The following is a 57,348-nucleotide window of genomic DNA, read 5'->3' on the forward strand; positions in this document are numbered from 1 at the left end:
TCCCCAATGCGACGCTGATCGTGATCGAACACGCCGACCGCTTCGGCCTCGCGCAGTTGCACCAGCTGCGCGGACGAGTCGGGCGCGGTGGCGGCAAGTCGAATTGCCTGCTGATCCGCGGCGGGAGCCTCAGCGAGACGTCGCGGGCGCGCCTCGCACTGATGCGCGAGACGACCGATGGGTTCCGGATTGCCGAGGAGGATCTGCGGCTGCGCGGCGCGGGCGAATTGCTCGGGACGCGGCAATCGGGCGAGGCTGGGTTCCGGCTGGCGACGCCCGACATGCTGGCGACCTTGCTGCCGGTCGCAACCGACGACGCGCGGCTGCTGATCGATCGGGATGGGGGGCTGGACGGCACGCGCGGCCAGGCGGCGCGCACCGCCTTGTACCTGTTCGAACGGGATGCCGGGGTGGCGCTGCTCCGATCGGGGTAATACCCCGCCGCCGCTATTCCCGGACGCGCCTAGGCGCGCACGAGGACGCCGTGGTTCTTCTTGCCCGCGGAAACCCGCACCGGGTCCGCTCCGACGGTGATGATCATTGCCTCGTCGCTGATCTTGTCCGCGCCGATCCTGGCCCCGCCGCCCTTGATCAGGCGGCGCGCTTCCCCCTTCGACGCGGCGAAGCCAAGGCCAATGAGCGCATCGACGATCCCGATGTCGCCGGTCACCGCAAACGTCGGCAGCGACCCGCCCGCGCTGCCCTCCTCGAAAGTCTTGCGCGCGGTTTCGGCGGCTTCCGCTGCCGCGTCCACGCCGCGACACATCGCCGTCGCGGCATCGGCGAGGATCTTCTTCGCCTCATTGATCTCGGCCCCCTGCAGCGCTTCCAGCCGCGCGATCTCGTCCAGCGGCAGATCGGTGAACAGGCGGAGGAACCGACCGACGTCGCGGTCGTCGGTGTTGCGCCAGAACTGCCAGTAATCGAAATGCGGCAGTTGATCCTCGTGCAGCCACACCGCGCCCGCCATCGTCTTGCCCATCTTGGCGCCGTCCGCGGTCGTGATCAGCGGCGTGGTGATGCCGTACACCTCGGTCGAGTCCATCCGGCGCGCGAGTTCGATCCCGTTGACGATGTTGCCCCACTGGTCCGATCCCCCCATCTGCAGCCGGCACTCGGCGCGGCGCGACAGTTCGAGGAAATCGTACGCCTGCAGGATCATGTAGTTGAATTCGAGGAAGCTCAGCGACTGTTCGCGGTCGAGCCGGAGCTTTACCGAATCGAATGACAGCATCCGGTTGACCGAGAAATGCTGCCCCACGTCGCGCAGGAACGGGATGTATTCGAGCGCGTCCAGCCACTCAGCATTGTCGAGCATCACCGCGTCGGTGGGTCCGTCGCCGAACCTCAGGAAGCGTTCGAAGATGCGGCGGATCGAGGCGACGTTTGCCTTGATCCCGTCCTCACCGAGCAGTTTGCGCGCTTCGTCCTTGAAGCTCGGATCACCGATCTTGCCGGTCCCGCCGCCCATCAGCACGATCGGCTTGTGCCCACTCTGCTGGAGACGTCGCAACAGCATGATCTGCACCAGGCTGCCGACGTGCAGCGACGGTGCGGTCGGATCGAAACCGATATAGCCCGGCACAACCTGCTTGCTCGCCAACGCGTCGAGCGCAACGGCGTCCGTCAGTTGGTGGATATAGCCGCGCGTCGACAGCAGGCGGAGCAAATCGGAGGAAAAGTCGGTCATGCGCGCTGCTCTACAAAAGTCCGATCGTTGCGTCACCCTGCCACGAGCAGGGATCAGATCGCGGGCAATTGTCGCTGCGGGTCGATCGGCGTGCGGCCTTTGCGCATTTCGAAATGAACCTCCGGGCGGGGCGCTCCGCCCGAATCGCCCGACATTGCGATCGTCTGGCCACGGCGGACCGCTTGCCCACGCTGGACGAGCAATTTGCTGGCGTGGCCATAGACGGTCGCCCATCCGTCGCCATGCCGGATGATGATGACGTCGCCGAGCTGCGGAATGCCGCCGCCGGCGTAGGCGACGACTCCGTCTGCCGCCGCAAGTACGGGCGTTCCGCGCGGCACCGCGATCTTGACGCCGTTGTAGCGTTCCCCGCTCGCGCCCGGTCCGAACCGCGTCACGATCCGGCCGTGCACTGGCCAGTCGAACCCGCTGGTCAGTCGGGCGGGCGGTGCGAGTGCCTGGGTCGGTGCCAAGATGCGAGCAGACGAGGTCGAGGGCCGGGCAGGGCGTTGGTTCGCGGCAAGCGCGGGCTCGCTGCCGGTCACGAGATCGTCGATATCGAGCGTGAAGGCTGCGGCGCGTTCGGCGGCGGTACTGCGGGACGACGTTCCCGGGATCAGCACGCGCATGCCGACGCGAAGCGTATAGGGCTCACGCAGGTCGTTGGCGGCAATGATCCGCGACCAATCGACCCCATAGGCGCGTGAAATCGCGATGCCGGTCTGGCCAGCGGCGACCCGGTGATAGCGTCCGCCGGGAATGCTCAGCCGCTGCCCCGTTCGCACGATAAACGGCGCGGCAAGACCGTTGGCTCTTGCGATCGCTTCCGATCCGGCCCCGGTGCGATCGCCGATCACGCTAAGGGTATCGCCGGGGCGGACAACGTACGTCGACGGGTCGACCTGCTCCGCCGAAGGGGCGACGGGGCGGGCTTGCCATGCTGCCATCGCAGGGGTGCCGCTGCGATCTTCTGCACTTGGACGACCCTGCTGCCCGGATCGATACCCCCCTTGGGGTTCATACGGTCGCTGATCGTCGCGCGGCACGTACCGGCGCGGCTGGGGCTGTCGCGTGGTACGGGTTGATGGTCTGCGCGCTGACGGGGGGTGACGAACGGGTGCCTGGCGATAGCTTTCGTCTTGCTGCTCGCGCGGCGAATCCTGTTCGACCGGCTGCTGCCGTTGTGCCTGGTGTGGCGAAGACGCTGGACGGGGATATCCGACTGCGGGTGGATCCTGCGGTGGAATACAGCCCGGCAGTGCGAGGGCGATCATCGCAACGGGAAAGACCATCATGCCGAAGGGTCCTTGCCGCATCAGCTTAGCCGTACCGTTCCGCCAGCATGGCAAGCGACGGACGGTGCGTCATGTCGAGATGGAGCGGGGTGACGGCCACGTACCCGTCGGCAATCGCTTCCAGATCGGTCGCGTGTGCGGGCGTCTGGACCGTCTGGCCAAGCGCGAACCAGTGATATTCGTGCCCGCGTGGATCGCGATTGGTGACGATCTGCAACCGACCGTAATCGCGTAGCCCCTGCTGGACGATCTTGATGCCCTTGACCGCGTCCGCCCCAAGCGGCGGGAAGTTGATGTTGACGAGGCTGCGGGGCTCTAGCGGTGCCTCCAGCAGCGGGCGCAGCGCGCGCTCGCCCCATGCCGCCGCCGCCTCGAACGACACGGCATCTCCCGCACCGCCGCGGCTGTACACCTGACTGAGGGCGATCGATCGAACACCCGCAAGTGCACCCTCCATTGCTGCCGATACCGTCCCTGAATAGGTTACGTCCTCGCCCAGGTTGGCGCCGCGATTGACTCCGGAAAGGATCAGATCGGGCTTGTGATCCTGCATGATCCGAGCGAGCGCCATCATCACCGCATCGGTCGGGGTTCCCGCGACCGCAAAACGCTTGTCGCCATGTTTTCGCACGCGGATCGGGCGGGTGAGCGTCAGCGAATGCCCCGCGCCCGACTGCTCGTCTGCTGGCGCCACAACCCAAATGTCATCCGACAAACGCGCGGCGATGTCCTCCAGAACCTTCAGTCCAGGGGCGTGATAGCCGTCGTCGTTGGTCAGCAGAATCCGCATCAGCGGGCCGGTTCCAGTAGTGTCATCCCGCCGAGATAGGGCACGAGCACGTCCGGCACGGCAACCGTGCCATTCTCCTGCTGGTAATTCTCCAGCACCGCGACCAACGTCCGACCGACCGCTAGTCCCGAACCGTTGAGGGTATGGACGAAGCGCGTCCCTTTCTCTCCCTCGGGCCGGTAGCGCGCGTTCATGCGGCGCGCCTGGAAATCGGTGCAGGTCGAACAGCTCGAGATCTCCCGGTAGCGATCCTGGCCGGGCAGCCACACTTCGAGGTCATACGTGCGTGCGCCCGTGAACCCCATGTCGCCGGTGCACAGTTTCATCCGGCGGAAGGGAAGATCGAGCGCGGTCAGGATCGACTCGGCGCAGGCGGTCATGCGCTCGTGCTCGGCTTCAGAAGCGTGCGGCGCGACGATCGAGACCATCTCGACCTTCTCGAACTGATGCTGCCGGATGAAACCACGCGTATCGCGGCCCGCCGCGCCCGCTTCGGACCGGAAGCAGGCGGTGAGCGCCGCAAAGCGAAGCGGAAGTTCGGCTTCGCTGAGGATGCTGTTCGCGACGATATTGGTCAGGCTGACCTCGGCGGTCGGGATCAGCCAACGACCATCGGTGGTGTGGAACAGGTCCTCGGCAAACTTCGGCAACTGTCCGGTGCCGAACAGCGCTTCGTCACGCACGAGCAAGGGCGGGACGACCTGTTCATACCCATGTCGATCCGACAGCGTATCGAGCATGAACTGCCCAAGCGCCCGGTGCAGCTTCGCCGCAGCCCCGCGCACCAGTGTGAACCGCGCGCCCGACATCGCGGCACCGGTCTCAAAATCGAGCCCGAGGGGCGGTCCGAGGACGTCATGTTCGACGGGTGCAAACGTAAAGAATGGGGGCGTCCCATGCTCGGAAACGATCACGTTATCGTTTTCGTCGGCACCCTCTTGCACGTCGGGCAGGGGTACGTTGGGCAGGATGGCAAGACGCTCTTGCAAGGCATCCCCAAGCGATTTCGCCTCCGCCTCGATCGCCGGGAGGCGCTGTTTTAACGCGGCGACCTCCTGCATCAACTCGGACGACGTCGCTTCGTCCTTGGCGGCTTTCGCCGCGCCGATCGCCTTCGATGCCTCGTTGCGCCGCGCCAGCGCCACCTGCGCTTCGGTGGTCAGCGAGCGATGGCGTTCGTCCAGGGCGACCAGTTCGGCGGCAATGGGGGCTACGCCGCGGCGTGCGAGGGCGGCGTCGAACGCGGCGGGATCGTCGCGGATCAGGCGGATATCGTGCATCGCGTGGCTATGACGCCACCCCTGCAGCGAAGCAAGACGCCGCGCAGCGAAGGCGTGCGTCATACGTCAACGACAGTCCGCTGCATCAGAAAGTGGTGCGCTGGATATTGAGTTGCAAATGGTATTCCACGGTGTCGATACCATCGCCGAATGGACGGTGACGGTTGTCCTGCAATGACACGGCGGTTCGCGCAATAAACACCGTGGAACGGGCGAGGCGGTCTTATCGCATACGATTTGCAGGCGAATTCGCAATCTTTCGCTAAGAAACCGTCAACGCTTTGCAACAGTGCTGCTTGTGGAGTGGCGGCGTCATGCTATAGGCGCGCTGACTAGGGAGTTGGCCCGGGGGGGTCCGGAGGTGCGCAACGCACCCGGTGACCGAGCGGAGAGAGTGGGATGGCGACGGTCTTGAATCGATTGGACGAATCCGAACAGTTCGCAGTGCCGAAGAGCGCTGACGATGGCTACCGACCGAGCGCCGATGAGGCGTTCATGAATCCGCGACAGCAAGCCTATTTCCGGACAAAATTACAGGCCTGGAAAGATGCGATCCTGCGCGAGGCGGCGGGAACGCTGTCACAGTTGCAGGTCGATACGTTGCGCGAGGCCGATCTGACCGATCGCGCGTCAAGCGAGACGGACTGGTCGATCGAACTGCGCACGCGCGATCGTCAGCGTAAACTGATCTCGAAGATCGAAGCGGCGTTGCGGCGAATCGACGAGGGCGAATATGGCTATTGCGAAGTGACCGGCGAACCGATCTCGCTCGCTCGGCTCGAGGCGCGCCCGATCGCGACGATGACGGTCGAAGCGCAGGAGCGTCACGAACGACATGAGAAGGTATCGCGCGAGGAATAGGCGGAAAATGGCCCGATCCGGTGACGTTAATCCGATCTAAACCAATTATTGCGTAGATAGTTTTCGCGTAATCATTAGCTTCGAACGAGATCGGTACGACCTTCAGCGATGGACCAATATTCGCCAGATCATTCCTCTGTTCCTGCCGATGACGCGACCTCCAATCGGCAGGATCCGCGCGACAGTCTGTTCCTGATGGCAATGTTGCGACTTGCGGGGTCCGCGGACGCCACACCGGTCCGCGTCCGCAATCTGTCAGCCGGGGGCATGATGGCCGACTATCCTGAGGGTGCCGATCGCGACGTAAAGGTTCAAGTCGAGATCCGCGGTATCGGCTGGGTGCCGGGGCAGGTCGCTTGGTCGACCTCGGGACGGATTGGCATCGCCTTCGATCGTCACATCGATCCGATGTTGGCGCGCAAGCCAGTGGGGCAGGGCGCACATACGCCTGTTTATGTGAAGCCGATCTTGCCCCGAGGTAATCTGCGCTGACCGGCTGGAATAGTCCGGGCGCAATGCGCCCGGACCAAGCACGCTATTGAAGCTGTTCGATTTCCTGTTTGATCTGCAACTTCTGCTTTTTCAACGCGGCAATCGCGGTCGCATCGGGCAGGGGGCGCTGCGCTTCTGCGGCGATTTGTCGGTCGAGCACTGCATGTTTGGCTGCCAGGGCCGAATGATGTGCGGTCTGCATACTCTGCGTACCTCCTTCATGTGCTGCTTGGGGGACAGAGTAAACCACTCCCGATCGCAATTGTCTCCCCGCCATTTGGTGGTCGCGAGATACATTCACCGATTTGTGCGGTCAGCCGCATTTTATTCGGACCCCGCAGCGGCAATTTGCTAGGGTCGCCCGATCGAATGGGGACCCGATGGACGACAGCCTGATCGCAAAGCGCCTGGAAGTATTACGCGTCGAACATCGCGACCTTGATTCTGCGATCGCGGCGTTGCTGGACGGTTCTTCCACCGACCAGCTACAGCTTGCGCGGTTCAAGAAGCGCAAGCTGCGACTGCGCGACGAAATTGCGCTGCTCGAGGATCAACTCGTGCCGGATATCATCGCCTGAACGCTGGACTAGACCGTTTCGTTACGGGATTAATGCCGGTTCGTCGCATCAGTTCGGGGAAACCGTACCGCGCGCGCCGCATTTGTGCGACACGGACGACATGACCGTATCTTCGCACGACTCGCGGATGCACCGCCGCGTGATCGACACGCTGTATACCGACGCAATGATCCTGGCGGACGAGGCTCGAAGCTATTTCGACGCAGGCGGGCGTGACGATCGCGACGCGCTCGAGCCGATGGCCCGCGTGGCGTTCAGTTGCGAATCACTTAAGGTGACGACGCGCCTGATGCACGTGATCGCGTGGCTTCTGACTCAGCGCGCGGTCGATGCGGGGGAGATGGAATTGCGCGAGGCTCTGGATCCAGCCCGACAGCTGGGCGATGCGCCGCCAAGTGAGGGTGTTGCATTGAGCGCCTTGCCGCCGGCGGCACGACGCCTGATCGACGCAAGCTGCGACCTGCACAGGCGCGTCGCCCGCCTTGAAGCGGCCCAGGGTACGGCACCGGTCGGAATGTCCAGCCCGGTGCATTCGTTACAAGGGCGGTTGGCGCTCGCTTTCTGACGGTCGCGCGTCAGACTTTCAGCCGTGCCCGCGCGGCGAGATACTGACGCTCGAACCGATCGACCATCGCCGCCACCGGCTCGACCCGATCGATCACGCCGATCCCTTGCCCTGATCCCCAGATGTCCTTCCAGGCCTTCGGCTTGGACCCGTTCCCGGTTCCGAAATCCATCGTCTTGAGGTCGCCTTCGGGAAGATTGTCCGGGTCCATCCCCGCGCGCTCGATCGACCCGCGCAAATAGTTCCCGTGGACCCCGGTGAACAGGTTGGAATAGATGATGTCCGACGCCTTGCCGTCGACGATCCCCTGTTTGTACGCCGTGTCGGCATTGGCTTCGGCACTCGCGATGAACGGCGATCCGATATAGCCGAAGTCCGCACCCATCGCCTGCGCCGCCAGAACCGCGTCGCCGGTCGCGATCGACCCCGACAGCGCGAGCGGTCCATGGAACCATTGGCGGATCTCCTGGATGATCGCGAACGGCGACAGGCGCCCGGCGTGGCCGCCAGCCCCTGCGGCAACCGCAATGAGCCCGTCGGCTCCTTTCTCGATCGCCTTGTGCGCAAACCGGTCGTCGATCACGTCGTGCAGCGTGATCCCGCCCCAGCTATGAACCGCCGTATTCAGATCCTCGCGCGCGCCGAGCGACGTGATGACGATCGGGACCTGCCATTTGGCGCACGTGGCAAGATCCGCCTCGAGCCGTTCGTTCGAACGATGAACGATCTGGTTGACCGCAAACGGCGCTGCCGGGCGATCCGGGTGATCGCGGTTATGCGCGGCAAGTTCCTCGGTGATGCGATGGAGCCATTCGTCGAGCAACGCCTGCGGTCGCGCGTTCAGGGCGGGGAAGGATCCGACGATCCCCGCCTTGCACTGTGCGATGACCAGTTCTGGCCCCGAGATGATGAACAGCGGCGAGCCGATGATGGGAAGCCGCAGGCGATCGAACAGCGGAGGAATGCTCATATGCGTTTCATAGCGCAACCGAAACGCCTGTCCAGCAAGCCTATAGTTGCAGCGGAAACCGAAACGCGTAAGGACCGACATCATACTGCAATCCCGGAGCTTTCGCGTGAAGATGTCCCTTGCCGCTGCCTTGCTGTCTGCCGTCGCGACTCCGGCGTTCGCCGTCGGGCAATTGCCGCCGGGGGTGACTCCGTTGACATACGACATCACCGTCCGCCCCGACGCCAAGGCGATGACCTTCTCGGGCGAGGAAACCGTCGCCATCGCGGTTACCAAGCCCACGTCCACGATCGTTCTCAACGCCGCCGATCTCAAGATTTCGCGCGCGACGCTGGACGGCAAGGCAGTGTCGTTTCGTATCGACGAGGCCAAGCAGCAGTTGATCCTGTCGCCGGGGTCGGCGGTGAGCGCGGGCAAGCATGCGCTGACGTTTGCCTGGACGGGCACGATCAACACGTCCGCAGCCGGTCTGTTCGCGATCGACTATAGCAACACCGACGGCTCCCCCGCGCGGATGTTGGTGACGCAGTTCGAAGCCCCCGACGCGCGCCGCTTCGCGCCGCTATGGGACGAGCCCGCGTTCAAGGCGCGCTTCACGATCAGCACGGTCGCCCCCGCCGGCCAAACCGCCTTCTCCAACATGCCCGCAAGCAGCGTCACCAAACAGGCCGATGGCACCAGCCTGTACCGCTTCGCCGAAACCCCCAAGATGTCGAGCTACCTGATGTTCCTCGGCATGGGGGACGTTGAGCGCAAGACCGTGATGGCGGGCAAGACCGAGATCGGCGTCATCACGCGCCGCGGCGTCGTCGACCAGGGCGACTATTCGCTTGCACAGGCGAAGCGACTGCTCACTTATTACAACGACTATTTCGGCCAGCCCTATCCGCTGCCCAAGCTCGACATGATCGCCGGGCCAGGCTCCAGTCAGTTCTTCGGTGCAATGGAGAATTGGGGCGCGATCTTCTACTTCGAGCCCGAATTGCTGTACGACGCCAAGCGCGCGACGCAGAGCGGCAAGCAGCGCATCTTCACCGTGGTTTCGCATGAAATGGCGCACCAGTGGTTCGGCGATCTGGTCACGATGAATTGGTGGGACGACCTGTGGCTCAACGAGGGGTTCGCCTCGTGGATGGAGAACAAGTCGAGCGTCGATCTTAACCCCGAATGGTATGCAGCCGCCACCGCCGTCGCGCAGGATCGCGAGGGCGCGCTGCAGGTCGATTCGACCAGCGGCACGCATCCGATCATCCGCCACGTCGAGACCGTCGATCAGATCGGCCAGGCGTTCGACGGGATCACCTACATGAAGGGGCAGGCCGTCATCGGGATGCTCGAGTCGACGTTGGGGGCGGATACGTTCCGCGCCGGGATCCGCGGGTACATGGCCAAGTACAAGTACGGTAATACCGCGACCGACCAGCTTTGGGAGGAATTGTCCGCCGCCGCGAAGACGCCGGTTGCGGCGATCGCGCATGATTTCACGCTCCAGCCCGGCGTTCCGCTGGTGACAATGACGGATGCTCGCTGCGTCGGCGCAAACACGCAGGTCAGTCTGACGCAGGGACGGTTCGCCTACGACGATTCCGCCAAGAAGGCACAAACGTGGCGCGTGCCGATGACGCTCGGCGTGCTGGGGCAACCGGACGTGCGCGCGACCGTGCGCGGTGCAGCCGTGCAGTCGGTGACAGCCAAGGGCTGCGGAACTATCGTTCTGAACCGCGAAAAGGCGAGCTACGCCCGCGTGCAGTATAGCGCTCCAGCCCACGCGGCGATCGTGCGCGATTTCGCAAAGCTCAAGCTGACCGACCAGCTCGGGACGCTGGGGGATGATTTCGCGCTGGCCAAGGGCGGCAATCAGCGGCTCGATCGGTACTTCGCCGATGTCGGCGCGATCGGTATCGAAGCGAACCCGCTGCTATGGCAGACGGTCGCAAGCCAGATGTCGGATCTAGACGGCCGGATCGCGAAAGGGCCGGCGCGTGACGCGGTCGGTGCCAAGATCGTCCGGACGCTCCAACCCGTGATGACGCGAGTCGGCTTCACCGCCGGCAGCGACGAGGGCGCGCTGACGGCGACGCTGCGCGAGACTCTGATCTCGGTATTAGGCGATCATGGCGATGCTGCGGTCATCGCGAAATCGCGCGAACTGTTCGCGGCGTTGCAGAAGAACCCTGACGCGATCCCCGCGCCGATCCGCGCGCCGATCCTCAGCGTGTTCGCGCACAATGCGACGTCGGCGGACTGGAATGCGCTGCTCGCGCTGACCGTTGCGGAAAAGAACCCCGTGACCAAGAACAGCTACGTCCGTTTGCTGGGCGCGGCGAAGGACGATGCGCTCGCAAGGCGCGCGCTGGCGCTGCTCGAAACCGACCGGTTCACCGCGCCCCAGAAGGCGAGCCTGTTGCGCGCGGTCGCGAATGAACATCCCGACATGGCGTTCGACTATGCGGTCGCCCACATCGCCCTGGTCAACACGCTGGTTGAGACGAGCACCCGTGCAGGGTTCGTGGCCGGGCTGGGGGCAGGGTCCGACGATCCGGCGATGCCCGCCAAGATCAATGCGTTCGCAACCGCCAACCTGCCGGCCGAAGCCCGCGGCGCGGCGACGCGGATCGTGTCGACGATGGCAGCGCGTCGTCAGGTCGATGCCCGCATCCGCGACGACGTCGCGGCATGGGGACGCTCGACCTCGTGATGGGTAACGCCCCGCCCCGATATCGCCGCCTTGGCGATTCGGGGTCGGGGTGACACGATCATCAGCGTCTATCGGGACGACCTACTCGTAACCAAATCAACGCCCGACACGAACATCGCCGCAGGTCCAAGCGCGCCTTGAAGTCCACTCAGCAGACACCAGCGTTTGCTTCCCAGATTGGGCACCCCGTCAGGCGCGGTCTGCCATGTTGCTCCAGGCGGTCCGCATTGCACGGTGCAGCATACGCCCGCGTGCCATCGACACGTCGCGGAACCGCCCGCTGGCCGCGGCGAAATCGAGCCCCGGCGATGACTGGTCGAGCCCCTCCACCTGCAGCAGCCACAACTGGCGGAATGCCCCGTCCTTCTGCCGCAGAAGCTGTTGCGGCGGGCCATCCTCGATGATGCGCCCGCGTTCGACCACGATGACGCGGTCGAACCCGACGATGGTCGACAGCCGATGCGCGACAGCAATGACGGTGCGGTTGCGCACCAGCGCATCGAGCCCGTTCTGCACTTCCAGCTCGCTTTCGGAATCGAGCGCGCTTGTTGCCTCGTCGAGCAGCACGATGCGAGCGTTCTTGAGGAAAGCGCGCGCGATCCCAATACGCTGGCGCTGCCCGCCTGACAGGTTGGAACCGCGTTCACCGACCACGCTGTCGTACCCATGCGGCAATCGTCGGATGAAGTCGTCGCACCCGGCGGCTTCGGCGGCGGCGTGAACGTCCTCATCGCTGGCGTCCGGTCGCGCGATCCTGATGTTGTCGATCACCGAGCGGTGGAACAGCAGCACTTCCTGCGGCACGACCGCGATCGCGTCGCGCAACGACTCCTGCGTTACCTGGTCGATCCGCTGGCCGTCGATCGCGATGTGACCGATTTGAGGGTCGTGAAAGCGCTGGATCAATTGGAGCAAAGATGATTTCCCGCCGCCGGACGCACCAACGATCCCGACCTTCTGTCCGGCCGGAACGTTGAGCGCCAGGTCGTGGATGATCGGATCGCTGGCATCGTAGCCGAAGGTGACGTTGGCCATTTCGACATGACCCTCGCCGACGCGGAGACGCGGCGCATGGGGAACGTCGCTCAACGTCTGCGGTACGCCGATGATGTCAAGCGTCTCGCGTAAGTAGCTGAATTGCTGACTGGTATCGATCACCGCCATGGCGAGGTCGCGCGATCCGTGGAGAATGCGGAACGTCATCGTGCTGATGATGACGACGTCACCGGTCGAGATCGCGCCGGTCGACCAGCGCCCGATCGCCCAGATCAGCGTGCCGCCGACCAGCACGGCAAGCGCGAGATCATGCAGCCCGCGCATCTGTTCGACGAAGAACCACCCGCGGCGTTGGGCACTGGCCTCTTCGTCGAGAAAGCCTTCCAATCGCGTGAGTTCCCGGTCACGAGCTGCGAATGCCTTCACGACCCAGATGTTGCCGATCAGGTCGATCAGTTCGCCGCCAGCGGTGCCGGCGTGCTGCGCGAAGGCGGTATGGTGGACGTGACCACGCAGGCCGAGCAGGATAAGCGCCGCGGTGACGGCGAGGAACACCGCGCCGAGGATCGCCGCCATCGCGGCATCGATCGTGACGAAGATCAGCATCGCGCCTGCAAAGGTGATCAACGGCGGTGTCACTTCGCGGAGCAGGCGATGGACGATCGCCCCGAAAATGCCGGCAAGCCCCGAGATGCGATGCCCGAGCGAGCCCGCGCGCTGGTTCTGGAAGAACGGCATCTGGTGCCCGGTCAGATAGTTGACCATGTCGAGCCGGATCCCGACGCCGGAACTGACGGTTGCTTGCCCGAGGGTCAGTGCTGCGGCGCGTTGCAGCAGGCTTTCGAGGATGACGAGACTGAGAAATCCGCCAAGTGCCGCATAAACAGTGCTTCTTGCGCGGACGCCGCCGGTCATGGCGTCAATCAGGAGCTTCATGGCATATTGCACGCCGATCGAGCTGATCGACGCGGCTGCCACCAAGAGCCCCAGCGTCACGAAGATACCCGGGCGGGCAGCGACGTAATGTGCGAGGAATCGCGTCGGACTATGCAGAAAAGGCAAGGAAACGGCTCTGTCCATGATTCGCATTTGCTGCATCGCAGCACCGTTCGATGCAAGCCGAACTTGGCGAATCATTCGATTTGCGCGCCAGTTGGTGCGACAGACCGCTCGAAGCGAGCGCCGCGGTTCAAGCACGATCTGTACCGCCGCGATCCCGATTCCAGTCAGGCGTCAGTCGATACGCCGCAGTCCAGCAGCGTATTTCAGCGCGTTTGACACATAATGCTGCGCCGATACGAGCAACATCGCCTTAGCCGAAGCATCCAGCTCGCGCACTGCGCGAGCCGGGCTGCCGACGATCAGGCTGCCGGGCGGGAACACCTTGCCCTCGGTGACGAGCGCACCGGCACCGACCAGCGAATCCTCCCCGATCACGGCATGATTGAGGATCGTCGCGCCCATGCCGACCAGGACCCGGTCGCCGATGGTGCAGCCGTGCAGGATCGCGTGATGCCCGATCGTGCAGTCCTGACCGATCGTCAGCGGCGCGCCCGGATCGGAATGCCCCATCGCACCTTCCTGCACGTTGCTGCGGGCGCCGACCGTGATCCGGGTGTTGTCGGCACGGATCACGCTGCCGAACCAGACGCTCGCGTCTTCACCGAGCACGACGTCGCCGATCAGTTCGGCGCTTGGCGCGACCCAGCTGCCGGTGGCGAGCGTGGGAGCCTTTCCGTCGATTTCGTACAGCGGCATGGGGCGTGCTCCTTCGTGACCGCACCCCGTGGCGCCGAACCGATATGGAATGTCCGCCGCGCTTTCGCTAGAGGGCACAAACCATGACGTCGCCGCTGCACATCTATGTCGATGCCGACGCCTGTCCGGTAAAGGACGAGATCTACAAGGTCGCTTTGCGGCGCTCGGTCGCGGTGACCGTCGTCAGCAACAGCCCGATCCGGATCCCGATCCATCCGTTGCTCGCGCGGATCGTGGTCGGTGCGGGATTCGACGAGGCGGACGACTGGATCGCGGAGCGGGCCAACGCCGCCAGCGTGGTCGTCACCGGCGATATCCTGCTTGCCGATCGCTGCCTCAAGGCGGGGGCGAGTGTGCTGGCGCCCAATGGCAAGCCGTTCACCAGCGCATCGATCGGCAATGCGATCGCGGTCCGCGCGATCATGGCGGATTTGCGCGCGGGCGGCGATGCGATCGGCGGACCGGCGCCGTTTGCAAAGACCGACCGATCGCGGTTCCTGTCGGCGCTGGACGAAGTGCTGGGCCGGCTCGCGCGGCGCTGATTGCGCGCCACGGGGTGAAATTTTCGTCATGTTTCCAAGTGTGTCCGGTTATGCCGAGACGACGTCGTCATGGCAGCAAGGAGACTTGCCTTGCTCACCGCGACGCTTTGCTTTGACCGCCTGCATGCCGTTCCGATCGATCCTCCGCCCGCACAGCACGCCAGCCGCTGGACGGTCGTCGTCCCGTTCTTCAACGAATGCGCGCTCATCGGGAGCACGCTCGCCAGCCTCGCCGCGCAGGACGTGCCGTTCCACCTGATCCTCGTCGACAATGGCTCGACCGATGGCGGCGGGGCGGTCGCGGCTGCGGTCTGCCGCCAGCGTGGCATGGCGTTCACGCTACTGGTCGAGCCGCGACCGGGGAAAATCAACGCGCTCGCCGCGGGGATCGCGCAGGTGCGGACCGGCTATGTGGCGACCTGTGATGCCGACACACTGTATCCCCCCGACTATCTGCGGCAGGCCGGACATCTGCTAGATGGTGGTGCCGTGGCGGCGGGCGCATGTTTCGTCCCGGCGGACGCGACCGCGCGGGACCATCGATGCGCGGCGCGGCGAATCGCATGCGCCGCGGCGGTGTTCCCGCGACAGTGCCACACCGGCGGTGCGGGGCAGGTGTTCCGCGCAGACGCACTCCATCAGGTAGGCCAGTTCGACCCGCAGCGTTGGGGCTATGTGCTGGAAGACCATGAGATCATGCACCGCGTCGCACGCGTGGGGCGGATTGCGTATGCGGGGGCATTCCGCTGCGCTCCGTCATCGCGCGATCGCGACCGGGCATCGATCCGCTGGACGCTGATCGAGCGGCTCGCCTACCATTTCGCGATGGGCAGCGGTCGGGACTGGTTCTTCTACACGTTTCTCGCGCGCCGGCTGGCCGCCCGCCAACTGACCAGTGACCGGATCCGCGAACGTCCGTTTCAGGGGTCCAGCGACGCTTCTTTACAGCCCCGCAGTACTGTAGCGACAAGCGAGCGCCTGGCCGCCTGATTCTCCCCCTTTGGCTGCATCGCGCCTTGCGAAGCTCCGAAATCGGGGCTTTAGCATGGCAGCGATGGAATGTGACTCATCTCCCTCCGGTAGCCAGGCCGGACTGAAGGCGGTGTTCCTCCAGGAACGATCGCTGCTGCTGCGCTTGCTGACGGCACGGCTTGGCACCGCCGACGACGCCGAAGACGCGCTGCAGGACATCTGGGTAAAGCTCGACACACACGACGTGCCGGAACCCGTCGCGCAACCGACGGCCTATCTGTGCCGGATGGCGTCCAACCTCGCCGCCGACCGACGGCTGGCGACGGCGCGGTCGGGCGCTCGCGACACGGCATGGCAGGACGCACAGCCGACCGCGGATGAACAGCCCGATGCGGAACGCGCGCTGCTCGGGCGTGAACGGTTGCGCCAGATCGAAGCCGAAGTCGCGACGATGCCCGAACGGATGCGGGTGGCCCTCCGTTTGTATCGAATCGAGGATCAACCGCAGAAGGAGATTGCGGAACGTCTGGGGATGACGGTGAGCGGCGTCGAGAAGCTGTTGCGCCGGGCCGTACGGCAGATTTGCGCCAGCCGCACCGATGAGCCGGTGGATGAAGACACTAACCCGAAGATGTCGGGCCCCAAAAACTCGGGCGCCAACGAGTCGCGTGAGGCGGAAACAGCCAAGCCGCATCGTCTTGAAGACGAAGGGAATCGCCATGAGCGCTGATGGCTCGAACAGGACAGATCAGGCGATCGAATGGCATTTGCGCCAGAACGACATGGACGAAGCCGCCTGGCGCAGCTTCGTCGACTGGCTCGAGGCAGATGCCGAGAACGCTGCCGCGTATGATGCCGTTGCGCTGGATCTGGAACATATGGCGGATCACCCGGAACTGTTCCCGGTCGATGCCGCCGAAGCCGTGCCGCCGGCCGAGCGCAACCGGGCACGCTCGTGGCTGCGCTGGGGGGTCGGGGCAGGGGCACTTGCGCTGGCGGCAAGCCTGTCGCTGGTCGTCATGCCGTCGCTGCCCAACACGACCGCAGACCCTTATGTCGTCACGACCAAGCCCGGCGAGCAGCGTACCATTGCGCTGGCTGATGGAACGCGCGTCGACCTGAATGGCGCAACGCGGCTCGAACTCGACCGATCCAACCCGCGAACCGCAACGCTCGCGGCGGGGGAGGCTACGTTTCACGTCCGCCACGATGCCGGCAAGCCGTTCCTGCTCAGGTCGGGTATGTTGAGCGTCAAGGATATGGGAACCGTGTTCAATGCCGAACGCGAGGGCTACCGGCTCGACGTACAGGTTGCCGAAGGGGCCGTGTTGTTCCAGCCCCACAAGGACAAACTGACGCTCCAGGCGGGCGCGGCGGTGACCGCGCGCGACGATACCGGGCATGTCGCGGTGTCGCGCGTCAATCCGTCCCATGTCGGTGGCTGGCGGACGGGCGCCGTCACGTTTGCAGGAGAGCCTTTCGCCCGGGTGGTCAGCGTCCTGCGGCGGCTTGATGGCGTGCACGTGGCGATCGAACCCGTTCTGGCGCAGCGCCCCGTTACGGGTACGATCCACCTGACGGGCGAAGCATCGGATGACGTACCCCGGCTTGCCGCGCGCGTCGGTGCGGTCGCGCGGCGCAAGGGCGCGGAATGGGAAATCGCGCCTCGCTGATCCGCCTGCGTTCGCGCAGTGCGGATCAACCGGTCAGGGTTTAGCCGCTTCGCCCGGTTTCATTACCGGTACGAGCAGTGTGCCACGTCCGGGTGCCGTAGCTTTGTCGGCTGCTGGTTCCTTTCGACGAACACCGGTCAGTCCATCGGACAGCAGCGGGACATGCGGCGGAAGCGCGGCCGCCGGGGCTGGCTCTTCGTCGAGCTTGAGCGTCTCGCTGACCAATTGCGCGGTGGACAGGAAGGTCTGGGCCTTCATACACTGGTTCGCGGCTGGGCGGCGAAACTCGCGGCAATTCCACAAAGCCTTGTCATATCCCCGCGACCGGTCGCGCAGATAGCTGAAGGACATCGCGGCGATCTGCGATGGTTGCAATGGCAGCGCGGTCGGCGTCTTGCTCGGGTCGGTCCAGCCCATAACTTTGCAATAGGCGCGATCCCCGCAAGCCCGCGCCGCGTACGCAGCGAAGCCGTCTGGGGACATGGTGTCCGCATCCAGCGTCACCAGGAAGCTCCCCGACGCGCCGCTGAGCGCGGACGGCAGCGGTGCCTCTGCCGCTGCCCGATCGAACAGCGGGTTTGCCGTCATCGGTAAGCCAGTCATGCTGTCGACCGCACCACGGTGCGCCTCCGAATAAGGCGCCAGCGCCGCAACGACGGGTTCGTCGCTGGAAACGTGGCGGTTGAATGCAGCCGCGGTGCCCCACCAGCCGGTCCAGCGGAAGAACAGATGCGTGTCGACCGCGGCGATCTTGTCGAGGCTGGCCTGCCAGTAGGGGACGACCCAATTGGTGTGATAATGCGTCGCGTAGCCGACCTTGCCGAACACGTTTCCGCTGAGCGCAGCGGCGGCGATGCCGCGCGCGCGGTTCCATTGCGCCTCGCTCCAGCGGTTGCGGGTCAGTGCGCCGTCGCAGGTGAACGTGAACTGGCACCCGGTGCTGCGATCAGCCCCCTGGAACACCACGCCGCAGATCGTCTTGGGGAAGGCGGGGTGGCGGACGCGGTTGAGAACGACCTGCGCGACGGCGCGCTGACCGGTCGAGTCGTCGCCCGCTTCATACAGGACCGCGGCCGCCATGCAGTCGGTCGCGCGGGCGCGGGCGGAAGGATCGCCGATCAGGCGGAATGGCCGGGCGGCGGGGTTGGGACCGTCGACGAACGGGACGTCGGCATTGTACGACCGCGCATCCTGCGGATCGAGGTTCTGGAACGCCACGGGTTCGACGGGCGGGAGTTCGGCCTGGGGGACGACGCGCTGCGGTAGCGTCCGGACGCGGTGGTGCGACACGGTGCGGGGCGCAGTGCGCACGAGCAGCACCGGGATCAGCACGGCCAACACGGCGATCACGATCAGGATCGCGCGCAGCGTGGCGCTTACTTGCGGGGAAGGACGCACGGGGGTCAGCGGATCGACGAGAGGCACGAGGAAGGGGGCACGAAAGGCTCCTGACCGGGAATGGTCGGCGCCCTTAGCGCATTTTTGGCGGGAAGCGAAATATCCCGCGGTTGCGGCGTGGACCACTGGAATAGCCCCTCCCCTTCAGGGGAGGGGTTGGGGGTGGGGGGTGTCTCACCGAGAGCCAGTTCTGCTGGACTCCCCCACCCCAACCCCTCCCCTAAAGGGGAGGGGCTTTCCGTCCGTGGATCAGCTTTCCGGCAGGAAATCCGGAACCGACAGATACCGTTCGCCGGTATCATAGTTGAACCCGAGCACGCGAACGTCGTCCGGCAAGTCGGGGAGCTTCTGCAGGATCGCGGCCAGCGTCGCACCCGAGCTGATCCCGACGAGCATCCCTTCTTCGGCGGCCGAGCGGCGTGCCATGTCCTTGGCGACCGCGGCATCGACCTTGATCGCGCCGTCGATCGCCTGGGTGTGCAGATTGGCCGGCACGAACCCTGCGCCGATGCCCTGGATCGGATGCGGACCGGGCGTGCCGCCCGAGATGACCGGCGATGCTTCCGGCTCGACCGCATAGACCTTGAGGTTTGGCCATTCCTTCTTGAGCGCCTCGGCGACACCCGTGATGTGACCGCCGGTCCCGACGCCGGTGATGATCACGTCGATCGGCGAATCGCGGAAATCATTGAGGATCTCAATCGCGGTCGTTCGTATATGCACGTCGATGTTGGCGGCGTTCTCGAACTGTTGCGGCATCCAGGCGCCAGGGGTCTGCTCGACCAGTTCGAGCGCACGTTCGATCGCGCCCTTCATGCCCTTTTCGCGCGGGGTCAGGTCGAACGTTGCGCCGTAAGCGAGCATCAGGCGGCGGCGTTCGAGCGACATGCTTTCGGGCATGACGAGGACGAGCTTGTAGCCCTTCACCGCCGCGACCATCGCGAGGCCGACGCCGGTGTTGCCGCTGGTCGGCTCGATGATCGTCCCGCCGGGCTGCAGGTGCCCGTCGCGTTCCGCCGCCTCGATCATCGCGAGCGCGATGCGGTCCTTGATCGACCCGCCGGGGTTGGAGCGTTCCGACTTGATCCAGACTTCGGCGCCGGGGAAGAGCTTCTGGATACGGACGTGCGGCGTGTTGCCGATCGTATCCAAGATGGTGTTCGCCTTCATGATTGCGCAACTCCTGCTGGGGTCTTTGTTAGGGCTATGTCGGGCTGGTCGAAGGTCTTGGCAAGCCTGAGCTCGGGAAACAGGCGGACCCACAGGATCGTCACGACGATCGCACCGATGCCGCCGAACAGCACCGCGCCGACCGGGCCGAGCAATGCAGCAAGCAATCCGCTCTCGGCTTCACCGAGCTCGTTCGAGGCCGAGATCGTGAGCTGCGACACCGCGCTGACGCGGCCCCGCATCGAGTCCGGGGTGTGCAGCTGGATCAGCGATTGGCGGACATAGACCGACACCATGTCGCCACAGCCTGCGACCGCGAGCGCTGCCGAACTGAGCCAGAGATTGCGCGACAGGCCGAACGCGATGACCGCGGCACCGAACACCATAACCGCGATCAGCATCTTGACCCCGACGTTGGTCTTCATCGGGCGGACCGAGAAGAACAAGGCGGTGACGGTTGCGCCCGCTCCCATGCTGGCCGCGAGCAGGCCGAGCCCTTGCGGGCCGACGTGGAGGATATCGCGCGCGAACACCGGGAGCAGCGCGGTTGACCCCGCGAGCAGCACCGCGAACAGGTCGAGCGTGATCGTCGCCAGCACGAGGCGGTTGTTGCGGACATAAGCGAACCCCTGCGCGATCCGCGCGAGCGGGCGCTGGTCGGGCTGGGCGGGGGGCTGCGGCACCGGGCCGATTAGGAACATCGTCGCCAGCGCCAGCGTCAGCAATCCGACCACGACTGCGTAGGCAACGTCGGGATGGACCGCGAACAGCAGCCCGCCGAGGCTCGGCCCCGCGATCGACCCGACCTGCCATGCGATCGAACTCACCGCGATCGCGGTCGGCAGGCTTTCCCGCGGAACGAGGTTGGGTGCGAGCGCGGAATAGGCTGGCCCGGAGAAGGCGCGGACGATGCCGAACACCACGGCGGCGGTGAACAACGCGGTCAGCGTCAGCGTGTGCGTCGCGGTCAGTACGCCGAGCGTCGCCGCGGTCAGCAACATGATCGTCGTCGTCACGCGCACGATCCAGCGGCGATCGACCGAATCGGCGACGAGACCCACCACCGGCGTCAGCACGAACAGCGGAATGAACTGCGCCGCGCCGATCATGCCGAGCAGGAACGCTGCCTCGCGAATCCCCATGGTGGCGCGGGCGAGGCTGTAGACCTGCCAGCCGACGATCAGCGCCATCGCGGTGATCGCAACCGTCCCCGACAGACGCGATGCCCAATAGGCGCGGAAGTTGGGAATACGAAAGGGATGCGGTGCCTCTGCCATCGCCTCATCCCTTAGGCGCAGCCGCGCGCGCGCCGCAATCATCGTCTTGCTTGGCCCGTGGAAACTTCTGTTCGTCCCGGCGACGCCAGGGATTTGATGCGGGACATTGATATACGCGCAACAACGGGCCTATAGGCTCGCGACATTATCCCAGGATACGAGGTTGATCGTCCGTGGCCAAAGCCCCCGCCCTTCGTAAAGCTGAACCTCCGGTCCCGAACCGCGAGCGTCCCGATGAACCGACGCCTTACCAGGCTTCGAAGGACGAGCTGATCGAGTTCTACAAGCAGATGTTGCTGATCCGTCGTTTCGAGGAAAAGGCGGGCCAGTTGTACGGTCTCGGCCTGATCGGCGGCTTCTGCCATCTCTACATCGGCCAGGAAGCCGTCGCCGTCGGGCTGCAGTCCGCGCTGACCCCGGTGGACAGCGTCATCACCGGGTATCGCGACCACGGCCACATGCTGCTCTGCGGCATCCCGCCGCAGGACGTGATGGCCGAGCTTACGGGGCGTGCCGCCGGCATCTCCAAGGGCAAGGGCGGCTCGATGCATATGTTCTCCGTCGAACATAAGTTCTACGGCGGGCACGGCATCGTCGGCGCGCAGGTCTCGCTCGGCACCGGGCTGGGCTTCAGCCACAAGTATAAGGGCGACGGCGGCGTTTGCCTCGCTTACTTCGGCGATGGCGCGGCCAACCAGGGCCAGGTGTACGAGAGCTTCAACATGGCCGAGTTGTGGAAGCTCCCGGTCATCTACGTCATCGAAAACAACCAGTACGCGATGGGTACGAGCGTCAATCGCGCCTCGGCCGAGGACCAGCTCTATCGCCGCGGCGAGAGCTTCCGCATCCCGGGCATCCAGGTCGACGGCATGGACGTGCTCGCGTGCCGTGGCGCAGCCGAAGAGGCACTTGCGTGGGTTCGCGCGGGCAAGGGGCCGATCATCCTCGAGATGAAGACCTACCGCTACCGTGGCCACTCGATGTCCGACCCCGCGAAGTATCGCAGCCGCGAGGAAGTCCAGGCGGTTCGCGACAAGTCCGACCCGATCGAGCACGTCAAGAAGCTGCTCGAGGAGCAGGGCGTCACCGAGGGCGATCTCAAGGGGGTCGAGCAGGAGATCCGCAAGATCGTCAACGAAGCTGCCGATTTCGCTGAACAGACGCCCGAGCCCGATGCGGCCGAGCTCTATACCGACGTTCTGGTGGAAAAATACTGATGCCGATTGAGATCAAGATGCCCGCGCTTTCCCCCACCATGGAGGAAGGCACGCTCGCCAAGTGGCTCGTCAAGGAAGGCGACGTCGTCAAGTCGGGCGACATCATGGCCGAGATCGAGACCGACAAGGCGACGATGGAATTCGAAGCGGTCGACGAAGGCACGATCGGCAAGATCCTCGTCGCAGAGGGCACCGACAACGTGAAGGTCGGCACCGTCATCGCGACGCTCGACGCCGAGGGCGAAGAGCCGTCTTCGGGCGAGCGTGCGGGCGATTCCGCCAACGCGCAGCCGAAGGAAGCGCAGCCCGCCGACAAGGCACCGCCAGCTCCCGAAAGCAACGTCCCGATGGCCGCCGAGAGCGGCACGCAGCAGCTTCACGCCGCCGCCGAGCAGAAGGCCAAGGTCAGCGACCCCGCGATCCCCGAGGGGACCGAGATGGTCAAGATCACGCTGCGCGAGGCTTTGCGCGATGCGATGGCCGAGGAAATGCGCGCCGACGAGCGCGTCTTCGTGATCGGCGAGGAAGTCGCGCAGTATCAGGGCGCGTACAAGGTCACGCAGGGCTTGCTGGCCGAGTTCGGCGACAAGCGCGTCATCGATACGCCGATCACTGAATACGGCTTTGCCGGCGTCGGGGCTGGCGCGGCGATGGGCGGGCTTCGTCCGATCGTCGAGTTCATGACGTTCAACTTCGCGTTGCAGGCGATCGACCACATCATCAACTCTGCCGCCAAGACCAACTACATGTCGGGCGGCCAGATGCGTTGCCCGATCGTGTTCCGTGGCCCGAACGGCGCGGCCTCGCGCGTCGGTGCGCAGCATTCGCACAACTTCGCGGCCTGGTATGCCAGTGTCCCGGGCCTGATCGTGATCGCGCCTTATGACGCGGCGGATGCCAAGGGCCTGATGAAGGCCGCGATCCGTACCGAGGATCCGGTCGTGTTCCTCGAGAACGAGCTGCTCTACGGCCGCACGTTCGAAGTCCCCAAGCTCGACGACTACGTCCTGCCGATCGGCAAGGCGCGGATCATGCGCGAGGGCAAGGACGTGACGATCGTCAGCTATTCGATCGGCGTCGGCCTTTCGCTCGAAGCTGCCGAGAAGCTGGCGGAAGAGGGGATCGACGCCGAGGTGATCGATCTGCGCACGCTGCGTCCGCTGGATACCGAGACGGTGCTCGCCAGCCTCAAGAAGACCAATCGCCTCGTCATTGCCGAAGAGAATTGGGCAACCTGCTCGATCGCTTCGGAAATCCAGGCAGTCTGCATGGAGCAGGGCTTCGACGACCTCGACGCGCCGGTGCTGCGCGTCACCAACGAGGACGTGCCGATGCCCTATGCGGCGAACCTCGAGAAGCTGATGCTCGTCACCAGCGACAAGATCGTGGCAGCCGTGAAGAAGGTTACCTATCGGGGCTGAGGCTTCGACCGGATCGACAAGCCATGACGGCGCGGGAAGGCAGCTTCCCGCGCCGTTGTGCGTTTGGCGCGGGGCTGCCGGTTAGCTGGTGTAAAGATCGCAGGTCGACCGCTTTGCGGTCGGCGAAGGGTTCGAGACCAGCGCGAACGTACGCCGATCGCGGACGATGAAAGACGCGACCGACCGAAGCTGTTGCGATCCGAGCAACCATGTCCCTGTCACCGGCACGTATCTGTAGTTGATCTCGACGAACATCACGCCCGAGTTCTTGGGCGCGAGGACCTTCTGGTCCGGATCACCCATCCCGCCGGTAATGACGCTCCCGGGATGGCTCGCCGAATCGTCGGTTCCGTCGGTCCTGGTATTGATGCCGGCGGTCGGATCGTAGCTGGCGGCGGTATCTTCCGCAGTCGACGGCGTGCTCCCTTTGATCGTCGTGCGGCCGTAGCTCGAGTCGTAGCCGGCGCCCTTCTGCAGCCCGATGCACCGCTGCCAGTGGATGCGCTGAACGCCCCCGGATTCCTCAAGGCTGGACAGGATGACCCGCCCGTTTGTGGTCAGCTTGATATCGGCGCCCTGCAGCCGTGTGGCCTGAAGCACGTCATTGATATCGTATTCGCGCAACTGCTGTTGTGCGAGCTGGTTCGCCACGCCGACCCGCGATGCGTTGTCGGCAAGTGCGAGCGCGATCTGGCTGACCTTGAGGTTGGTCAAGGCGAGGTTCGAAACCTCGATCCCGTACAGACCCACTGCGAGCACGATCGGCAGCGACAGCGCGAATTCGAGCATGGCGACACCGCGGCGATCCGCCTCGAGACGCCGCAACCGGATCGATGGCGCGCTCATGTGCAGATCGTCTTTGGTGCGACGGCAGTCCCGCTCTGCGTCTGGTACGGCTGGTTCTTCAACAGCGTGCTGCCGATGATCGTCTGGGTCGTGGGCCACCCGAACAGCGATGCGACCGGGAAGATGCGCGCGTAGGTGATCTTCATCGTATAGACGGTCACGTCGCTCGCGCCGCCCTGGCCGCTGTTGCCGGGACCTGCGCTGGCATCCCATTTCGAATTGCCGTTGATGTCGGAATAGCATTCGGTCGTCTGACGGATGCCGTCATTGTTATCGTCGTTGAAGGGTTCGGGCCCCGCCTGCGCGAAGCTGGTGAAGTTCGTGCGGGTCGCACACCAGGTCGCGGCGGCAGGCGTCGTGGCGCACGACGGTGTGACGGTGCCGACCAGCCCCCCCATGATGTTGATCACGCGCTGATCGATCGCGCCGGTCTGATCGGCAGCCCCCTGAATGGTGCTGTCCCGCGCCGCCTTCTGTACCGCGCCGTTGAGGATCGAACGGGCGTAGATCTGGTATGTGAGATCACACAGCCCCATCATCACCATGATCATGACGGGCGCGACGAAGGTGAACTCGACCAGCGTCGCGCCGCGCCGGTCCCCGATGAGGCGCTTCACTTCGATACCCGCAGCATCGCCACCTGCTTGGCGATCGTTTGGAAAGCAGCATCCAACGACTTGTTGTCACTGGCGTAATAGGCTTGGCCTTCAGACGCGCAGGCGGTCAGCTGCGGGGTCAGCGTCTGGCCGAACCCGATCACGAACACCTTGATGTTGCGCGCCTTTGCGGCAGTGCATTCGGCGAGGAAGCGCTGGTTATGATAGTTTGTGTAGGTCGTCAGGTTGGCCGAATTGCCCGCCGCGACCTGTTTGCGATACGATTCGATCCCGTACATGCCGTAGAGGTCATCGTTGGGCGACATATCGCCGTCGGTCATGAAGACGATGTAGCGGTTGGGTGGGTTGCGGCCCGGCCAGGTCGACGTATCGTCCGAGAAGATCCCGTTGGGCGAGATCATGCGCGTGCCCCAGATCATGCCGGTGTCATGATAGGTACCGCCCTGCGGCACGAAGTCGGACGCGTTGACGTAATTGCTGACCTGGCTCCGCGTGAGCGTGTCGAGGCGCTGCACTGGCTTGCCGCAGGATACGTAGCCGGACGCGATGTTGTTATACACCGTCAGGGCGGTCCACGCGCCGGTCACGGTCGTACTGTTGGAATCGCCATAGGGGTTAGCGCTGTTGGAACCGGTACCTGACCAGTTGTTGCTGCTGTTCGAGTTGGACGCCGAGTCCAGCTGCGAAGCCGTGCCACGATAATAGACGACGTCGGGCCACATCGGACGCCACTTGGTCGCCGGGTCGCTGTTCGGAATAAGATCGGGATCGAGGTCGCCGGGAAGATTGTCCTGATCGAAGCTCGTCACGCCGGGCGTCGTGGTGCGTTCTTCGAGGCATCCCTGCCACTTACTTGTCGCGCCGGTGAATCGGGTCGGATCGGGCACGGTCTGGCCCATCACGAAGTTGCCGACGTCGAGCTTCGAATAGTCGTAGATCCAACGCGGCTTCAACGGTTGGGTCGTCAGCGTGCACGTGCCGCCGTTGGCGGTTGAATAGGTGCGGGTATATTGCGTTGCCTGAGCGTTGGTGGTGTAGCCCGTGGCGGGAACACGCCATGTCGTTACGAAGCAATCCGCCGCCTTGACGTTGGTGGCCGAACTGGCGGTTGCGTTCGCCTGGTTCATGTCCCCGTTCCAGCGGCGCGTATCATAGCTCCAGTTGTTCACCAGATAGAGCGGAAACCCGGAGATATTGACGGTCGGGTCGGTCGGCGACACCGCCGCCACCGCGAAGCCTGCGTTGACCGTCGAGGTGTAGGTGACGAACCCGTAGCGGATATGCGTGGACGGATCGGCGCTGGCGGCGACCGTATCGTAGAAGTTGAGCACCGCGGTCCGCACGCCCGACAGTTTCGAGCCCGAGACTTCCTGCGCATAATAGCCGGTCGTACCATCGGGGCGCGTATAGGTCTTTACCGTCGGGCTGCACCCGGATGTCTGCGAGGCGAGGCAGGCCATCGACCCGGTCGTGTCGAGTACGAACATCACGTCGGTATCGGCAACGTCATAGCGCGCTTCGCACGTCACGTTGAGCGTGACCGAGCTGGTGCCGAGGATCTTGGAGACCGTCATCGGGACAGTCGCGGTTGCTTTCGCTTCGACCTGGTTGTCGGCGGTCTTGCTCGGCGTGAAACCGACCTTGGTCGTGCCGAGATACCCCGCTGTCGCTGGCGACGCGGTGTCCTTCTTGAAATTAATGGCAAAGAACGCCTGCGCCTGCGCCACCGCGTCAGCATCGAGCGTCGTGTTGTTGCTGTCGGTCATTCCCTTGCGCCCAGCCAGCGCGCCTGCGTCGCAGGCTTGCTGCAACCGCGTCTTGACGACATAGAGACGGCTCATGTCGACGGCGGATCCCACCAGCCCGGTCAACGGGATCAAGAACATCGCCATCATGGCCAGCGTGTTGCCACGGACGTCGCGTGCCAATGTCGACAGCAGCCCGCGCGGTGGCGCTTTTTTCCTGGGTGCTTGCCCCGTCATGCTGCCTTCGTCCCTTGTTACGCATTCGCACGCTTCACCCTGCGCTATGCCGCAGAAGGGGATAATCGCGCGTGATCGATCATGGTTAAGGCGCGCTAACCATCTGCATTCCGGGGGAACTCTGTGAACGGCGCGCAACATCCCGAACAGGCGCTCGCGCTGTCCTATGTACCCGTGGGTTTTCGGGGCGGGGTGGAGGCATTGTTCACGCTCGACGAGACGCTCGGCCAGATCCTGCGGACCACGCGGGAACCGATGGTGGGGCAGATGCGGCTGACCTGGTGGCATGAAGCGCTCACCGCGCTCGACACCGCGCCGCCCCCCGCGCAACCGGTGCTGCGCGCGCTGGCAGCGGAGGTAATGGCGCGTGGTGTCAGCGGGGCGGATCTGGCCGGGATGATCGACGGCTGGGAGGTTCTGCTGGAACCCGATCCGCTCGATGCCGCGATGCTCGATCTCTATGCGGCGCAGCGGGGCGGGAGGCTGTTCGTGCTGGCGGGCAGGATCCTGGGGGCAGGCCCGCGTGATCCGCTCGACCGCGCCGGGGCGGGGTGGGCGCTTGCCGATCTTGCCCGGCATTCGCGCGATGCCGGCGCGGCGGCGCTGCCGCGCGAACTGGCCGGGGCCGCCCTGCACGATGCGATGCGTGTCCGCTGGAGCGGCTCGGTCCGGTCGCTCGGTGCGATGACGCTGAGCGCCCGTATGGATTTGGCCACACCCGCCGGTGCGGCAGCGCCGACCACCTCGCCGGCGCGGGTTGCGCGGCTCGCCTGGCATCGGCTTTCGGGGCGATAGGCTTTCCCGGCGCCTGCAAACCCGATAGCTTTAGGGCGGGGACAGGGGGGATAGCAGATGTGGCGGTATATCGTGGGGTGCGTGGCGACGCTTGCGTTGGTCACGGCAGGGGTGTTGCTGCTCAATCGCAATGCGCGCTCGGTCGCTGCACTACCGCAGGCGGCGCTGGTGCAAGGCGGGGAGGGACCGGGACTGCCCGACGTGGCGCCTGCCGCGAGCGAACAGACCCGCGCGGCGAGGCGGTTCGATCGCTACGATCAGGACAGCAACGGGTCGGTCGCGCGCGAGGAATATCTGGCACCGCGGCGCAAGGCGTTCGTGCGGCTCGACGCCAACCATGATGGCGCGCTGTCGTTCGACGAATGGGCGGTCAAGACCGAGGCCCGGTTCGCCGAAGCGGACAAGGACAAGTCGGGGAGCATGACGCCCACCGAATTCGCGGCGACCGCACCCAAGCGCAAGCCGCCCCGGATCCGGCGCGACTGTCCGCCATCTGCCGCCGCCGCCCCTGGCGACGACGGCTGACCGGTCACGCCACCGCGAGCCAGTCGCCAAGCGCGGTGCGCGCCCGGTCGGTGTACATCTTCTTGCGGTCGGCCTTCTTGGTCCGGCCGGGGATCGGCGGGAACAGCCCGAAGTTGACGTTCATCGGCTGATAGGTATCCGCGACCGCCGCGCCGGTAATGTGGTGCAGCAACGCGCCGAGCGCAGTCGTCACGGGCGGCGGCGTCATCGCGCGACCGCCGAGTTCGGCGACCGCGAACCGCCCTGCCATCAGCCCGACCGCGGCGCTTTCGACATAGCCTTCGCACCCCGTGATCTGCCCCGCGAACCGGACGTTCGGGCGCGACTTCAGCCGCAGCGTCGGGTCGAGCAATTCGGGCGAGCGGATGAAGGTGTTGCGGTGCAGGCCACCCAGCCGCGCGAACTCGGCATTCTCCAAACCGGGGATCGTGCGGAACAGGCGAACCTGTTCGGAATGCTTGAGCTTGGTCTGGAAGCCGACGATGTTCCACAGCGTCCCGCTGGCATTGTCCTGCCGCAATTGAACGACCGCGTACGGCCAGCGCCCGGTGCGCGGATCATCGAGCCCGACGGGCTTCATCGGCCCGTAGCGCAACGTATCGACCCCGCGCGATGCCGCGACTTCGATCGGCATGCAGCCTTCGAAATAGGGCGTATTCTGCTCCCATTCCTTGAACTCGGTCTTCTCACCCTCGATCAGCCCGGTGTGGAAGGCGATATACTGCTCCTGGTTGAGGGCGCAGTTGATGTAGTCCTTACCTTCGCCCTTGTTCCAGCGCGACTGGAACCAGGCGGTGTCCATGTCGATGCTGTCGAAATGGACGATCGGCGCGATCGCATCGAAGAAGGCGAGCGAATCGGAACCCGTCGCGGACCCGATGCTCGACGCGAGCCCGGCCGCAGTCAGCGGACCGGTCGCGACGATTACGGGCGTGTCCGGCAGGGTATCGACGCGTTCCCGCACGACCGTGATGTTGGGATGCCCCTCCAGCGCCGCGGTGACTCCAGCCGAGAAACCGTCGCGATCGACCGCGAGCGCTGATCCGGCGGGGACCTTGTGGATGTCGGCTTCGCGCAGGATCAGCGATCCCAGCGTCCGCATCTCCTGGTGGATCAACCCGACCGCATTGCTGTCCGCATCGTCCGAGCGGAAGCTGTTCGAGCAGACCAGCTCGGCCAGCCCGTCGGTCTGATGCGCGGGCGTCATTTCGCCGCCACGGTCCGCGGGTGCGCCGCGCATTTCCGAGAGACGGACCTTGAAGCCCGCCTCGGCGAGCTGCCATGCGGCCTCAGACCCGGCGAGGCCGCCGCCGATGATGTGAATGTCCTGTGTCATGCCGGTCTCTTTGGCCATCACGGCACACCGGTCAACCATTCCTCCGCAGGTCGGGGTGCTTGCGACCGGGTAACCCACGATACCATATGGCTATTGGCGGCACGGTTCGTCGCTCGATCAGGAACGCCTTGCATGAAAATCTTCACGATCGGCTATGAGGCCGCGACGATGGACGGGTTCCTGTCCGCGCTCACCAGGGCGGGCGTTGCGCGCGTTATCGATGTTCGCGCGCTACCCTTGTCGCGGCGGCCGGGGTTCTCGAAGACGTCGCTGGCTGCGTCGCTTGCAACCGTCGGGATCGACTATGTCCACCTGAAGGCGCTGGGCACGCCCAAGGCGGGGCGCGATGCGGCCAAGAAGGGCGACGTGGCAACGCTCGAGGCGGTCTACGCCGACCAGCTCGAGCTTCCCGAGGCGCAGGTGCAGGCGGCACGGATGCTCGAACTCGCAGCGGAACGGCCTAGCGCGTTGCTATGCTACGAACGCGACCCCCGCCATTGCCACCGCACGTTGCTGCTGGAGGCGGAGGCACAGGGGGCCGAGGTCGTCGACCTGTATGTGGATTAGGGTGACGGTTGGCGGCCCTCAGCCTGCGACGGGCAGGGCCACCTTGCCAGTCTCGTCACGCGTCAACGGACCGTAGGCAATCACCGTCTCGAGCAGTAACGGCCCGCCGTACAGATGCGGGAACAACTGACCGCCGCGCGACTCTTCCCACTTCAGGCTCGCGCCGAACGATCCGAGATCGACCGCTGCGACATGCAGATCGCTTTGCCCGGCGAAATGCTTGTCGACGGTTTCGGTGAGTTGATCCGCCGTCGAGAGATGGATGTAGCCATCGGCAAGGTCGACCGGCGCACCGGCGAACGACCCGTCCGTCTCAAGCGCCGTCATCTGCTCGGCGGTGAGCACCTTGTAGGCAGTAAGGGGCAGGTCGCTCATTCGCCATCCTCCGGACCAGCTGCGCTGTCGTCGCTCGTGTCCGCGCCTTCGTCCGGCGCAAGCTCGATCTTGGTCAGGTCGCGGACGTCCGCCTCGGCATCGCCTTCGGCTTCCTCGATCCGTGCCGCCGAGACGACATGTTCGTTCTTGCCGACATCGAACAGTCGCACGCCCGCCGAGTTCCGCCCGATCACGCGCATCGAGCCGAGCGTGGTGCGGATCACCTTCGCCTGGTCGGTGACGAGCATCAGCTGGTGGCCCTTGGTCGCCGCGAAGCTCGCGACGACCGGACCGTTGCGCGGGATGTTGTCGATGTTGGTGATGCCCTGGCCACCGCGACCGCTGCGGCGATAGTCATAAGCCGAGGACAGCTTGCCGTACCCGTTGGCGCAGACCGTCAGGATGAACTGCTCGCGCTCCATCAATTCCTGATAGCGGCCGGTGTCCATCGTCGGCTCGCCGTCACGCTCGCCCTTCCACGGCGCGAAGCGGAGATAATCCTCGCGTTCCTCCGGCGTCGCGCCGACGCGGTGGAGGATCGAGAGCGAGATGACCTTGTCGTCGCCCTTGAGCAGCATGCCGCGCACGCCGGTCGAGTTACGGCTCTGGAACTCGCGGACTTCGTCGGCGGCGAAGCGGATCGCCTTGCCGGCGCGCGTCGCGAGCAGGACGTCGTCATGCTCGCTGAGCAAAGCAACGCCGATCAGCCGGTCCTCGGCATCGATGCCTTCGAACTTCATCGCGATCTTGCCTGCGGTGGGCACATTGGTGAACGCGTCCATCGAGTTGCGCCGCACGCTGCCGCCCGCGGTCGCGAACATCACGTGGAGCTTGGCCCATTCGGCCTCGTCCTCCGGCAGCGCCAGCACGGTCGAGATCGTCTCGCCATCGGCGAGCGGGAGCAGGTTGATCATCGGACGACCACGCGTGGCGGCGCCACCTTCGGGAAGCTTCCAGACCTTCATCCGGTAGACCTTGCCGAGCGTCGAGAAGAACAGGACCGGGGTGTGGGTGCTCGTCACGAACAGGTTCGTGATCGCGTCCTCGTCCTTGGTCGCCATGCCGGCGCGGCCCTTGCCGCCGCGCGCCTGTGCGCGGAACGTGTCGAGCGTGGTGCGCTTGATATAGCCCTGCATCGTCACGGTGACGACCATGTCCTCGCGCTCGATCAGATCCTCGTCGTCGATGCCATCGGCGGCAGCGGCGATTTCGGTCTTGCGCGGCGTCGCGAATTCGGCGCGGACCGCGACGAGTTCCTCGCGCATGACCGCGTACAGCTTCGCGCGGTTGCCGAGGATCTCGAGTAGCTCGGAGATCGAATCGGCGAGGCCCTGGAGCTCGTTGCCGATCTCGTCGCGACCCAGCGCGGTGAGGCGGTGGAGGCGGAGATCGAGGATCGCGCGGACCTGCGCTTCGGACAGGCGATAGGTGTCGCCGGTGACCTCAGCTTCGACCGCCTCGACCAGCTTGATGTAGGGCGCGATCTCGGCGACCGGCCAGTCACGGCTGAGCAACGCTTCGCGCGCGGCGGCGGGGCTGGACGATCCGCGGATGATCTTGACGACTTCATCGAGGTTGGTGACCGCGATGACGAGACCGAGCAACAGATGCGCGCGCTCGCGTGCCTTTGCCAGTTCGAACTTCGAACGCCGCGTGATCACTTCCTCGCGGAAGGTGATGAACGACGTCAGGATGTCGCGCAGGTTGAGCAGTTCGGGCCGACCGCCACGAATCGCGAGCATGTTGGCGGGGAAGCTCGATTGCGCAGGCGTGTGCCGCCACAACTGGTTGAGCACCACGTCCGGGGTCGCATCGCGCTTGAGATCGATGACGATGCGGACGCCTTCGCGGTTCGATTCGTCGCGAATGTCGCTGACGCCTTCGATCCGCTTTTCCTTGGCGGCGTCGGCGATCTTCTCGACCAGGCCGTTCTTGCCGGTCTGGAACGGGATTGCGGTCAGGACGATCGAGCGACGGTCGCCGCGGCCTTCCTCGATGACGTAGCGCGAGCGCACGATCACCGAGCCACGCCCGGTTTCATAGGCCGAACGCGCACCCGCGCGGCCGAGGATGATCGCGCCGGTCGGGAAATCGGGGCCGGGGACGATCTCGATCAGTTCGTCGGTGGTCACTTCGTCGCGTGCGCCAGTGGCGGCGTCGATCAGCGCGAGCGTCGCGTCGACGACTTCGCCCAGATTGTGCGGCGGGATGTTGGTCGCCATGCCGACCGCGATGCCGCCCGCGCCGTTGACGAGCAGGTTGGGGAAACGCGCCGGGAGCACCGCAGGCTCGCGTTCGGAGCCGTCATAATTGGGGACGAAGTCGACCGTATCCTTGTCGATATCCTCGAGCAGCGAATTCGCGACCTTGGCGAGACGCGCCTCGGTATAGCGCATTGCCGCAGGCGGATCGGGATCCATCGAGCCGAAGTTGCCCTGACCGTCCATCAACGGCACGCGCATCGACCAGTCCTGCGTCATGCGCGCAAGCGCATCGTAGATCGAGCTGTCGCCGTGCGGATGGTATTTACCCATCGCGTCACCGACGATGCGTGCGCACTTGCGATAGGGGCGGTTGTAGACGAACCCGCTTTCCGACGCGGACCAGAGGATCCGGCGGTGGACCGGCTTCAGGCCGTCACGAACGTCGGGCAATGCGCGCGCGACGATCACGCTCATCGCATAGTCGAGGTAGCTCGACTTCATCTCGTCGACGATCGAGATCGGGGCAATATCGGAAGGGTCGGCGAGTAGCGTCTCGTCGGTCAATTTGCGGCGCCTTAGGCTGTGTTACGGGATTGCGACAACCCTAGCGGGTCGTGCGGGTGAATGCCACCCCCGAGCGGCATCCGAAACGATCAGAAGGGGACTTCTCCGCCCTCGTAATCGAACAGCTTGCCGCTGTCGGGAACCTTCAATCCTTCGATCGTATCGAGCAATTGCAACGCGGCACGCTCGGTATCGAACAAACGCCCCGGCTGGACATTGCCTTGAAACGGTCTGGACAGTGCGGTGTTCACGGTGCCGGGGTGCAGGCCGACGACGATCGCGCGGTCGTTGCGGCGCTTCTCCTCGATCGCGGCGGTCCGGATCAGCTGGTTGAGCGCGGCCTTGGCGGCGCGATACCCGTACCAGCCGCCCAGCTTGTTGTCGGAGATACTCCCCACGCGCGCCGAGAGCGCGGCGAAGACGCACCGTCCGGTCCTGGGCATGACCGGGAGGAAATGCTTGGCGACGATCGCCGGTCCGATCGCGTTGATCGCGAAGGAACGCGCGAGCCAGGCGGGATCGAGCTCGCGCAGCGCCTTCTCGGGGCCGCGTTCGCCTTCGTGCAACAGGCCGGTCGCGACGATGACCAGCGTGGGGGCGGAGCCCTTGGCCACATGGGCTGCGGCTGCGGCGATCGTGGCTTCCTTCTCCAGATCGAGATGGAGATCGCCCTCGCGCGACCGTGCGAAGCCATAGACGTGGTCGAAAACGCCTTCGTCGAGAAGCGCCGCTTCCAGTGCCGCGCCGATCCCGCCGGATGCGCCGATGATGACCGCGGACGTCATGCGCGGGTAAACCTCCAGCGATCCGCGGTGCTTTCGTCCGCGTCGTAGCGATAGCCGTCGCTGTCGAACCCCTTCATCGCCTCGATATCGGTGATCCGGTGTTCGCACAGCCAGCGTGCGACCATGCCGCGCGCCTTCTTGGCGTGGAAACTGACGAAGCGGGGGCCATCGGGGCCGGGTTCGCGGAAATCGACATCGATCACGCGCACATCCTCCAGCTTGTCGGCGACCGCATGGAAATACTCCTGGCTGGCGAGGTTGAGGACGACGCCCGACCCTTCCTCGGCAACGGTATCGCGCACCGCAGCCGCAATGCGGTCGCCCCACCAGTCGTACAGCGACTTGCGCCGCGGTGCCCAGCGCGTGCCCATTTCCAGACGATACGGACGCATCGCGTCGAACGGGCGGAGCAAGCCGTAGAGCCCGGACAACAGGCGGACATGATCCTGTGCGAAGTCGAGCGCGGGGGCATCGAGCGTGGCAGCCTCGAGGCCGGTATAAACGTCACCCGCGAACGCGAACAGCGCAGGCCGCTCGGGCGAATCGGCGAAGGTGGCGAAGCGGTCGGCGTTGAGTTTTGCCAGTTTCGGTGAAATGCTCATCAATTCGGACAAGCGTTTTTGCGAAAGATGCGCGGCCGCTTTTGCGAGCGTTTGCGCCTCGCTTTCGAACTGCGGGCGGGTCGGTTCGATCGGCGGCAGCGCACTGTCGTAATCGAGCGTTTTGGCGGGGGAGAGCAGGGCAATCATCGTTTGCGGCGGTAGCCCCGCGTCCTTCGCGCGTCAAAGTGTTGCGCACCGTTTCGGAAGGGAACCTCAGCGAGTTCAAGCGTTGTTCAGCCCGGTGGCCGCAATCGGCGTCGCTTGACGGTGGTACCCGTGGCGCTAGAGCGGCTTGGCATTTCCCCCGCAAGGTTGCCCTTTCGAGGCATGAGGAGAGTTCGGCGATGAAGAAGGTTTCGAAGATTGCACTGGCCGGGGCGCTTGTCGTCTCGATCAACGGTGCTGCGTTGATTGCGCCTGCGTTTGCGAAGAAGAAGGAAGAAGCAGCGGCCGGGCCGACGATTTCGAAGGAAGTTCGCGATGGTTTCGTTACGGCGAAGGCCGCGCTGGAAGCAACGCCGAAGGATCTCCCGAAGGCTGAGGCGAGCATCGCCGCGATGGATGCGGCCGCCAAGTCGGATTACGAGAAGTACATCGCGAGCAGCCTGCGTCTCGCGCTCGTCAACGCACAGAGCACGGGCCAGACCGACGCTCAGCGTGCAGCCGCGCTTGCGCCGATGCTCGACGCGCTGATCGCCAACCCGGCGACGCCGAAGAACGAAGTCGCGATCCGCACCAATGAGCGCGCCGGCCTGTCCTTCACGCAGAAGAAGTATGCCGAAGCCGCCGCTGGCTATCAGAAGGCGAAGGACCTCGGGTACACCGACGCCGATCTGCTGCTGAACATGGCGCGGTCGAAGGTCGAGGCGGGTGACGTCGACGGTGGCGTCGCGGCGCTCGATCAGGCGGTCAAGGCAGAGGAAGCCGCTGGTCGCGTGCCGCCGGAAGCCTGGTACAAATATGCGTTCACGCGCCTGTACAAGGCCGGCAAGGACGAGGCAGGCGATGCGTGGACCGCAGGCTGGCTCTCGCATTACGGCACCAAGCAGAACTGGCGCGCGGCGATCTACACGTTCGGTTTCCAGGGTCCGAACGCCGCCAAGTACAGCAAGAACCGCGTCGACCTGTTCCGCCTGATGTGGGCGACGAAGAGCCAGGCTGGCCAAACCGAATATCTGCAGTACGCTGATTCGGCGCTGAAGGTCGGTCTGCCGAACGAAGCGAAGGTCGTGCTCGACGAGGGCGCTGCCGCGAACGTTGTTCCGGCGACCAACGTCCTCGGCAAGGAACTGTCCGGTCTCGCCAAGACCGGGATCGCGGGCAGCACGCCGGCGGCGACCAAGGAAAAGAACGCCCAGGCAGCCGCCAAGGGTGATCTCGCCGGGCAAGCGGGCGACGCCTATTTCGGGTCGCGCAACTATACCAAGGCGGTCGAAATGTACCGTCTGGCCGAAAGCAAGGGCCCGACCGACGCGGATCGCAACAGCCTGCACCTCGGCATGGCGCTCGCGCTGTCGGGCGACAAGGAGGGTGCCAAGGCGGCCCTCGCCAAGGTCGCGAGCGAGCCCAACAAGTCGATCGCACGGCTGTGGCAGACCTATGTCGCGGCACCGCCCGCGGCGTAACGCTTCAACGGCGAACAATAAAAAAGGGCGGTCCGTTCGGGCCGCCCTTTTTCATGTCCGTTGCGGGTTCAGGAGCTACGGATCGGGATCCCCGGAAGCGACTTGGCGGTCCGGATCGTCAGCGAGGTCTTGACGCTCGCGACGTTCGGCGCAGGCGTCAGCTGGGTCATCAGGATCTCCTGGAAGCCCTTCAGATCACTCGCAACAATCTTCAAGATGAAGTCGATCTCACCGTTCAGCATGTGGCATTCGCGGACTTCCGGGATCGTCGCGACATGCTGTTCGAACGCCGCCAGATCCTGCTCGGCCTGACTGCGCAGGCTGACCATCGCGAACACGGTGATCGGATATCCGAGTGTTGCCGGGTCGATTTCGGCATGGTAGCCGCGGATCGCACCGGCTTCCTCCAGCGCGCGTACACGGCGCAAACACGGCGGCGCGGTGAGGCCTACGCGCTCGGCGAGATCGACGTTGGTCATCCGCCCGTCGTCCTGCAGCAATTCCAGGATGCGTCGGTCGATCGAATCAAAGGACATTACGTAAAGCTCCTTGGCAAAGCGCGTTTGCCATCGTGTCGTTGGCGGGCGATATAATATAATTACCGCGTAACGCAATTGTCCCACATTGCTCCGTCGTAAAATCTTCGGTTTCGAAAGCAGTTGCGTGCGCGTAGAACCGGTGCGACGCTCGACCGTAACGATACCCCCGAGGATTGCCGCCTTTGCGTTTCGACGACAGCCTTGAAACCGTCCTGTCCGGCGACATGACCTCCCCGATCGGTGCGCAACTCGCCTGGCGGCAGCTGGTCGATCTGATCGGGCGCGGACGTGCGCCTGCCAATGACGACGTCATCGCGCGGTTGCGGATGATCCGCGGATCGGTGCCGCCGCCGGTGCGCACTGCGAGTGCACGCGCGATCGCTGACGCGGTGCCACCGCTGGCGTTGGTGATGGTGTTCGCGGAAGACGAGATCGCGGTCGCGGCTCCGGTCCTGCGGGGGGCGCAACTCGCGCCGGCGGACTGGGCGGAGTTGCTGCCGCTTCTGTCCCCGACAGGGCGCTCGATCCTGCGCCATCGACGCGATCTTGCGGGGGAAGTGGTGGCCATGCTGGCAAGCTTCGGCAGTGTGGATTTCGTCCTCGCTCCTCCGGAAACGGTCGACCGTGCGGAGGAAGGCGCGGCGCCGGACGAACGCACGATGCGCTGCCCCGCTTCCGACGACGCGGGTACGGTGGCCACTCCGATCGGTGGCGCAACAGAAACGTCGGTCTCGCCGGCCGCCCAAGGGGGCAAAAATCCGCCTGGCGGATCGTCTGACATCGCCGAGATGCTCAAGCGGATCGCCGCTTATCAGCGCACGCGTGCCGCCACGCTTGCGGAACGCAGCGCGCGGCCCGCTGCACCGGAGCAAAGTGTGCCAAGTGATCAGTTTGATTTCGAAGCGGACGCCTCGGGCACGATCCGCTGGGTCGACGGGATAGCGCGTGCGGCGCTCGTCGGAATCTCGCTGGCGCAGGCATCCAGCGAGGAGGGAGTGTCCGGGGTCGAGCGCGCAGTCGCGGAGGCATTCCGTGCAAGGGCGGATTTCCAGGAGTTGCGCCTGTTTGTCGCCGGACGGTCGGAGGCGGCAGGAACATGGCAGATCAGCGCCGGGCCGGTGTTCGACGGCGCGACCGGCGGCTTCAGCGGTTTTCGCGGAACGGCCAGCCGCGCCGACGCCGACGACCTTGCCGCACCGCTCGTGCCCAACGCGTCCGCAGTGGCCGATGCGTTGCGCCAACTTGTCCACGAACTGCGCACGCCGACCAACGCCATCGCCGGCTTTGCCGAGATGATCGAAACCGAGATGCTCGGTCCGGTCGCCGAGACCTACCGCGAACACGCGACCGACATTCGCCACCAGACGGCAGACTTGCTGGGCGCGATCGAGGACATGGACACGGCCGCGCGGGAGCAGACGGTTGCGGGCCAGTCGCCTGGCGAACGCGTCTCGGTTACCGACATGCTCGATCGGATCGCGACCGATCTTGCCCCTTTGGCAACGCTGCGCGGGGCTACCATCGCGCTTCACGGGCTCGATGGAGCGCTGTGCATCGCGGGCGACGGTCGTGCGATCGAGCGGTTGATCAGCAGGTTGCTGGCAACGCTGGTCGCCGCCACCCGTCCACGCGAGCAGATCGGCGTGGTCGTATCCGCGATCGGATCCGACCGGATCCGTCTTTTGTTCGACCGGCCTCGGGGGCTGGCGAGCGATACCGATGAAGACCTGGCGACGACCTCCGCGGACGCACCGGACGATGCAGATAGTGCACCAACGCTCGGCACCGGCTTTGCGCTGCGGCTGATCGCAAACCTTGCCTCCGAACTGGGCGGTGGGCTCGATATCGGGCGAGAAGCGCTGACTTTGCAGCTGCCGACCAGAACCACACGTCCGCGCGAGCAGACTTCGCGCCGCTGATCGTGGCCCTGAGCAGCTTCCGCACGATTGCAGTCTGTCTTTGCTGATGGGTTCGCCCCCGCGAGTCGCATTGACGCCGAACACCATGCGCGGCGCGGACACGCTGAAGGCAATTGCGGTCGCGCATATCGGCCGCATTCGCTCGCTCGGCTTGGCGTTCCTCGCTGCCTTCAGGGCAGGCCCATACGCTCCACGGGAACCATCTTGAGGGTTCGCCGCAAAGCCAGTGTTGTGACAGCCTGTTCTTACGGATTTCGCACGACGCGAGGCCAGGGCGGCATCGCCGCGCGAGGTGATTTTGTCTGCAGGCTTGCCAGCGGCGGGCGGTGGACGCTAACGGAGAGGGGGGGGCCTGTAGCTCAACTGGTTAGAGCTGGCCGCTCATAACGGCTAGGTTGCGGGTTCAAGTCCTGCCGGGCCCACCATTCTTCGCTTGCCTTCCGCAACCGCGCACGGCAAAGCCGCGCGGAGCGGCGCTGAGGTGCCGCAGACCGGAGATCCGGGCAGGGCGGAACGATCCGCCTCGCCCAAACTGGATCGGGGAGTGGCGCAGTCCGGTAGCGCGCCTGCTTTGGGAGCAGGATGTCGCAGGTTCGAATCCTGTCTCCCCGACCATTCTTTTTACAGCTCAGGTATCGCAGATCTCCGCGCCTACCTTGCGAGATTGTGCCCAAATCCCAATCCTAACTTCCGCCCGCAGGTTCTTCTGCACCTACGGTGGCAGAACGAACGCGAAAGCCGAAGCCATTCTCGCTGGTCCAGACCATCGTCACCGGTGCTTGAGTGCTGCGATTGCCAGTAAACCGGACGATCACCCCCTCTATTTTCACCCGGTCGGCCGTTTCGCCGATGATGTGTCGGGGAAAGACAGACGCGTTCTCGAGCTGGCTCGACCAAATTTTCGCGGCCGCCGCCGAACCCTCGGCGGTCGTACCGGCCCAATCGATTCGAGCTTGATCGAAGAACAGATGGCGGATTGCGTATTCTGTACGGTCGCCGCGAGTGCTCGCGAACCAATCGCTTCCATACGCATTGCGCGCGAGCGCAGCGGCGGCGCGGTCGCCTTCCAGCAGGGTGCACCCGGCAAGTCGGGCAATATCGTTGCGGTACTGTCGGGCATCGAGCAGCGCACAGGCCGGCAACGCCGCTACTGCCTCGCGGGCCAGGTTGAACGCGAGCGGCACTGCCAGCCCGGTATCGCAAGTGGACTGGACGGCCTTGCGGATGGCAGCGGGACGGCCTGAGCGGGCAGGGTCGACCGCTTCGACGGACACCGACCAAGGATGGAGGCAGATTGACAGGCCGTCCGCACTGGACACCGGCGCAAGCGTACGGTCAAAAAGCGCGGCTGCGGAGCGCACGCGTTCCCAGGTGTCGAGGGGCACGGCCGTCGCCAGCGTGCCGCCGGCGGCAGTCCGGACCTCTACACGAGGTTCCTCGCCGGGACGGCGCATGAAAGCAACCACGCCTGCCGGTTTGCCATAGCCGTCGATGAAAGACGCGCGGACAATTTCGCCGCCGCTACTGGCGACGCTCTGTACCGTAGGCAGAGGGTAAGGCCCCGGCTTCGGCCCTGCCGTATTTGCCTGAGGGGCAAGGGCAGACGCAATGGCGATAACGATAGTAGGCGCTTGCATCATCGGGGGTTCTCCGGACTGTTGCTGCCTTCTGCCTTCTTCGGAAGGCCTGTCGTAAACACGTGCTTTCCGATGCCACCGCCAAAGCCACGTACGCCGCCGTTCATCAAAGATAAGCGCGCGTGGCCAACCCTGTCGCTATACCCGCGTAACCGAAAATCCGATGATAGAGGTTTGCCGTCACTGGCGATCGTTACCGTATAACTAGGTCCGTTCCGTGTACTGACCTCGTAAAGCAACAGCGGGGCCGATCAGGTCGCGACGCGAGCACGACTGACCACGCGCAACGGCGGCGTCCGGGTGTCTCCCCCGCTCAAACCTTCATGCGCGGCATACCGAGAAAATCGCGTTTGCCGAGTTTCATTCCTTGAGCGCGAAGGATCGCATAGGCCGTCGTCGCGTGAAAATAGAAGTTCGGCTGTGAGAACGACAACAGAAAGTTCGCGCCCGTGAACGGCATCCTCATCTCGCCAAACGCGAATTGCGTGTCTGCGTCAGCCAGCGCGTCGATGGTATCGCGATCGAGCGCCGAGAGCTCTGCTGCGGTGTGTTGCAGGATATCGCGGAGACCGGCGAGATCGGTCGGCCAGGCGCTCATGTCGGGCGAGAAGCTACCGGTACGCGCGCCGTGGATGCCGCCGATCGAGTGCACCGCACAGGATTTGATCTGGTAGCCGAGCGGCAGCATGTCGGGCGCAAGCCGAGCGTCGACGAGGTCGGCCTGCGTCATATCGCGCTCCACACAGAACGCCTCGGCCTTGCCGATGATGCCGTCGAGCGCACCGAGGATCTGAATGTTGGAGGGGATCACGGCGTCGTAAAGGGAGAAGGACATGTCACGCTCCGGCTGTTTGCACGAGCATGGCGGTTCCAGCGGCGATATGCCAGCGACGACGCTTCGAATCCCGGTCGATGCATTGCCGGGCGGCTAAGCCCGTACTGCCGACCGGACGACCTTTGCGCCGAGGCGACGCGCGAACCCTTATGATGACCCGGTCGATCGAAACGATCTGTACGGCGCGGGCTGCTAGGGAATTGGGGGGCTGCGACGCGTTGAGCCTTACGAACGGGGTTTTGCCATGGCGCGAAAGGAACGTCAGCGAAGGGTGACGGCAGGCTTCGCATGCTTGCCGATCCAGTCCGCCATAGTGTTGAGCGCGAGGGGAGCGATCGTCTCCTCGATGTCGTTATATTCCCCGACGGTCCCGGTCTTGGCCGTCTGGAACAGGTGGTTGAGGCCCGGCAGTTCGACGATGGTGACATCGGGATTGGCTTTGGTCGCCAGGCGGATCGCCGGCAGGTTCTGCTCGGGGAGCACTTGCCCGTCCCGCGCGCCGTTCAGGGCGAGGATCGGGCATGTCACCGCCGCCAGCGTCGGGCGGGGATCGTAGTCGAGCAGGTCGCGCATCCATCCCGAGCTGAGCGCCGTCGCCATCATCTCGGCCTGTCCGTTCGCGCGGATCGTGGCGCTGCCCTCCGACGCGATGACCTTCATCGCGCGCGCTTTCGCTTCCGCCGCGTCCTTCGACCCGCGCATCGCCGCCATGACGTGATCGATCAGGCGTTGATCGCGGCGGATCTTCGCGGGCGTCTGGCCCATTGCGGGCGATAGCCGGGCGCGCTGCGCGGCCAGCACTTGCGACAGGGGTACGCCGGGGCCGGCCAGCAGGACGATGAACGCGATCTGCGGATCCCGGGCGGCAACCTTCGGAGCGACCACGCCGCCCTCGCTAGGCCGGATCAGGCCGATCCGCTTTGGATCGATGTCGCTACGATTGCGCAGGAAGGCGACATCGGCGGCGACATCGCGCACGAAATCGTCGTCGGTCGCGGCGGCAAAGTCCCCGGTCGACTGTGCGACACCGCGATCGTCCATGCGCAGCACCGCGATCCCGTCGCGCGTGAGCCGGTCGGCGATCACCGCGAACGGCTTGTGCCCGAGGATCGTTTCGTCGCGGTCTTGCCCCGCCGACCCCGTGATCAGCACCACCGCGGGAAACGGACCTTTGCCTTCGGGCAGGGTCAACGTGCCCGCCAGGCGCACGCCGGGTGCGCTTTCCACCGTCACCGTGTCGGCGCGGTAAGGAAAGGGGGGCTGCGGCGTCTGCGGGCGTCGGGGGGCCGCTGCCTGCGTCGCGCGTCGGGCGAGGACCAGCGCGCCCTAATAGTCGGGGCCGCTCCAATTGCCGTCGATCGCGTGGCCATCGGCGGCGAGTGTTCCGGTGAAGCTGCTGCCGTTGAAGCTGAATCGAACGGTCTGGCCGGTGCGCGCGAGCGTGGAGAGCGGCACGCCGTACGCAAGCTGGTCGGGCGAATCGAGCGTGACGACCGTCCCGCGGGCATCGGTTGTGACGTGGACGATCAGGCGGATGGTGGCACCCGCGGGCGTGATCGCTCCCGTCCACTCCCCGTCGAGGCCGGCGATCACCCGCGTGTCCGGCTTGCCCGCGGTCAGGACGAGCGGAAGCGCCGCGCCCTGCCGCCATTCGCCGACCCAGGCCTTGCGCGCTTCGTCCCAACGCCCGGTATAGCTGCCGTGGATCGCCGCAACCGCGAAGCCGAGTGTGCCGCCGTCCACCGTCACGCTGTCGAGCGGGATCGGGGCAGGGGTCTGGTCGGGGCTCTGCATCACGCCGCTGTAGCCGCCACCGGGCGCGGCGGTGATCGTCACGCCGATCCGCAGCGCGACTCCGGGCGGAACGCTGAGCGTGCCGTGCCAATCCCCCGCCACCTGCTGCGCCCGCGCCCCACCGGGCGCGATCGCTGCGATCGCGAGCAGTGCTGCGAGCAATGCGTGCCAACCAAAGATCCTGGCCATCCCCTGTTTCCTCTTTTGCGTCCCGGTCGAACGAGACCGATCCCGGCCTGATTGGTAGCGAAGGGCAATCCCCAGGCGTCATCGCGTTTCGGACGATGCGATATGGTACAAGAGATACAGTCTTCATGCCTGAAGAGGGGTACTATTGCGAAGTACTGCAAGACTGGCGGGAAGGTAACGATAGGTTTATTTGCTCAAAACGGCGCAAACTAAACATAGCCGGATCCGTTGGTCAGGCAAGTGGTCTGTCCGGTTACAGGCTGGACCCCGAGCGCGTCGGGGCTTGCTGCCCGTTGCTCTGCTCGCGCCGGTGGCAGACGACGACGGCGGCAACCCCGTGGCCAGACCGTCGGCGGACGCGATCGGTGCAGGCGCGGTGCAGGCGATCCCTTCTCAGCCAGCCGTCTTTCCCCCAAGGACGCTCTCTCCCCGGCTGCGACGACCGGAGGATTCGGGCGGGGTATCGGGGGGGGCGACGTTTGAGCAGTCATCGGAAGCCGGTTCAGGCGCGGGCGCAGCGGACCTATGACGCGTTGCTCGATGCGGCGGGGCATCTGCTCGGCGAAGTCGGGGTCGAACGCATTTCGAGCAACATGATCTGCGAGCGGGCTGGCACCACGCCGCCCGCTTTCTACCGCTATTTCGACGACAAATATGCGATCATCGCGGCGCTCGCCGAGCGGCTGATGAAGCGGCAGAACGTCGCGCTGGAGACCTGGGTTGCGCGCTACGCAGGCGCCAAACTCGACGTGCTGGCCGGGAAGACGGTCGAATTGCTGCGGATGATGCATGCGATCACGAGCAGCGAACCCGGTGCCTTGTGGATCATGCGGTCGCTCCACGCGGTACCGAGCCTGACGCACATCCGGTTGCAATCGCACAATTTCGTCGCGGACACGCTGACCGATCTCTACGCGCCGCATCTGCCCCACGTCGACCGCGCGCTGCTGCGGCGGCGGACCCGGCTTTCGGTCGAACTGGCCTATTCGATCGACGAGATGCTGAAAGAAGAGGACGTCGACCCCGAAGCGGTGTTCGCGGATGCCGGTTTCGTGTTCAAGGCGATGTTCGATTATCCCGAATACCGGCGGCCCTGAAGCTTTCGTGACAATCGCAAGTCGCTGGTGTCATTAAAATGATACCTTAAACTACCATATGCCGCCCCGACTCGACAAAGGGTGGGGCTTGCAATGACTTATTCGGTAGTATCCCGCACGGCTGTGGCCGTTGCGATCGCTGGCGCTGCACTTTCGAGCGGGACCGCCGTCGCGCAGACCGATCCGACCGCGGTGTCCGACCCGACGCAGACCGCGACCAGCGGCGACGATATCGTCGTCACCGGCCGCGCGGGCGTGAAGGGGCAGCGCAAGGTCGATACCAGCTATGCGATCTCGACCATCTCGGACCAGGACCTGCGGGTCCGCGCACCGATTGGCGTGGCCGAGGCGCTCAAGCAGGTGCCGGGCTTCTACACCACGCCGACCGGGGGCGAAGTCAGCAGCGGGGTGCGCGTCCGCGGCATTCCGAGCGACGGTTTCCAGACGGTCGCGCTGCTTGAGGACGGCATTCCGATCCAGGGCGATCCAGGGCTCGGCTGGCTCAACGGCGACCAGTCGCTGCGGATCGACCAGACGGTCGAGCGGATCGAAGTCGTGCGCGGCGGGCCCTCGGCGATCTTCTATTCGAACGCGCCGGGCGCTGCGATCAACTTCATCACGCGGCGCGGCGGCGACCATCTGGAGGGCCTGGTCCGCTACGAAGGATCGAGCTACAATTCGCACCGCGTCGACGGCTGGATCGGCGGACCGATCGGCAAGAGCGGGTGGCGCTTCTTCACCGGCGGCTATTACCGGCTGTCGGACGGCCCGCACAATTCGGGCTTCACGCAGGACAAGGGCGGGCAGATCCGCCTCAACGTCTCGCGCGATTTCGATCGCGGATCGGTGACGCTGGGTGTCAAGCGGATCGACGAGCGCGTCGGTTATTGGGGCGGCGGGATCTACACGACCGACCGCGCGGGCGACATCGTCAGCGTGCCGGGGCTCAACAACCGCAAGGAGAATATCGCGGGGCCAGACACGCGCTATTTCACCTTCCTGACGCCGGGCGGCGACGTGAAGTTCGACAATGCGCTCGGCAGCACGGTGAAGCTCACGCAGCTCAGCCTGCACGCGGACTATGCGCTGAGCGACACGTTCAAGATCCAGGAAAATCTCCGGTATCGCGACAGCTTCACGCAGCGCAACAGCATCACGCCCTATTCGGTCGCCCCCGCCGGCAGCTTCCTGAGCGCCAATTACGGCAAGGCGGTCAACGCCGCCGCGCGCCAGAGCCTCGGCCTGTTCTACCGCGATTCCGGCGCGGCGTTCGACCTCAAGAACCAGAATGGCAACGGCCTCGCGCTCGTCGATCTCGCGCGCACGCATACCGTGCCGCTGGAAGAGGTCATCAACGATACGCGGGTCGTCGGTGCGGTCGATCTGCTGGGGCATCACAACCTCGCGCTCGGCTTCTATTTCGCGCATGAGAACGAGCAATATGGCGCGCTGAGCGCATCGGTGCTGACCGACGTCACCAACCATGCCGACGTGCTTGACGTCTATCTGCTGTCCAACACCGGCGCGAAGCTCGCGCCGCTCACCAATGGCGGCGTGGTCGGCTACGGCGCGGAATATGCCAATGGCAGCGGCAAATCGGACAATATCGCGGTCTATGCGAGCGACGAGTGGCAGATCACCCCGCGCTTCCGGCTCGACGGCGGCGTGCGCTACGAACAGATTCAGACATCGGGCCGGGTCGAGGGCAGCAAGAAGATCAACCTTGGCCAGAGCGCGACCCCGGCGGACGATTCGGTCGGCGTCGGCACCGGCGTGTTCACGCCCTTCTCGCGCAAATATGACGGCTTCGCCTATACCGCCGGGGCCAATTACCAGCTCCGTCCGTATGTCGGCGCGTTCGTCCGCTACACCAACACCTTCCGCCTGCCCGCGATCTCCAACTTCATCACCAACGCGGGCGCGACCCCGGTGGTGCAGAAGCTCAACATGTTGGAAGCCGGGCTGAAATATTCGCGCGGGCCGGTCGATTTCTACGCCACCGGGTTCCGCACGATCTACAACAGCTATCAGATCAGCGACTATCGGACGCTCACGAACGGGTTGCTGTCGCCGTTCACGGTCTACGGCGACACCAACACCAAGGGGATCGAGCTCGAGGCGACGCTCCGCCCGGTCAAGTGGTTCGATCTCCACGCGTCCTGGACGTACCAGGACTCGCGCTTTTCCGACTTCGTCTACACCAACAGCGCTGGGCAGCTGACCGACTATTCGCACCACCGGCTCAACGGCATTCCCGAAAACACCTTCCGCATCACCCCCGGCGTCACGCTGTTCGGCGACAGGCTGCGGGTGCAGGCGGACGTCAACTATAACGGCCAGCTCTATACCGACGTCGCCAACCAGATCAGCCTGCCGTCCTATGCCAGCGTTGACCTGCAGGCGCAGGTCAATGTGACGCCCAGGCTGCAGCTCCAGCTGATCGCGCAGAACCTTACCAACTCGCTCGGGCTCGCCAACGGCAATCCGCGGGCGGGCACGATCGACAATAGCGAGGCGGGGCAGGCGGTGTTCATCGGCAGCTCGATGTATCAACGCAACGTCCGCGCCGCGGTCACCTACCGCTTCTGAAACACCGGCACTGGCCCGCTTTGGCGGTCCGGTGCCGGCCCCGTGTTCCCCGGTCCGAAGGATACCGCCTGTGCTCGCAACCCTCTTGTCCGCTGCCGCCCTGCTCGCCGCCACGCCCCCCGTCGCGCCCGAACCAAAGATCCCGCCGGTCGCTAGCCTCGACGACGGCGTCTGGCTGAAGGGCGATCTCCACCTTCACTCGCGCCACAGCAAGGATTCGAGCAACAATCCCGAGGCGAAGATCATCCGCTTCGCCGAGACGATCGGCTTCGATTACATCGCGATCACCGATCACGACAATCACGTCGCGGGCGACATCGCGCACAACACGTGGAGCGACCCCGAATTCAAATCAAAGTCGGTGATCCTGCTGTACGGTGCGGAATGGACGACCGATCGCGGCCACGGCAACGTCTTCTCCGCCAAACCCTATGACCATCAACGGCTGTACGACGTGCGCGATGCGCGCGATGCCAAGATCCTCGCGGTCAAGAAAGCGCTCGGGATCCATCTCTCGGCGAACCATCCGAGCGGCAAGGACCATTTCGGTTTCTCCTACGACATGGTCGATTCGATCGAAGTGTGGAACTCGGCGATCTGGAGCCGCAACGCCGCCGCGATGATGATCTGGGACGACATGCTCCGTTCGGGCCGCAAGCTGACCGGGCGGGGCGGCAGCGATTCGCATCACGGCGTCCCCGACACGCCCGCGCAGGCGGTGCCGAACAGCAATCAGGCTACCGCCAATTACGTCGGCACGCCGACGACCTGGGTGTTCGCCAAGAACCGCTCCGCGCAGGCGGTGGTCGATGCGCTGACCAACGGGCGCGTATCGGTCAGCGCGAACCCGAACGATCCGCGGGTCGAGTTGCGCGCCGATCTCGATGGCGACGGCAAGCCCGACATGATGATGGGCGACAACGCACGTGCGACGGGCAAGCCGGTGACGTTCGAGGTGAAGCTCACCGGCGGGGCGGCGAAGACGACGGTGTACCGCGTCAAGGTCGTCCGGAACGGCGAGGATTTCGGCGCGTACACCACCGATCCGGCGACCGGGACGGCGCATTTCACCGATACGCCGGCGCAGGGCGTGCGGAGCTACTACCGCGTCACGGTCGAGGGCGCGCAGACCCCCTATCCGCAGATACCGAATTCGATGGCGCTGAGCGGGACCATGATCGCTTTGTCCAACCCGGTGTTCTTCAACTTCGATCCGAACTTCTAGGGTCGAATTGCGCAACTCCCGTTTGGCGAACACGCATCCTCAAGCCGAAGACCCCCACGGGGTCTTCGGTACCGCGTCGCCGTATTGGCTCGTTCAGTCGGGGGCGGAGCCGGTTTCGGGATTGAAGTTCGGATTGTTGAAATCGATCGGCGAGGGATCGACCTTCGCCGGCGGCTGCGCGCTTTCCTCCCAGGCGCGGCACAGCATGTCCCGCAGCATCGTGGCCCCCGCGGTCGTCTGGGTGTAGATCATCTCGCGGACGGCCGTGTCCGCGGGATTGGCGAAACCGTCACGCTTCTCCAGCTTGTAGACCGTTTCCATCTTGTCCCCGGCGGCATCCAGGAAAGCGAGGACGCTGTTGAACATGTCGCCGTCGCGGTGCCCGGGTGCGCCGATGCGCGGCGCGATATCCGCGACCGACAGCTTCATCCCATCGACAAAGGAGCTCTCGAACCGTCCGTGGATCGAACGGTCGGTGGTGTACCCCTTGGGGTTGGGGCCGCGCCAGCCGTCGCTGTTGACCGAATCATGCAACGGCTGCGCGCCGTCGCCGATGTAATGGCCGAGCCGGATCGTATCGAACGCGCAATGCTGCTCGGGCACGGAGGCGTCGCGGTGTTCCGCCTGTGCTTTTCGGATCTGGCGCATGCACACGACGATCCGGTCAAAGGCCTCGATCGCGGCATAGGGCAGGGTGCCGGTCCAGCGGACATTGGTGCGCGCGGCGGTCGCGGGGTCGCTGTCCTTGATCGTCTCATAGTGTTTGTAGAGCGCGATCACGAACTCATAGCGCGACCGTGGGATCGGCTTGACGAAGGTGAACTGCTCGCGGAACCAGCCGTGGTTGGGATCTTCCTCGATCTTCGCGAAATTCTCCGCGTTGCCGCGCCAGCTGTCGGGGAGCGAGGCGGACTGGCCGATATAATCCTCGTACTTGCGCAGGAACGACGGGCCGTCTGCGGGGATCGCCTCGATCGCGGCGCGGTCGATGACGGTATGGGCGGTGCCGCCCCAGCCGTGTGCCATCGAGGGGAGGGCGATCGCCACGATCGTGGCGTAGCAGGCAAGGCGCATGATGGTCTCCGGATCAGGGATCGAGTGGGTCGCGCGGATCGACGCGCCCGGATTGCGGCGCGGGACGGAATTCGAGCGCGGTCGGGGACAGGCGGCGCCCGATCGTCCCCGGACGATACCCCAGTTCGGCACGGTTGCGCTCTTGGAATGCGGGGCTTTCGATCGTGGCACTCTGGACCGGGTTGCAGACGATCAGCGTGTCCATCGCCAAGGGGGCGTGCATTGCCAGCAACAGCCGCGTGGCGTTGCGCAGGTTGGTCGTGGTGTGGCGGGCATATGGCTCGATCACGATCGCATCGGGCGGCACGCCGTAGCGCTCGATCAGCGCACGGCGCATTTCTTCTGCTTCGGTGAAGCGCGTGGCGCGGGGATGGGCGCGTCCGCCGGTTACGATGATGAACGGAATATCGCCCTCGGCAAAGCGGGTCGCAGCCAGGCGGAGGTGATATTTGCCGAACGGACTGAGCGGCATGTCCGGTGTTTCCGGCCCGACCCCGGTGACGATCATCGCACTGTAGCGATAGCGTTTCCAGTCGAGGCCATGCGCGCGCTTCATCGGGGTGGCATTCAAGCCACCTGTCATTGGCTCAAAGCCGATCGCGTCGGTGCGGTCGCTGGCATCCAGCAGTGCCAGCGCGAAGTCCGCGCTTGGGTCGAGCGTTTGCGCCGAGCCTTCCCGCGGGGCCTGCGAGAGCCAGGTGGCCGCCGCCAGGCGGGCGCGGGTTTCCTCCGGCGCGATCGTTCCCGGCCCGTCGATCGCGGAATAGCGCGGGACCTGACCCAAGCCGTACGTGCGGACGATCACGTTGATGCCCTCGATCTCGCGTGCCGCTTGCGCCGCCGGACCGTCGTCCGCCGACGGGATCGTCGTCTGGGGAATTGCGACAGCCAGGCTGGCGGCTAGAACGGCAGCTTCGCTCTGCGTCCAGATCATTGCCTGCGCGATGCAGGTCACGTCCTGCGCACAGGTCGCTCGCCGAACCGAACGCATGCGAAGAATGTCTGCAACGTCTGGCCGTGCAGCAAGCGCCGTCATTGCCGCAGGGTTGTGCCCGAGCTTGTCCAGCAAAGGGAACAGGCGCTGCGATAGCCGGTCGGTCACCGCGTCACGGACTGCCCCAGCGGCGGCTACCCCCGGCGCAGCCGCTAGCGCGAGCGCGATGATCGTCATCGCCACCCGCGCTGGCCGACCCGCCGTCACCAGGATTTGCCAATCACGAGGCGGAAGTTGCGACCGAAGATCGGCCGTCCGTAGATCGCCTCCGCATTGCCCTGGCCACTCAGCGAATCGGTCCGGGTATTGCCCTCGGTCAGACCGTGCGCGTTGAACAGATTGTCCCCGACCACTTGCACCTGCCACGATCCGTGGCAAAGCGTCACGCCCGCCCCGGTCGTTCCATAGGCCGGCAGCGCCGTGTTGTTGTACAGGTCGACGTAGCGCTTACCCATATAGGTGAAGCGACCATAGACCGAGATCTTCGTCCCGTTCGTGTCGAAGTCGAAGCTCGGGCGGATATTGCCATAGACCTTGGGCTGGCGGACGATCTGGTTGCCTTCTGCCTGCGTCGGATCGGCCCCCGTCGAGCTTTCGAAGTTTTTGTATTTCGGATCGCTGATCGTCAGCGCGCCGTTGAGCGAGAACCAGGGTTTGACCTGCCAGGCGCCGTCGAATTCGATCCCCTTGACCTTCGCCTTGCCGATAAAGGGGACATTCACGTCGTTGCGGCCGGTGGTCGGGTCGAATGCGAGGAACGAGGCATTGAGCGGGTCGAAGTTGGTGTAGAAGCCGGTGACGTAGAGGTAGGAGCGTCCCGAGGCGAGCTTCAACCCCGCCTCATACTGGTCGGCGACGGTGGTCAGGATCGTCGGGTTGATGCTCATCACCGTCTGCACGTTGGGCGGCGTTTCCAGATGCGAGGCGCGGCCATACACGCCGACATGATTGCTGAAGTCATAATTCGCCCCGACCGTCCAGTTGGTCGCCTTCGGGGAGAGTTTCTGGTTGAGGATCGCGCCGGTGAACGCGCGGGTGGTATCATCGGCCAGCGTCGTCGCGTCGCCGAGGTTTGCTTGCGCCGTCAGCGAGGCGTACCCGGTGTATTTATAGCGTTCGTGGCGGATGCCGGCGTCGATCCGGAGCCCCTTGACGATTTCCCACGTGTCGTTGGCGTAAAGCGCGAACATCTTTGCATCGGAATCACCCTGACTCAGCGTCGCGGCGTAATTCAGCACGCCATTATCGGTAACGCGACCGAGCGCTGTCCCGGCGGCGGAATAGGCGACCAGTTCCAGCGTACGCGGCTGGCCGCGGACCTCGATCAGGTAGTTCTGGTACAGCGTCTTGCTGTCCTCGCCGTAAAGGCTGCCGTAAAAGCCGACCTTCAGATCATGGCTGCCGAAGCCGGTGTCGAAGCGCTTGGCGACCGACAGGTTGGTCTGTGCCGAGTAAAAGCTGGAATGGATGTCGCGGTACTGGCCCTGCATGACGAGGCCCGACGCGGCATTGGGGTCATAGACGGTGTTCGTGCCCGCCAGCACATAGCCCAACCGCGACACCGCACCGAACGCAGCGGTGGTCCGCGCCAGATAGCTGTTCGCGAACGCATTGCCGTCAACCGGGTTGGTGGTCGAATAGAACGCTGCGAAGTCCAGCTTGCCCTTGGTGAACCCGCCCTTTGCGGAAACCAGCCAGCCATTGAAATCCGCGTCATATTGCGCCCCGACATTGACCATCTGCATATGGCGGCCATCGGACAGATCGCTGTTGCGGTTCTGGATCACACCGGCACCGTCGCGGTATTTCAGATTGACGTCGCGCAAGGCCGGCGAGTTCATCGTGCCGTTGAAATAGTCGATGTAGGGGTCGAGCGACACGCTTGGGTTGCGGGGGTCGGCGGTCGGGATTGGCAAATAGAAGGTATTGTGATCGTTGACGTAATTGACGTTCAACTTGATCGAACCATTGTCCAGCTCGTGCAAAATGTTGGCCCGGATCTGTCCGCCCTTGTCGTTCGGAAAGCCATTGTCGCGGTAGCCGTCGTGATAGCGCAGGAAGCCGCCGACCGCATAATAGGTCTTCTCGGAGATCGGCCCAGCCTGATATGCGTCGAGCCGGTAGAGGCCGGTATCGCCGAGCGTCAGCTGCGCCTTGCCGCGGGTCACGTCCTTGCCCGTCACGGTGATCGCGTTGACGATTGCGCCTGAATAGCTGGCATAGACGGGAGCCGGGCCGCCGCGGACGACCTCGACATGGTCGGTCATCAGATCCTGTTTCAGGATCGCGTCACCACGGAAGAACACGCCGTCATTCTCGTGGAACAGCGGCAGGCCGTCCTGCTGAAAGCTGACGAAGCCGCCGTCGTTCGGCAGACCGCGGATACGGTAGATGTTCTGGACCTCGCCGCCGGTGATTTCGGTTTGAAACCCGGGGAGCTGACCGATCAGATCGGCGAAATTGACCGGGGCGATCTTCTCGACGTCTTCTTTCGAGATGGTGTTGATCGCGTAGGATACGTCGAAGCGGCGCTGCGCGCGCGTCGACCCGGTGACGATGATATCGGTCCCCTCCTGATCAGCCTTTTCCACGGCGGCCTTGTCGACTGGTGCCGAGTCGACTGATGTCGTCGTCGCTGGGGTAGTGTCGGGTGTGCCGACAGCCTGTGCACCAGCCGGCGCGGAGAGAGCGGTGGACAGCGCTACAAGGGCGGTGCCCGTGGCGAACAGAGTTTTGAGCATGGACCCCCCAGGATGATTTGGGTCGCCGACCGGCGACGTGGTCCCCATGGCTGCTCAATATGACAGTATTAATTATTTCAATTATATAAATAGCGATCGCTTACCGTCCGGGTCTGCGTCGCGATGGATTACCGGTTTCCCGGCTGCGCCATTCGCCCCGCGGTGACCGTGCCGATGGCACGCCACGGAAGCGGTCGTCCGAAGCGATACCCCTGAACATAGCGACACCCGAGTTCGAGCAGGATGCGCATCTGCGCCTCATTCTCGACCCCCTCGGCTACGACCGTCTTGCCTAGGCCGTGCGCCAACCCGATGATCGCACGGACGATCTCCTCGGCACTGTCGGACGCGTGTTCCAGGGCCGAGATGAACGAGCGGTCAATCTTGAGCGTATCGACGCGCACTTGCCGCAAATGACTGAGCGATGCGTAACCCGTGCCGAAATCGTCCAGCGCGATACGGACCCCGGCGTCGTGCAGCGCGTGCAGCGTACCGATCACGCCGTCCGCGGCGCGACCGAGCATGACACCCTCGGTCACCTCGATGCACAGCGCGTGTGGCGGCACGCCGAAATGCGCAAGCCGCGCAAGGACGCGCTTGGCGGCGACCGGGCCGGACAGCTGCGCCGACGTGAAATTGACGCACAGGCACGGAATTTCGCTGGCATTGTCGCGCAACAGACCGAGCGCGATGTCGAGGACGTGATCCTGGACGCGCGGGCCGATGCGTTCCTCGACCAGAATGTCCCCGAACTGGCTTGGGATCAGCAGACCGTGCTTCGGATGTTGCCAACGCAGCAGTCCTTCGTAGGCAACGACGCGGTCTTCCTCGAGATCGACGATCGGTTGCAGGAACAGCTCGAATTCCCCGCGCTGCATCGCGGTTTCTGCATCGCTCGCGAAGGTCGTGCTAACCTCGAGCAACGTCCGCAACATCGCGTCGTACCGATGGTGCAGGCTGCGCCCAAGACGTTTTGCCTGATAAAGCGCGAGGTCGGCGTTACGGTACAGCAGGTCCGGCTCGTGTCCGTCGCGCGGGCAGCGGGCGGACCCGATACTCAGCGAAAGCGCCCTGCGGTCATCGACATGGTGCCAGATCGCACCCTGGATCCGGGCCAGTTCGGTCTCGATCCGGGCGGACCGGTCCTCGGCATCGGCCGCGACGATGGCGAATTCATCCCCGCCCAGACGGACCGCGGTGGCGTCGTTCGCACCGGCCAGTTCGGCGAGGCGGTTCGCGATGTGGCACAGCATCGCGTCGCCCGCCGCATGACCGAGCCGATCGTTGACGTCCTTGAGGTGATCGATGTCGATCAGGAAAAGGGTGAAGGGTGCCGCGCGTCCCGTCGTGATCCGCGTCTGGAGTGCCGTCTGAAACGCGGCGCGGTTGCCAAGCCCGGTAAGCGGGTCGGTCAAGGCCGCGTGACGCAGCTTCTCCGCTTCGATCAGCCCCCATTCACGGCTCCGCCGTTCATGGTCGAGTTCGTTGCGCAGCGTGCTGAAGCGATGCGACGTGGCGAGCGACAGGATGACGGCTTCGAACGCCAGAGCGGCGAACATTGCGACGTCGAGCATGTCGCCCTGCGGGAAGATTCCGAAATTGCGCAGGACGCGCAACGCGAAGATCGCGATGACCGGCCCCCAACCGATCACGTAGAACCAGACCACCCGGCTGCCGCGGCGGATCGCATAGCCGATACCGAAGAAGGCCATGATCGCACTCGCCATCACCGCCAGGTTGAGCATGCGATCCATCAGAATCGGCGGAAACAGGACCTCATTGGTCGCGGCCAGCAAGCCAGCGAGGAGACCGGTCAGCGCCAGCCCACGCCCGCTGCGCTGCAACCAGGGGGGCAGCAATTGATCCTCGACCAGCGACAGGAAGAACATGCTTCCCGCGGCGACCAGCAACCCGACCAGGATATAGTCGATCGATACGACGACGGGACCGACAAATCCCGGGATGAGCATCCCGGCAACGTTCGACCAGGCCAGACCATAAGACAGCGCGATCGTGATCCAGGCGAGGTACCAGCGTTGAAACGGGAAACGGCTCCCGCGATCGATCAGCACGTTATAGGTGAACGCAGACAATAGCGTGCCGGCGAACAGGCCCATCAGGATCAGCCATCGATCGCGCGACCTGGCGGCCTCTGCCTCGGTCGCGACCGCAACGGAACGGACGAGCGCGAGATCGTCGAGCTTGTCGAAGCCCAGGTACAGCGCACCAAGGTCCGCGCCATGGTCGCTGAACGAGAAATCGAGAACGCCGCCCGGTGCCCCGACGTCCTGAAGCTCGGCCGAAGTCCGGACGACGCGACGAACCGTCCCGTCACGCCGGACGACGATCACCATCATGCGCTTGAAGCGGGACTGATCGATCAGGAGATGCCATTCGGATCGGATATCGCCCAACCGGGCCGTATCGAGCCTTAGCCACGTCCAGCGCGTACCTGCGGGACGTGCGCCGCGTTGACAGGCATAGGGAAGGTTGGCGACCGAAGCGGTCTTCGGAATTGCGGCCGACTCGACATAGGCGACGCAAGCCGAATGCAACAGCGGGACCTCGGCGTTCGCCGATCCGGTCGCTACCGCAAGCAACCCGAGCAGCGCCAGAATGCGAAGAACGGTAGTGATCACTTCGCCCCCCGTGCGAACAATTCGAACCTGCGCTGCCACGTTGTTATGTGTGATTGATTAACGTGACTTCGGTGCCGCGCGGCGTGCGATGGTAGCCCCTCTACCACTGCACGCCGAGGATGGTCGCGTCTGCGTCGGAAGACAAGCTTTGTTGATCAATGAGATACCTTGCCGATCACCAGCAGTTGAGCAGGCTGTCAGCAGCGGGAGCGGACCTATGCGTGCGGTGGCGCTTCGGTCGGCATGCTGCGCACGACAACAATAGTTAGCGGTTTGGTCCGGCCACACCGGGTGTTTGCGGCAGACGGAGGATGGCCCAGCCCTCCGGGAGATAATCGACGGCCATGTAGAAATAGAAGGCACAGCTCCCGTCACGGCGGTAACTCGCGCCTTTCACGATCCCGAGCGCCGTGGTTCCGGTGAATACCGGGGACCCACTGTCGCCACCCTTGCACGTCGGACCGGCAACCGCGACCCAGGTCGGCAGGCAGGCACCCCCACACAAGTCACCAGCAGGCGCGAAATCAGTGAGTTGGACGACGGCGCAGCTATACCCTGTGCGTTCGCCGCGATGACATACGAAATCCCCCGCGCGCGTGCTGGCGCGACTGCGCGTGCCGGTCACGGTGCGAACGCGGGTCTTGGCGGTATCGGCGAAGAAAGTCGGTTCCAGCCGTTCCGGCGAGGCATTGATCTGGACGTCGCGGTAGCCCCAGCCCCATTGCGCCACGAACGGCAAGGCCACCAGTGTGCCGGTCCGGTCGCGGTAGCTGAGTTCGTCGACGCAATGCGCCGCGGTCGTGATCGCGTCGCGCGTGCCGTCGGTCACGGCAAATCCCGACGTGCAAAGGTATCGCTTGCCATCGCCCGGATCGACGCCCTCGACCCGCGCACCGCCCTCGACCGCAAGATTGACGTCGACATGATCGACCGCACGGACCTGGACCGGAACCCCGGCGATCGCCTCGATCCGTTGGCGGATCACATCGATCCCGTCGCGCGCGTCGAGGCTTCCGATCGTGATGACCAGTTCCCCGGTGCGGGGATCCAGCCCCATTCCGGGGGGGCTGCGCAAGGCGGCGCGGATCGCAGCCTGCCGATTGGTCATTGCCCAGATCACCCGGTCGCGCGTCACGCGTGCGCCGGTACGGAACTGGACCGGCACCGAGAAACTACCGACCACGACACGCTGGTCGGCAACCGGCTCGGTACCGGTAAGGTAAACCTGTATGCGATACGTCGGTCGATGTTCGATCGCTATGCCGGCAAGCCTGTCGCGATAGGCATCGGCGATGGCATCGGTCGTGGTGACGCTGGCTTCCTGCGCGACGAGGCGATTGCGCGCTTCCGCGATCGGCACGGAAAACTGGCGCGCATATTCCTGCGCATCTTCGCTCAGCGCATCGGCGGCGGTCTCGTGCAACGGCGCTGGCTTGGTCGAAGCGACGGGAGGGGGAGTGGCAAGAGGCGCAATCGGCAGGATCTGAACAATCGGCGCCGGTAACGGTGGAGGAATGACTTGCGCCGCTGCGGGTGCCCCCAAGAGGCAGAGCAGGGCTCCGACGAGCTGAACGATACGCACGAATGCATCGTATCAGCTTCGCCGGAGC

Annotated in this window: 49 protein-coding genes and 2 tRNA genes (1 of these 51 running past the window's edge); 22 read left to right on the forward strand and 29 right to left on the reverse strand. The window is 64.8% G+C overall.

All coding sequences use genetic code 11. The features are described from left to right. Window positions 1-434: the final stretch of an ATP-dependent DNA helicase RecG gene (gene recG / locus ABIC17_RS08150; protein WP_354280816.1), read on the forward strand. The gene continues 1,624 nt to the left of window position 1, outside the view; the window shows 434 of its 2,058 coding nt (coding positions 1,625-2,058); its start codon lies off the left edge, out of view; the stop codon is at window positions 432-434. Window positions 435-463: 29 nt separating this feature from the next. Here the strand turns inward: recG and tyrS are convergent, their stop codons facing one another. From tyrS to serS, 4 genes are all read right to left on the reverse strand, one after another. Beyond that, complete coding sequence (tyrS, locus tag ABIC17_RS08155; RefSeq protein WP_354280818.1) at window positions 464-1,690, reverse strand: tyrosine--tRNA ligase; 1,227 nt, start codon at window positions 1,688-1,690, stop codon at window positions 464-466. Between the two features lie 53 nt (window positions 1,691-1,743). Then, window positions 1,744-2,637 (reverse strand): peptidoglycan DD-metalloendopeptidase family protein, encoded by an 894-nt coding sequence (locus tag ABIC17_RS08160; RefSeq protein ID WP_354280820.1) that lies wholly within the window; start codon window positions 2,635-2,637, stop codon window positions 1,744-1,746. A 373-nt stretch (window positions 2,638-3,010) separates the two neighbouring features. Further along, window positions 3,011-3,775, reverse strand: coding sequence for a 5'/3'-nucleotidase SurE (gene surE / locus ABIC17_RS08165; protein ID WP_354280822.1), 765 nt, complete (start codon window positions 3,773-3,775; stop codon window positions 3,011-3,013). Continuing rightward, window positions 3,775-5,055: a serine--tRNA ligase gene (serS, locus tag ABIC17_RS08170; protein ID WP_354280824.1), complete on the reverse strand. Its 1,281-nt coding sequence runs from the start codon at window positions 5,053-5,055 to the stop codon at window positions 3,775-3,777. The genes surE and serS overlap by 1 nt, the downstream gene beginning before the upstream one ends. Window positions 5,056-5,454: 399 nt before the next feature. Here serS and dksA point away from each other — a divergent pair, with 399 nt between their 5' ends. Together dksA and ABIC17_RS08180 are read left to right on the forward strand one after the other, a co-directional pair. Next, entirely contained in the window at window positions 5,455-5,916 is a 462-nt protein-coding gene (gene dksA / locus ABIC17_RS08175; RefSeq protein ID WP_354280826.1) for an RNA polymerase-binding protein DksA, read from the forward strand. A gap of 108 nt (window positions 5,917-6,024) precedes the next feature. Further along, window positions 6,025-6,408, forward strand: a complete 384-nt coding sequence (locus tag ABIC17_RS08180) for a PilZ domain-containing protein (protein ID WP_354280828.1) — start codon at window positions 6,025-6,027, stop codon at window positions 6,406-6,408. Between the two features lie 43 nt (window positions 6,409-6,451). Here ABIC17_RS08180 and ABIC17_RS08185 read toward each other — a convergent pair whose 3' ends face one another. Beyond that, on the reverse strand, window positions 6,452-6,610 hold the full coding sequence (locus ABIC17_RS08185) for a YdcH family protein (protein WP_354280830.1): 159 nt from the start codon (window positions 6,608-6,610) through the stop codon (window positions 6,452-6,454). A 178-nt stretch (window positions 6,611-6,788) separates the two neighbouring features. On the opposite strand from ABIC17_RS08185, the gene ABIC17_RS08190 reads away from it, so the two are divergent. Together ABIC17_RS08190 and ABIC17_RS08195 are read left to right on the forward strand one after the other, a co-directional pair. Continuing rightward, window positions 6,789-6,986, forward strand: coding sequence for a YdcH family protein (locus ABIC17_RS08190; protein WP_354280832.1), 198 nt, complete (start codon window positions 6,789-6,791; stop codon window positions 6,984-6,986). A gap of 100 nt (window positions 6,987-7,086) precedes the next feature. Then, window positions 7,087-7,551, forward strand: coding sequence for a DUF1465 family protein (locus ABIC17_RS08195; RefSeq protein WP_354280834.1), 465 nt, complete (start codon window positions 7,087-7,089; stop codon window positions 7,549-7,551). Window positions 7,552-7,561: 10 nt separating this feature from the next. Here ABIC17_RS08195 and ABIC17_RS08200 read toward each other — a convergent pair whose 3' ends face one another. Further along, entirely contained in the window at window positions 7,562-8,521 is a 960-nt protein-coding gene (locus ABIC17_RS08200; RefSeq protein WP_354280836.1) for an NAD(P)H-dependent flavin oxidoreductase, read from the reverse strand. A gap of 112 nt (window positions 8,522-8,633) precedes the next feature. Between ABIC17_RS08200 and ABIC17_RS08205 the strand changes: the two genes are divergently transcribed. Beyond that, the gene (locus ABIC17_RS08205) at window positions 8,634-11,219 is read left to right on the forward strand and encodes a M1 family metallopeptidase (RefSeq protein ID WP_354281646.1); all 2,586 of its coding nucleotides are present in this window, start codon (window positions 8,634-8,636) and stop codon (window positions 11,217-11,219) included. A 189-nt stretch (window positions 11,220-11,408) separates the two neighbouring features. Here ABIC17_RS08205 and ABIC17_RS08210 read toward each other — a convergent pair whose 3' ends face one another. Both ABIC17_RS08210 and ABIC17_RS08215 read right to left on the reverse strand, forming a co-directional pair. Continuing rightward, window positions 11,409-13,211 carry an ABC transporter ATP-binding protein gene (locus ABIC17_RS08210; RefSeq protein WP_354280837.1) on the reverse strand — a complete coding sequence of 601 codons (1,803 nt, stop codon included), beginning with the start codon at window positions 13,209-13,211 and terminating at the stop codon, window positions 11,409-11,411. Window positions 13,212-13,448: 237 nt separating this feature from the next. Continuing rightward, entirely contained in the window at window positions 13,449-13,973 is a 525-nt protein-coding gene (locus tag ABIC17_RS08215) for a gamma carbonic anhydrase family protein (protein ID WP_354280839.1), read from the reverse strand. Between the two features lie 83 nt (window positions 13,974-14,056). On the opposite strand from ABIC17_RS08215, the gene ABIC17_RS08220 reads away from it, so the two are divergent. The 4 genes from ABIC17_RS08220 (at window position 14,057) to ABIC17_RS08235 (ending at window position 17,160) form a co-directional block, all read left to right on the forward strand. Further along, entirely contained in the window at window positions 14,057-14,515 is a 459-nt protein-coding gene (locus ABIC17_RS08220) for a YaiI/YqxD family protein (protein ID WP_354280841.1), read from the forward strand. Window positions 14,516-14,584: 69 nt separating this feature from the next. Beyond that, window positions 14,585-15,505: a glycosyltransferase family 2 protein gene (locus tag ABIC17_RS08225; protein ID WP_354280842.1), complete on the forward strand. Its 921-nt coding sequence runs from the start codon at window positions 14,585-14,587 to the stop codon at window positions 15,503-15,505. A 55-nt stretch (window positions 15,506-15,560) separates the two neighbouring features. After that, window positions 15,561-16,217, forward strand: coding sequence for an RNA polymerase sigma factor (locus ABIC17_RS08230; protein WP_354280844.1), 657 nt, complete (start codon window positions 15,561-15,563; stop codon window positions 16,215-16,217). Continuing rightward, complete coding sequence (locus tag ABIC17_RS08235) at window positions 16,207-17,160, forward strand: FecR family protein (RefSeq protein ID WP_354280846.1); 954 nt, start codon at window positions 16,207-16,209, stop codon at window positions 17,158-17,160. The genes ABIC17_RS08230 and ABIC17_RS08235 overlap by 11 nt, the downstream gene beginning before the upstream one ends. 33 nt (window positions 17,161-17,193) lie before the next feature. On the opposite strand, the gene ABIC17_RS08240 is transcribed toward ABIC17_RS08235, so the two are convergent. The 3 genes from ABIC17_RS08240 to ABIC17_RS08250 form a co-directional block, all read right to left on the reverse strand. Continuing rightward, window positions 17,194-18,519: a cell wall hydrolase gene (locus ABIC17_RS08240; protein ID WP_502958440.1), complete on the reverse strand. Its 1,326-nt coding sequence runs from the start codon at window positions 18,517-18,519 to the stop codon at window positions 17,194-17,196. 288 nt (window positions 18,520-18,807) lie between these two features. After that, window positions 18,808-19,728 carry a cysteine synthase A gene (cysK, locus tag ABIC17_RS08245; protein WP_354280850.1) on the reverse strand — a complete coding sequence of 307 codons (921 nt, stop codon included), beginning with the start codon at window positions 19,726-19,728 and terminating at the stop codon, window positions 18,808-18,810. Then, window positions 19,725-21,005, reverse strand: coding sequence for an MFS transporter (locus tag ABIC17_RS08250; RefSeq protein WP_354280852.1), 1,281 nt, complete (start codon window positions 21,003-21,005; stop codon window positions 19,725-19,727). The genes cysK and ABIC17_RS08250 overlap by 4 nt, the downstream gene beginning before the upstream one ends. Window positions 21,006-21,178: 173 nt before the next feature. Here ABIC17_RS08250 and pdhA point away from each other — a divergent pair, with 173 nt between their 5' ends. Together pdhA and ABIC17_RS08260 are read left to right on the forward strand one after the other, a co-directional pair. After that, complete coding sequence (gene pdhA / locus ABIC17_RS08255) at window positions 21,179-22,222, forward strand: pyruvate dehydrogenase (acetyl-transferring) E1 component subunit alpha (RefSeq protein WP_354280854.1); 1,044 nt, start codon at window positions 21,179-21,181, stop codon at window positions 22,220-22,222. Beyond that, window positions 22,222-23,643, forward strand: coding sequence for a pyruvate dehydrogenase complex E1 component subunit beta (locus tag ABIC17_RS08260; protein WP_354280856.1), 1,422 nt, complete (start codon window positions 22,222-22,224; stop codon window positions 23,641-23,643). The genes pdhA and ABIC17_RS08260 overlap by 1 nt, the downstream gene beginning before the upstream one ends. 81 nt (window positions 23,644-23,724) lie before the next feature. Here the strand turns inward: ABIC17_RS08260 and ABIC17_RS08265 are convergent, their stop codons facing one another. Genes ABIC17_RS08265 through ABIC17_RS08275 form a run of 3 tightly spaced genes read right to left on the reverse strand, consistent with a single transcriptional unit; the run spans window position 23,725 to window position 27,088 of the window. Next, a complete protein-coding gene (locus tag ABIC17_RS08265; RefSeq protein ID WP_354280858.1) occupies window positions 23,725-24,489 on the reverse strand; it encodes a TadE/TadG family type IV pilus assembly protein in 765 nt (254 codons plus the stop codon). Continuing rightward, window positions 24,486-25,106 carry a TadE/TadG family type IV pilus assembly protein gene (locus ABIC17_RS08270; protein WP_354280860.1) on the reverse strand — a complete coding sequence of 207 codons (621 nt, stop codon included), beginning with the start codon at window positions 25,104-25,106 and terminating at the stop codon, window positions 24,486-24,488. The genes ABIC17_RS08265 and ABIC17_RS08270 overlap by 4 nt, the downstream gene beginning before the upstream one ends. Continuing rightward, window positions 25,103-27,088: a TadE/TadG family type IV pilus assembly protein gene (locus ABIC17_RS08275; RefSeq protein ID WP_354280862.1), complete on the reverse strand. Its 1,986-nt coding sequence runs from the start codon at window positions 27,086-27,088 to the stop codon at window positions 25,103-25,105. Before ABIC17_RS08275 ends, ABIC17_RS08270 begins: the two co-directional genes overlap by 4 nt. Window positions 27,089-27,211: 123 nt before the next feature. On the opposite strand from ABIC17_RS08275, the gene ABIC17_RS08280 reads away from it, so the two are divergent. Both ABIC17_RS08280 and ABIC17_RS08285 read left to right on the forward strand, forming a co-directional pair. Then, on the forward strand, window positions 27,212-27,883 hold the full coding sequence (locus ABIC17_RS08280) for a squalene/phytoene synthase family protein (RefSeq protein ID WP_354280864.1): 672 nt from the start codon (window positions 27,212-27,214) through the stop codon (window positions 27,881-27,883). 57 nt (window positions 27,884-27,940) lie between these two features. Further along, the gene (locus ABIC17_RS08285; RefSeq protein ID WP_354280866.1) at window positions 27,941-28,408 is read left to right on the forward strand and encodes an EF-hand domain-containing protein; all 468 of its coding nucleotides are present in this window, start codon (window positions 27,941-27,943) and stop codon (window positions 28,406-28,408) included. A gap of 4 nt (window positions 28,409-28,412) precedes the next feature. Here the strand turns inward: ABIC17_RS08285 and trmFO are convergent, their stop codons facing one another. Next, a complete protein-coding gene (trmFO, locus tag ABIC17_RS08290) occupies window positions 28,413-29,744 on the reverse strand; it encodes a methylenetetrahydrofolate--tRNA-(uracil(54)-C(5))-methyltransferase (FADH(2)-oxidizing) TrmFO (RefSeq protein WP_354280868.1) in 1,332 nt (443 codons plus the stop codon). 132 nt (window positions 29,745-29,876) lie between these two features. Here trmFO and ABIC17_RS08295 point away from each other — a divergent pair, with 132 nt between their 5' ends. Continuing rightward, the gene (locus ABIC17_RS08295) at window positions 29,877-30,311 is read left to right on the forward strand and encodes a DUF488 domain-containing protein (protein ID WP_354280870.1); all 435 of its coding nucleotides are present in this window, start codon (window positions 29,877-29,879) and stop codon (window positions 30,309-30,311) included. A gap of 18 nt (window positions 30,312-30,329) precedes the next feature. Here the strand turns inward: ABIC17_RS08295 and ABIC17_RS08300 are convergent, their stop codons facing one another. The 4 genes from ABIC17_RS08300 to yaaA all read right to left on the reverse strand — a co-directional run bounded on the left by ABIC17_RS08300 (window position 30,330) and on the right by yaaA (window position 34,988). Continuing rightward, window positions 30,330-30,686 (reverse strand): DUF952 domain-containing protein, encoded by a 357-nt coding sequence (locus tag ABIC17_RS08300; RefSeq protein WP_354280871.1) that lies wholly within the window; start codon window positions 30,684-30,686, stop codon window positions 30,330-30,332. Then, on the reverse strand, window positions 30,683-33,454 hold the full coding sequence (gene gyrA / locus ABIC17_RS08305; protein ID WP_354280873.1) for a DNA gyrase subunit A: 2,772 nt from the start codon (window positions 33,452-33,454) through the stop codon (window positions 30,683-30,685). The genes ABIC17_RS08300 and gyrA overlap by 4 nt, the downstream gene beginning before the upstream one ends. Before the next feature lie 89 nt (window positions 33,455-33,543). Beyond that, window positions 33,544-34,239: an SDR family NAD(P)-dependent oxidoreductase gene (locus ABIC17_RS08310; RefSeq protein ID WP_354280875.1), complete on the reverse strand. Its 696-nt coding sequence runs from the start codon at window positions 34,237-34,239 to the stop codon at window positions 33,544-33,546. Further along, window positions 34,236-34,988, reverse strand: a complete 753-nt coding sequence (yaaA, locus tag ABIC17_RS08315; RefSeq protein WP_354280877.1) for a peroxide stress protein YaaA — start codon at window positions 34,986-34,988, stop codon at window positions 34,236-34,238. Before yaaA ends, ABIC17_RS08310 begins: the two co-directional genes overlap by 4 nt. A gap of 197 nt (window positions 34,989-35,185) precedes the next feature. On the opposite strand from yaaA, the gene ABIC17_RS08320 reads away from it, so the two are divergent. Then, complete coding sequence (locus ABIC17_RS08320) at window positions 35,186-36,466, forward strand: tetratricopeptide repeat protein (protein ID WP_354280878.1); 1,281 nt, start codon at window positions 35,186-35,188, stop codon at window positions 36,464-36,466. Window positions 36,467-36,534: 68 nt separating this feature from the next. On the opposite strand, the gene ABIC17_RS08325 is transcribed toward ABIC17_RS08320, so the two are convergent. Further along, the gene (locus tag ABIC17_RS08325; protein ID WP_354280880.1) at window positions 36,535-37,002 is read right to left on the reverse strand and encodes an Lrp/AsnC family transcriptional regulator; all 468 of its coding nucleotides are present in this window, start codon (window positions 37,000-37,002) and stop codon (window positions 36,535-36,537) included. Window positions 37,003-37,187: 185 nt separating this feature from the next. Between ABIC17_RS08325 and ABIC17_RS08330 the strand changes: the two genes are divergently transcribed. The 3 genes from ABIC17_RS08330 (at window position 37,188) to ABIC17_RS08340 (ending at window position 39,539) form a co-directional block, all read left to right on the forward strand. Then, window positions 37,188-38,924, forward strand: a complete 1,737-nt coding sequence (locus tag ABIC17_RS08330) for a sensor histidine kinase (RefSeq protein ID WP_354280882.1) — start codon at window positions 37,188-37,190, stop codon at window positions 38,922-38,924. Window positions 38,925-39,272: 348 nt separating this feature from the next. Further along, a tRNA-Ile gene (locus tag ABIC17_RS08335) sits at window positions 39,273-39,349 on the forward strand. A gap of 113 nt (window positions 39,350-39,462) precedes the next feature. Then, a tRNA-Pro gene (locus ABIC17_RS08340) sits at window positions 39,463-39,539 on the forward strand. 68 nt (window positions 39,540-39,607) lie between these two features. Here the strand turns inward: ABIC17_RS08340 and ABIC17_RS08345 are convergent. From ABIC17_RS08345 to ABIC17_RS08360, 4 genes are all read right to left on the reverse strand, one after another. Then, window positions 39,608-40,564: a hypothetical protein gene (locus tag ABIC17_RS08345; protein WP_354280884.1), complete on the reverse strand. Its 957-nt coding sequence runs from the start codon at window positions 40,562-40,564 to the stop codon at window positions 39,608-39,610. A gap of 310 nt (window positions 40,565-40,874) precedes the next feature. After that, entirely contained in the window at window positions 40,875-41,372 is a 498-nt protein-coding gene (locus ABIC17_RS08350; RefSeq protein ID WP_354280885.1) for a DUF1993 domain-containing protein, read from the reverse strand. 285 nt (window positions 41,373-41,657) lie between these two features. Beyond that, a complete protein-coding gene (locus ABIC17_RS08355) occupies window positions 41,658-42,629 on the reverse strand; it encodes an alpha/beta hydrolase family protein (protein ID WP_354280887.1) in 972 nt (323 codons plus the stop codon). A 93-nt stretch (window positions 42,630-42,722) separates the two neighbouring features. Further along, window positions 42,723-43,379, reverse strand: coding sequence for a hypothetical protein (locus ABIC17_RS08360; RefSeq protein ID WP_354280889.1), 657 nt, complete (start codon window positions 43,377-43,379; stop codon window positions 42,723-42,725). A 479-nt stretch (window positions 43,380-43,858) separates the two neighbouring features. On the opposite strand from ABIC17_RS08360, the gene ABIC17_RS08365 reads away from it, so the two are divergent. The 3 genes from ABIC17_RS08365 (at window position 43,859) to ABIC17_RS08375 (ending at window position 48,290) form a co-directional block, all read left to right on the forward strand. Next, window positions 43,859-44,476 carry a TetR/AcrR family transcriptional regulator gene (locus ABIC17_RS08365; protein ID WP_354280891.1) on the forward strand — a complete coding sequence of 206 codons (618 nt, stop codon included), beginning with the start codon at window positions 43,859-43,861 and terminating at the stop codon, window positions 44,474-44,476. A 123-nt stretch (window positions 44,477-44,599) separates the two neighbouring features. Then, a complete protein-coding gene (locus ABIC17_RS08370; protein WP_354280892.1) occupies window positions 44,600-47,065 on the forward strand; it encodes a TonB-dependent receptor in 2,466 nt (821 codons plus the stop codon). Between the two features lie 70 nt (window positions 47,066-47,135). Next, a complete protein-coding gene (locus tag ABIC17_RS08375) occupies window positions 47,136-48,290 on the forward strand; it encodes a CehA/McbA family metallohydrolase (protein ID WP_354280894.1) in 1,155 nt (384 codons plus the stop codon). 93 nt (window positions 48,291-48,383) lie between these two features. Here ABIC17_RS08375 and ABIC17_RS08380 read toward each other — a convergent pair whose 3' ends face one another. From ABIC17_RS08380 to ABIC17_RS08400, 5 genes are all read right to left on the reverse strand, one after another. After that, the gene (locus ABIC17_RS08380) at window positions 48,384-49,364 is read right to left on the reverse strand and encodes a phospholipase C/P1 nuclease family protein (protein WP_354280896.1); all 981 of its coding nucleotides are present in this window, start codon (window positions 49,362-49,364) and stop codon (window positions 48,384-48,386) included. 13 nt (window positions 49,365-49,377) lie between these two features. Continuing rightward, window positions 49,378-50,535 (reverse strand): YdcF family protein, encoded by a 1,158-nt coding sequence (locus ABIC17_RS08385; RefSeq protein ID WP_354281648.1) that lies wholly within the window; start codon window positions 50,533-50,535, stop codon window positions 49,378-49,380. A gap of 26 nt (window positions 50,536-50,561) precedes the next feature. Further along, window positions 50,562-53,099, reverse strand: a complete 2,538-nt coding sequence (locus tag ABIC17_RS08390; RefSeq protein WP_354280897.1) for a TonB-dependent receptor — start codon at window positions 53,097-53,099, stop codon at window positions 50,562-50,564. A gap of 128 nt (window positions 53,100-53,227) precedes the next feature. After that, window positions 53,228-55,738, reverse strand: a complete 2,511-nt coding sequence (locus ABIC17_RS08395) for a putative bifunctional diguanylate cyclase/phosphodiesterase (RefSeq protein WP_354280899.1) — start codon at window positions 55,736-55,738, stop codon at window positions 53,228-53,230. A gap of 265 nt (window positions 55,739-56,003) precedes the next feature. Continuing rightward, window positions 56,004-57,320 carry a chymotrypsin family serine protease gene (locus tag ABIC17_RS08400; protein ID WP_354280901.1) on the reverse strand — a complete coding sequence of 439 codons (1,317 nt, stop codon included), beginning with the start codon at window positions 57,318-57,320 and terminating at the stop codon, window positions 56,004-56,006. Window positions 57,321-57,348: the final 28 nt, after the last annotated feature.

Origin of the sequence: Sphingomonas sp. PvP056, from assembly GCF_040549155.1 — a bacterium.
GTDB lineage: Bacteria > Pseudomonadota > Alphaproteobacteria > Sphingomonadales > Sphingomonadaceae > Sphingomonas.

Excerpts from the sequence above, each read along its gene's own strand:
- ABIC17_RS08160 (WP_354280820.1), bottom strand. The coding sequence starts at position 2,637 with ATGGCAGCATGGCAAGCCCGCCCCGTCGCCCCTTCGGCGGAGCAGGTC.
- ABIC17_RS08195 (WP_354280834.1), top strand. The coding sequence starts at position 7,087 with ATGACCGTATCTTCGCACGACTCGCGGATGCACCGCCGCGTGATCGAC.
- ABIC17_RS08265 (WP_354280858.1), bottom strand. The coding sequence starts at position 24,489 with ATGAGCGCGCCATCGATCCGGTTGCGGCGTCTCGAGGCGGATCGCCGC.
- ABIC17_RS08200 (WP_354280836.1), bottom strand. The coding sequence starts at position 8,521 with ATGAGCATTCCTCCGCTGTTCGATCGCCTGCGGCTTCCCATCATCGGC.
- ABIC17_RS08235 (WP_354280846.1), top strand. The coding sequence starts at position 16,207 with ATGAGCGCTGATGGCTCGAACAGGACAGATCAGGCGATCGAATGGCAT.
- surE (WP_354280822.1), bottom strand. The coding sequence starts at position 3,775 with ATGCGGATTCTGCTGACCAACGACGACGGCTATCACGCCCCTGGACTG.
- ABIC17_RS08300 (WP_354280871.1), bottom strand. The coding sequence starts at position 30,686 with ATGAGCGACCTGCCCCTTACTGCCTACAAGGTGCTCACCGCCGAGCAG.
- ABIC17_RS08215 (WP_354280839.1), bottom strand. The coding sequence starts at position 13,973 with ATGCCGCTGTACGAAATCGACGGAAAGGCTCCCACGCTCGCCACCGGC.
- ABIC17_RS08180 (WP_354280828.1), top strand. The coding sequence starts at position 6,025 with ATGGACCAATATTCGCCAGATCATTCCTCTGTTCCTGCCGATGACGCG.
- ABIC17_RS08345 (WP_354280884.1), bottom strand. The coding sequence starts at position 40,564 with ATGATGCAAGCGCCTACTATCGTTATCGCCATTGCGTCTGCCCTTGCC.
- dksA (WP_354280826.1), top strand. The coding sequence starts at position 5,455 with ATGGCGACGGTCTTGAATCGATTGGACGAATCCGAACAGTTCGCAGTG.
- ABIC17_RS08260 (WP_354280856.1), top strand. The coding sequence starts at position 22,222 with ATGCCGATTGAGATCAAGATGCCCGCGCTTTCCCCCACCATGGAGGAA.
- tyrS (WP_354280818.1), bottom strand. The coding sequence starts at position 1,690 with ATGACCGACTTTTCCTCCGATTTGCTCCGCCTGCTGTCGACGCGCGGC.
- ABIC17_RS08190 (WP_354280832.1), top strand. The coding sequence starts at position 6,789 with ATGGACGACAGCCTGATCGCAAAGCGCCTGGAAGTATTACGCGTCGAA.
- ABIC17_RS08185 (WP_354280830.1), bottom strand. The coding sequence starts at position 6,610 with ATGCAGACCGCACATCATTCGGCCCTGGCAGCCAAACATGCAGTGCTC.
- yaaA (WP_354280877.1), bottom strand. The coding sequence starts at position 34,988 with ATGATTGCCCTGCTCTCCCCCGCCAAAACGCTCGATTACGACAGTGCG.
- ABIC17_RS08205 (WP_354281646.1), top strand. The coding sequence starts at position 8,634 with ATGTCCCTTGCCGCTGCCTTGCTGTCTGCCGTCGCGACTCCGGCGTTC.
- ABIC17_RS08275 (WP_354280862.1), bottom strand. The coding sequence starts at position 27,088 with ATGACGGGGCAAGCACCCAGGAAAAAAGCGCCACCGCGCGGGCTGCTG.
- ABIC17_RS08295 (WP_354280870.1), top strand. The coding sequence starts at position 29,877 with ATGAAAATCTTCACGATCGGCTATGAGGCCGCGACGATGGACGGGTTC.
- ABIC17_RS08310 (WP_354280875.1), bottom strand. The coding sequence starts at position 34,239 with ATGACGTCCGCGGTCATCATCGGCGCATCCGGCGGGATCGGCGCGGCA.
- ABIC17_RS08360 (WP_354280889.1), bottom strand. The coding sequence starts at position 43,379 with ATGGCCAGGATCTTTGGTTGGCACGCATTGCTCGCAGCACTGCTCGCG.
- ABIC17_RS08325 (WP_354280880.1), bottom strand. The coding sequence starts at position 37,002 with ATGTCCTTTGATTCGATCGACCGACGCATCCTGGAATTGCTGCAGGAC.
- serS (WP_354280824.1), bottom strand. The coding sequence starts at position 5,055 with ATGCACGATATCCGCCTGATCCGCGACGATCCCGCCGCGTTCGACGCC.
- ABIC17_RS08380 (WP_354280896.1), bottom strand. The coding sequence starts at position 49,364 with ATGCGCCTTGCCTGCTACGCCACGATCGTGGCGATCGCCCTCCCCTCG.
- ABIC17_RS08385 (WP_354281648.1), bottom strand. The coding sequence starts at position 50,535 with ATGACGATCATCGCGCTCGCGCTAGCGGCTGCGCCGGGGGTAGCCGCC.
- ABIC17_RS08285 (WP_354280866.1), top strand. The coding sequence starts at position 27,941 with ATGTGGCGGTATATCGTGGGGTGCGTGGCGACGCTTGCGTTGGTCACG.
- cysK (WP_354280850.1), bottom strand. The coding sequence starts at position 19,728 with ATGAAGGCGAACACCATCTTGGATACGATCGGCAACACGCCGCACGTC.
- ABIC17_RS08250 (WP_354280852.1), bottom strand. The coding sequence starts at position 21,005 with ATGGCAGAGGCACCGCATCCCTTTCGTATTCCCAACTTCCGCGCCTAT.
- ABIC17_RS08230 (WP_354280844.1), top strand. The coding sequence starts at position 15,561 with ATGGCAGCGATGGAATGTGACTCATCTCCCTCCGGTAGCCAGGCCGGA.
- ABIC17_RS08220 (WP_354280841.1), top strand. The coding sequence starts at position 14,057 with ATGACGTCGCCGCTGCACATCTATGTCGATGCCGACGCCTGTCCGGTA.
- ABIC17_RS08225 (WP_354280842.1), top strand. The coding sequence starts at position 14,585 with ATGGCAGCAAGGAGACTTGCCTTGCTCACCGCGACGCTTTGCTTTGAC.
- trmFO (WP_354280868.1), bottom strand. The coding sequence starts at position 29,744 with ATGACACAGGACATTCACATCATCGGCGGCGGCCTCGCCGGGTCTGAG.
- ABIC17_RS08390 (WP_354280897.1), bottom strand. The coding sequence starts at position 53,099 with ATGCTCAAAACTCTGTTCGCCACGGGCACCGCCCTTGTAGCGCTGTCC.
- ABIC17_RS08320 (WP_354280878.1), top strand. The coding sequence starts at position 35,186 with ATGAAGAAGGTTTCGAAGATTGCACTGGCCGGGGCGCTTGTCGTCTCG.